Annotated in this window: 48 protein-coding genes and 12 pseudogenes (1 of these 60 cut by a window edge); 32 read left to right on the top strand and 28 right to left on the bottom strand. The window is 59.5% G+C overall.

All coding sequences use genetic code 11. The features are described from left to right. Positions 1–557: the 3' portion of a DnaJ C-terminal domain-containing protein gene (locus FHT77_RS29565; RefSeq protein WP_183759030.1), read on the top strand. 361 nt of this gene lie to the left of the window's left edge; 557 of the gene's 918 nt are visible here — the last part of the coding sequence; its start codon lies off the left edge, out of view; it ends in the stop codon at positions 555–557. A 3-nt stretch (positions 558–560) separates the two neighbouring features. Continuing rightward, on the top strand, positions 561–884 hold the full coding sequence (locus FHT77_RS29560) for a chaperone modulator CbpM (protein ID WP_183759028.1): 324 nt from the start codon (positions 561–563) through the stop codon (positions 882–884). On the opposite strand, the gene FHT77_RS29555 is transcribed toward FHT77_RS29560, so the two are convergent. From FHT77_RS29555 to FHT77_RS29545, 4 genes and pseudogenes are all read right to left on the bottom strand, one after another. Continuing rightward, a complete protein-coding gene (locus FHT77_RS29555) occupies positions 824–1,444 on the bottom strand; it encodes a nucleotide exchange factor GrpE (RefSeq protein WP_312859792.1) in 621 nt (206 codons plus the stop codon). The two genes, FHT77_RS29560 and FHT77_RS29555, sit on opposite strands and share 61 nt — an antisense overlap. 76 nt (positions 1,445–1,520) lie before the next feature. Beyond that, positions 1,521–1,646 (bottom strand): hypothetical protein, encoded by a 126-nt coding sequence (locus FHT77_RS32010; RefSeq protein WP_281412610.1) that lies wholly within the window; start codon positions 1,644–1,646, stop codon positions 1,521–1,523. Between the two features lie 34 nt (positions 1,647–1,680). Next, positions 1,681–1,887 (bottom strand): annotated as a pseudogene (locus FHT77_RS29550) (DUF6481 family protein); the annotation flags it as partial. 369 nt (positions 1,888–2,256) lie between these two features. Further along, positions 2,257–2,466 (bottom strand): cold-shock protein, encoded by a 210-nt coding sequence (locus tag FHT77_RS29545; protein WP_183759025.1) that lies wholly within the window; start codon positions 2,464–2,466, stop codon positions 2,257–2,259. A 233-nt stretch (positions 2,467–2,699) separates the two neighbouring features. On the opposite strand from FHT77_RS29545, the pseudogene FHT77_RS29540 reads away from it, so the two are divergent. After that, positions 2,700–2,870 (top strand): annotated as a pseudogene (locus tag FHT77_RS29540) (co-chaperone GroES); the annotation flags it as partial. 94 nt (positions 2,871–2,964) lie between these two features. Continuing rightward, positions 2,965–3,129, top strand: a pseudogene (groEL, locus tag FHT77_RS29535) (chaperonin GroEL); the annotation flags it as partial. A gap of 60 nt (positions 3,130–3,189) precedes the next feature. Here groEL and FHT77_RS32155 read toward each other — a convergent pair. Beyond that, a complete protein-coding gene (locus FHT77_RS32155) occupies positions 3,190–3,438 on the bottom strand; it encodes a hypothetical protein (protein WP_259131180.1) in 249 nt (82 codons plus the stop codon). Between the two features lie 694 nt (positions 3,439–4,132). Here FHT77_RS32155 and FHT77_RS29530 point away from each other — a divergent pair. The 4 genes from FHT77_RS29530 (at position 4,133) to FHT77_RS29515 (ending at position 9,791) form a co-directional block, all read left to right on the top strand. Further along, the gene (locus FHT77_RS29530; protein ID WP_183759023.1) at positions 4,133–4,699 is read left to right on the top strand and encodes a type 1 glutamine amidotransferase domain-containing protein; all 567 of its coding nucleotides are present in this window, start codon (positions 4,133–4,135) and stop codon (positions 4,697–4,699) included. Beyond that, positions 4,689–5,564 carry an aldo/keto reductase gene (locus FHT77_RS29525; RefSeq protein ID WP_183759021.1) on the top strand — a complete coding sequence of 292 codons (876 nt, stop codon included), beginning with the start codon at positions 4,689–4,691 and terminating at the stop codon, positions 5,562–5,564. Before FHT77_RS29530 ends, FHT77_RS29525 begins: the two co-directional genes overlap by 11 nt. A 235-nt stretch (positions 5,565–5,799) precedes the next feature. Further along, positions 5,800–7,020: a glutathione-independent formaldehyde dehydrogenase gene (locus FHT77_RS29520; protein ID WP_183759019.1), complete on the top strand. Its 1,221-nt coding sequence runs from the start codon at positions 5,800–5,802 to the stop codon at positions 7,018–7,020. Positions 7,021–7,211: 191 nt separating this feature from the next. Then, a complete protein-coding gene (locus tag FHT77_RS29515; RefSeq protein ID WP_183759017.1) occupies positions 7,212–9,791 on the top strand; it encodes an excinuclease ABC subunit UvrA in 2,580 nt (859 codons plus the stop codon). Positions 9,792–9,815: 24 nt separating this feature from the next. Here the strand turns inward: FHT77_RS29515 and FHT77_RS29510 are convergent, their stop codons facing one another. Continuing rightward, positions 9,816–9,992 (bottom strand): hypothetical protein, encoded by a 177-nt coding sequence (locus tag FHT77_RS29510; RefSeq protein WP_183759015.1) that lies wholly within the window; start codon positions 9,990–9,992, stop codon positions 9,816–9,818. 255 nt (positions 9,993–10,247) lie between these two features. Between FHT77_RS29510 and FHT77_RS29505 the strand changes: the two genes are divergently transcribed. Further along, complete coding sequence (locus FHT77_RS29505; protein ID WP_183759013.1) at positions 10,248–11,975, top strand: FAD-dependent oxidoreductase; 1,728 nt, start codon at positions 10,248–10,250, stop codon at positions 11,973–11,975. Between the two features lie 908 nt (positions 11,976–12,883). On the opposite strand, the gene FHT77_RS29500 is transcribed toward FHT77_RS29505, so the two are convergent. The 3 genes and pseudogenes from FHT77_RS29500 to FHT77_RS29490 form a co-directional block, all read right to left on the bottom strand. Continuing rightward, the gene (locus tag FHT77_RS29500; protein WP_183759011.1) at positions 12,884–13,507 is read right to left on the bottom strand and encodes a hypothetical protein; all 624 of its coding nucleotides are present in this window, start codon (positions 13,505–13,507) and stop codon (positions 12,884–12,886) included. Between the two features lie 498 nt (positions 13,508–14,005). Then, positions 14,006–14,353 carry a GAF domain-containing protein gene (locus FHT77_RS29495; RefSeq protein WP_183759009.1) on the bottom strand — a complete coding sequence of 116 codons (348 nt, stop codon included), beginning with the start codon at positions 14,351–14,353 and terminating at the stop codon, positions 14,006–14,008. A gap of 438 nt (positions 14,354–14,791) precedes the next feature. Further along, positions 14,792–14,983 (bottom strand): annotated as a pseudogene (locus FHT77_RS29490) (transposase); the annotation flags it as partial. An 858-nt stretch (positions 14,984–15,841) separates the two neighbouring features. On the opposite strand from FHT77_RS29490, the gene FHT77_RS29485 reads away from it, so the two are divergent. From FHT77_RS29485 to FHT77_RS29460, 6 genes are all read left to right on the top strand, one after another. Next, on the top strand, positions 15,842–16,051 hold the full coding sequence (locus FHT77_RS29485) for a cold-shock protein (protein ID WP_183759007.1): 210 nt from the start codon (positions 15,842–15,844) through the stop codon (positions 16,049–16,051). A 345-nt stretch (positions 16,052–16,396) separates the two neighbouring features. Next, positions 16,397–16,600, top strand: coding sequence for a hypothetical protein (locus FHT77_RS29480; protein ID WP_183759005.1), 204 nt, complete (start codon positions 16,397–16,399; stop codon positions 16,598–16,600). A 315-nt stretch (positions 16,601–16,915) separates the two neighbouring features. After that, the gene (locus FHT77_RS29475) at positions 16,916–17,119 is read left to right on the top strand and encodes a hypothetical protein (RefSeq protein ID WP_183759003.1); all 204 of its coding nucleotides are present in this window, start codon (positions 16,916–16,918) and stop codon (positions 17,117–17,119) included. Beyond that, positions 17,116–17,376, top strand: coding sequence for a hypothetical protein (locus FHT77_RS29470; RefSeq protein ID WP_183759001.1), 261 nt, complete (start codon positions 17,116–17,118; stop codon positions 17,374–17,376). Before FHT77_RS29475 ends, FHT77_RS29470 begins: the two co-directional genes overlap by 4 nt. Before the next feature lie 325 nt (positions 17,377–17,701). Beyond that, on the top strand, positions 17,702–18,085 hold the full coding sequence (locus FHT77_RS29465) for a hypothetical protein (RefSeq protein ID WP_183758999.1): 384 nt from the start codon (positions 17,702–17,704) through the stop codon (positions 18,083–18,085). Positions 18,086–18,172: 87 nt separating this feature from the next. Next, positions 18,173–20,521: a PBP1A family penicillin-binding protein gene (locus tag FHT77_RS29460; RefSeq protein ID WP_183758997.1), complete on the top strand. Its 2,349-nt coding sequence runs from the start codon at positions 18,173–18,175 to the stop codon at positions 20,519–20,521. 594 nt (positions 20,522–21,115) lie between these two features. On the opposite strand, the pseudogene FHT77_RS29455 reads toward FHT77_RS29460, so the two are convergent. From FHT77_RS29455 to FHT77_RS29435, 5 genes and pseudogenes are all read right to left on the bottom strand, one after another. Beyond that, positions 21,116–21,785 (bottom strand): annotated as a pseudogene (locus FHT77_RS29455) (transketolase-like TK C-terminal-containing protein); the annotation flags it as partial. Between the two features lie 70 nt (positions 21,786–21,855). Then, positions 21,856–24,567, bottom strand: coding sequence for an adenylate/guanylate cyclase domain-containing protein (locus FHT77_RS29450; protein ID WP_246712793.1), 2,712 nt, complete (start codon positions 24,565–24,567; stop codon positions 21,856–21,858). Further along, on the bottom strand, positions 24,564–26,312 hold the full coding sequence (locus FHT77_RS29445; protein WP_183758995.1) for a peptide ABC transporter substrate-binding protein: 1,749 nt from the start codon (positions 26,310–26,312) through the stop codon (positions 24,564–24,566). The genes FHT77_RS29450 and FHT77_RS29445 overlap by 4 nt, the downstream gene beginning before the upstream one ends. Beyond that, a complete protein-coding gene (locus tag FHT77_RS29440; protein ID WP_183758993.1) occupies positions 26,309–28,072 on the bottom strand; it encodes a peptide ABC transporter substrate-binding protein in 1,764 nt (587 codons plus the stop codon). Before FHT77_RS29440 ends, FHT77_RS29445 begins: the two co-directional genes overlap by 4 nt. A gap of 519 nt (positions 28,073–28,591) precedes the next feature. Further along, complete coding sequence (locus FHT77_RS29435) at positions 28,592–29,278, bottom strand: GntR family transcriptional regulator (RefSeq protein ID WP_183758992.1); 687 nt, start codon at positions 29,276–29,278, stop codon at positions 28,592–28,594. A gap of 340 nt (positions 29,279–29,618) precedes the next feature. Between FHT77_RS29435 and FHT77_RS29430 the strand changes: the two genes are divergently transcribed. Genes FHT77_RS29430 through atzF form a run of 9 tightly spaced genes read left to right on the top strand, consistent with a single transcriptional unit; the run spans position 29,619 to position 38,170 of the window. Continuing rightward, positions 29,619–30,743, top strand: a complete 1,125-nt coding sequence (locus FHT77_RS29430) for a BMP family ABC transporter substrate-binding protein (protein ID WP_183758990.1) — start codon at positions 29,619–29,621, stop codon at positions 30,741–30,743. Between the two features lie 17 nt (positions 30,744–30,760). Continuing rightward, positions 30,761–31,891 carry an ABC transporter permease gene (locus FHT77_RS29425; protein WP_183758988.1) on the top strand — a complete coding sequence of 377 codons (1,131 nt, stop codon included), beginning with the start codon at positions 30,761–30,763 and terminating at the stop codon, positions 31,889–31,891. Further along, on the top strand, positions 31,891–32,817 hold the full coding sequence (locus tag FHT77_RS29420; protein ID WP_183759042.1) for an ABC transporter permease: 927 nt from the start codon (positions 31,891–31,893) through the stop codon (positions 32,815–32,817). Before FHT77_RS29425 ends, FHT77_RS29420 begins: the two co-directional genes overlap by 1 nt. Positions 32,818–32,826: 9 nt before the next feature. After that, the gene (locus tag FHT77_RS29415) at positions 32,827–33,078 is read left to right on the top strand and encodes a hypothetical protein (RefSeq protein ID WP_183758985.1); all 252 of its coding nucleotides are present in this window, start codon (positions 32,827–32,829) and stop codon (positions 33,076–33,078) included. Between the two features lie 9 nt (positions 33,079–33,087). Further along, positions 33,088–33,789, top strand: coding sequence for a cysteine hydrolase family protein (locus FHT77_RS29410; RefSeq protein WP_183758983.1), 702 nt, complete (start codon positions 33,088–33,090; stop codon positions 33,787–33,789). After that, positions 33,786–35,336 carry an ABC transporter ATP-binding protein gene (locus FHT77_RS29405; protein ID WP_183758981.1) on the top strand — a complete coding sequence of 517 codons (1,551 nt, stop codon included), beginning with the start codon at positions 33,786–33,788 and terminating at the stop codon, positions 35,334–35,336. Before FHT77_RS29410 ends, FHT77_RS29405 begins: the two co-directional genes overlap by 4 nt. Beyond that, a complete protein-coding gene (locus tag FHT77_RS29400) occupies positions 35,336–36,004 on the top strand; it encodes a cysteine hydrolase family protein (RefSeq protein ID WP_183758979.1) in 669 nt (222 codons plus the stop codon). Before FHT77_RS29405 ends, FHT77_RS29400 begins: the two co-directional genes overlap by 1 nt. After that, a complete protein-coding gene (locus tag FHT77_RS29395; protein WP_183758977.1) occupies positions 35,997–36,350 on the top strand; it encodes a cupin domain-containing protein in 354 nt (117 codons plus the stop codon). Before FHT77_RS29400 ends, FHT77_RS29395 begins: the two co-directional genes overlap by 8 nt. Beyond that, complete coding sequence (gene atzF / locus FHT77_RS29390; protein WP_183758975.1) at positions 36,347–38,170, top strand: allophanate hydrolase; 1,824 nt, start codon at positions 36,347–36,349, stop codon at positions 38,168–38,170. Before FHT77_RS29395 ends, atzF begins: the two co-directional genes overlap by 4 nt. A gap of 57 nt (positions 38,171–38,227) precedes the next feature. Here atzF and FHT77_RS32370 read toward each other — a convergent pair whose 3' ends face one another. After that, positions 38,228–39,067: a DUF6030 family protein gene (locus FHT77_RS32370; protein WP_259131229.1), complete on the bottom strand. Its 840-nt coding sequence runs from the start codon at positions 39,065–39,067 to the stop codon at positions 38,228–38,230. A gap of 276 nt (positions 39,068–39,343) precedes the next feature. Here FHT77_RS32370 and FHT77_RS31805 point away from each other — a divergent pair. Next, positions 39,344–39,523: pseudogene (locus tag FHT77_RS31805) on the top strand (VapC toxin family PIN domain ribonuclease); the annotation flags it as partial. A 2-nt stretch (positions 39,524–39,525) separates the two neighbouring features. Here FHT77_RS31805 and FHT77_RS29385 read toward each other — a convergent pair. The 4 genes from FHT77_RS29385 to FHT77_RS29370 all read right to left on the bottom strand — a co-directional run bounded on the left by FHT77_RS29385 (position 39,526) and on the right by FHT77_RS29370 (position 44,125). Then, positions 39,526–40,149 carry a gamma-glutamyltransferase gene (locus tag FHT77_RS29385; protein WP_246712792.1) on the bottom strand — a complete coding sequence of 208 codons (624 nt, stop codon included), beginning with the start codon at positions 40,147–40,149 and terminating at the stop codon, positions 39,526–39,528. Positions 40,150–40,246: 97 nt separating this feature from the next. Continuing rightward, positions 40,247–41,782, bottom strand: coding sequence for a Fic family protein (locus FHT77_RS29380; protein WP_183758973.1), 1,536 nt, complete (start codon positions 41,780–41,782; stop codon positions 40,247–40,249). Positions 41,783–42,564: 782 nt separating this feature from the next. Next, positions 42,565–43,818, bottom strand: a complete 1,254-nt coding sequence (locus FHT77_RS29375) for a HipA domain-containing protein (protein WP_312859793.1) — start codon at positions 43,816–43,818, stop codon at positions 42,565–42,567. Continuing rightward, positions 43,811–44,125 (bottom strand): helix-turn-helix domain-containing protein, encoded by a 315-nt coding sequence (locus tag FHT77_RS29370; protein WP_183759038.1) that lies wholly within the window; start codon positions 44,123–44,125, stop codon positions 43,811–43,813. Before FHT77_RS29370 ends, FHT77_RS29375 begins: the two co-directional genes overlap by 8 nt. 344 nt (positions 44,126–44,469) lie before the next feature. Here FHT77_RS29370 and FHT77_RS29365 point away from each other — a divergent pair. Together FHT77_RS29365 and FHT77_RS29360 are read left to right on the top strand one after the other, a co-directional pair. Then, positions 44,470–44,844, top strand: a pseudogene (locus tag FHT77_RS29365) (transposase); the annotation flags it as partial. Continuing rightward, positions 44,811–45,908: a Fic family protein gene (locus tag FHT77_RS29360; RefSeq protein WP_246712791.1), complete on the top strand. Its 1,098-nt coding sequence runs from the start codon at positions 44,811–44,813 to the stop codon at positions 45,906–45,908. The pseudogene FHT77_RS29365 and the gene FHT77_RS29360, both read left to right, overlap by 34 nt. 113 nt (positions 45,909–46,021) lie before the next feature. Here the strand turns inward: FHT77_RS29360 and FHT77_RS29355 are convergent, their stop codons facing one another. Genes FHT77_RS29355 through FHT77_RS29340 form a run of 4 tightly spaced genes read right to left on the bottom strand, consistent with a single transcriptional unit; the run spans position 46,022 to position 49,469 of the window. Then, entirely contained in the window at positions 46,022–47,254 is a 1,233-nt protein-coding gene (locus FHT77_RS29355; RefSeq protein WP_246712796.1) for an ABC transporter substrate-binding protein, read from the bottom strand. A 23-nt stretch (positions 47,255–47,277) separates the two neighbouring features. Beyond that, on the bottom strand, positions 47,278–48,330 hold the full coding sequence (locus tag FHT77_RS29350; RefSeq protein ID WP_183759036.1) for an aldo/keto reductase: 1,053 nt from the start codon (positions 48,328–48,330) through the stop codon (positions 47,278–47,280). Between the two features lie 10 nt (positions 48,331–48,340). After that, entirely contained in the window at positions 48,341–48,691 is a 351-nt protein-coding gene (locus FHT77_RS29345) for a TIGR04076 family protein (protein ID WP_183758968.1), read from the bottom strand. Beyond that, positions 48,684–49,469 (bottom strand): GntR family transcriptional regulator, encoded by a 786-nt coding sequence (locus tag FHT77_RS29340; RefSeq protein WP_183758965.1) that lies wholly within the window; start codon positions 49,467–49,469, stop codon positions 48,684–48,686. The genes FHT77_RS29345 and FHT77_RS29340 overlap by 8 nt, the downstream gene beginning before the upstream one ends. Before the next feature lie 99 nt (positions 49,470–49,568). On the opposite strand from FHT77_RS29340, the gene FHT77_RS29335 reads away from it, so the two are divergent. From FHT77_RS29335 to FHT77_RS29315, 5 genes are read left to right on the top strand one after another with little or no spacing between them, the layout of a single operon-like run. Continuing rightward, positions 49,569–50,378, top strand: a complete 810-nt coding sequence (locus tag FHT77_RS29335) for an ABC transporter ATP-binding protein (protein ID WP_183758963.1) — start codon at positions 49,569–49,571, stop codon at positions 50,376–50,378. After that, the gene (locus tag FHT77_RS29330; protein ID WP_183758961.1) at positions 50,375–51,115 is read left to right on the top strand and encodes an ABC transporter ATP-binding protein; all 741 of its coding nucleotides are present in this window, start codon (positions 50,375–50,377) and stop codon (positions 51,113–51,115) included. The genes FHT77_RS29335 and FHT77_RS29330 overlap by 4 nt, the downstream gene beginning before the upstream one ends. Continuing rightward, positions 51,112–52,023: a branched-chain amino acid ABC transporter permease gene (locus FHT77_RS29325; protein WP_183758959.1), complete on the top strand. Its 912-nt coding sequence runs from the start codon at positions 51,112–51,114 to the stop codon at positions 52,021–52,023. The genes FHT77_RS29330 and FHT77_RS29325 overlap by 4 nt, the downstream gene beginning before the upstream one ends. Beyond that, a complete protein-coding gene (locus FHT77_RS29320) occupies positions 52,020–52,991 on the top strand; it encodes a branched-chain amino acid ABC transporter permease (protein ID WP_183758957.1) in 972 nt (323 codons plus the stop codon). Before FHT77_RS29325 ends, FHT77_RS29320 begins: the two co-directional genes overlap by 4 nt. Before the next feature lie 4 nt (positions 52,992–52,995). Continuing rightward, positions 52,996–54,456 carry an aldo/keto reductase gene (locus FHT77_RS29315; RefSeq protein ID WP_183758955.1) on the top strand — a complete coding sequence of 487 codons (1,461 nt, stop codon included), beginning with the start codon at positions 52,996–52,998 and terminating at the stop codon, positions 54,454–54,456. A 133-nt stretch (positions 54,457–54,589) separates the two neighbouring features. Here the strand turns inward: FHT77_RS29315 and FHT77_RS29310 are convergent. From FHT77_RS29310 to FHT77_RS31790, 5 pseudogenes are all read right to left on the bottom strand, one after another. Then, positions 54,590–54,965 (bottom strand): annotated as a pseudogene (locus FHT77_RS29310) (ribonuclease activity regulator RraA); the annotation flags it as partial. A 452-nt stretch (positions 54,966–55,417) separates the two neighbouring features. Beyond that, positions 55,418–55,639 (bottom strand): annotated as a pseudogene (locus tag FHT77_RS29305) (SDR family oxidoreductase); the annotation flags it as partial. 35 nt (positions 55,640–55,674) lie between these two features. Next, positions 55,675–56,040, bottom strand: a pseudogene (locus tag FHT77_RS29300) (IS30 family transposase); the annotation flags it as partial. 12 nt (positions 56,041–56,052) lie between these two features. After that, positions 56,053–56,176, bottom strand: a pseudogene (locus FHT77_RS31795) (2-deoxy-D-gluconate 3-dehydrogenase); the annotation flags it as partial. A 408-nt stretch (positions 56,177–56,584) separates the two neighbouring features. Next, positions 56,585–56,722: pseudogene (locus FHT77_RS31790) on the bottom strand (HlyD family type I secretion periplasmic adaptor subunit); the annotation flags it as partial.

Raw genomic sequence — 56,722 nt, 5'->3', positions numbered from 1 at the left:
GCGGGCGTCGGAATTTCAGAATGCCCGGCGCCGACCTGCGTTACTCGATGGAGATCGACTTTATCGAAGCGATCAATGGCGGCACACGCCAGGTGACGCTATCCGACGGACAGACGCTCGAAATCCGCATACCGCCCGGCGCGCGCGACGGGCAGATTCTCAGGCTGCGCGGCAAGGGCGGTGCTGGCGAAGGTGGAGCGGAGACCGGTGACGCCCTGATCGAGCTCCACGTGCGTCCTCATCCATTCTTTCGGCGCGAGGGTGACGACATCCGCCTGGACCTTCCGATCACGCTTGGCGAGGCCGTTCTTGGTGGAAAGGTTACGGTGCCTACGCCCGCCGGCCCGGTGCTAGCGATCGTGCCGGAGAATTCGTCGAGCGGCAAGACGCTGCGAGTGAAAGGAAAAGGCGCGGCCCGGCGAAACGGTACCCGGGGGGACGTCTACGCAACGCTAAAGATCGTGCTTCCAGAAAGGCCGGACACCGAACTGAAGGCATTCGTGGCCGGCTGGTCGGCCAGCAAGGGATACAATCCCAGGCAAGGGATGGGGGAATAGATCATGGACCATCAAGAGTTTGCCCGAGATCTTCATATCGATATGACAAGGCTGCGCGTCTTCATCAACCGGGGCTGGATATCACCGATCATTCAGGACGGCAGGCCAATATTTCGGGAGGTCGACCGTGCACGAGCCGAGCTTATTGCCGATCTCGCCAATGAAATGGGTATCAACGACGACGGCGTCGATGTGGTGCTGAGTCTGGTCGACCAACTTTACAGCCTCCGCTGCGACTTCAGCAACTTGATCGACGCGCTCGAGGCTCAGCCGCAGCGCATTCGCCACCACGTCGTGAAAGACGTAAAAAAAAGCCAAACAGGCTGAGCGTGCGTGGATCGGGTGCTCTGCGCTGAAACAATATATATATATATCGAGATGTTCGACAGTCTGACTTCAATAGGTCGAGGCTCGGCTGCGCCAATCAAGGGGCGCCGAGCCCGCCGTCCCCGGACCGCGACACCGACCATCGCCGGACGAAGCACCTCAACGATGGTGCCTTCCGCGGCTGTCGTGTCGGAATGCTGGCGAATGACGTGATGAACGTGCGGGTCGAAAGCCGAGCCGAGCGGATCGATGCGTTGCAATCCATGGCGTGAGAGCGTCGTCAGCAGGTTGGCTTCGGTGGCCTCCACGCCCTTCAGCACTGGATCGATCGCGTCGCGGTCCGAATCCTCTCGCGGCGCACTTTCGATCGCGCGCCGCAGATTGTCGAGCGTATCAAGCAGGTCTCCCGTCAGTTGCGAGGCGGCAAACTTCACCGCCTCCTCGCGCTGGCGCTGCATTTGCTGACGGATGTTCTGCTGCTCGGCCAGGGCGCGCAGCAGCTTATCCTTTGTCTCGGCGAGTTCCGCCTGGAGCACCGCGGATGAACCCTGGTCAGCCACGGTTTCCGAGGCCGGGGTATCGACAACGGGTCCAGATTCTGCAGGTTTTGGCCTGGGCTTTTGTTTATGGTCCGTGTCAGCCATGGCGCTGCCCGTCCTTGTTGTCGACTTCCTCGAAATCGGCATCGACGACATCATCGCCTGATGTGGTGCCCGACGGGTCCCCGGACCCGGAGGGCGAGGTGCTCGAAGCCTCATGCACTTTGGCTCCGAAATTCACCGATGCGATCTGTAAGGCGCTTTTGCTCCTCAAGCTTCAAGCGTTCGCGTTCGACGCGCCGCTCTTCACGAGGAGTGGCAATGGCGGCGCGTTCGGCGTGCTTTGCCATTCCGGCGGTTCCGCCTGGGTCTTTGCCGCTCGGTAGGAATTCAGGAGAGCAGCTTTGGCGTCAGCTGATGCAGCGCGGCGGTCAAGAAACTCCGCTATTTCTAGCGTTCTTCATTCTTGTCCCCCATGGCAATCGTTGCAGAGGTCAGCGCGCTCTTTCGCGTTTGGCGATTCCGGCCCCGATGTTGTCGACAAGCTCTTGGACAGCTCCTTGGCAGTCGAGCCTCTCGCAACCGATGTGTCTTGGCATCTCGGGCCCGAGCTGTAGATTCCAGCTCTTCCTGCGCGGTCTTTGGATAAGAATTGCGTTTGGACGCTGCTGACGGCGATATCGCCCGCTGTCGGCTGTGTGAGTCTGCAGTTGGAACCGCGATAAGCTCGGCGAGCAGCCGAAACGAAAAAGGCCAGGCAAAAACGCCTTCCATGGTGAAATGGCTTCCGGCAGTGCCAGTACATCCGTGGTCAAAGGGAAGCGGATTTCGATTTATGCGGACTGCAGATTGCAGGCCGACATCTTGCCCGACTTCATGCCGCGCTCGAGCTCGAAGCCAACCTTTTGGCCTTCGACGAGTTCGCGCATTGCTGCACGCTCGACAGCAGAGATGTGAACGAACGCGTCAGCGCCGCCGTTGTCGGGTTGGATGAAGCCGAAGCCTTTGGTGGAATTGAACCATTTAACTGTGCCGGTGGTCATGATGAACCCTTTCAAAGCATAGAATGAAAAACCGCGAAGCCGATGCCGCGCGGGTGTGAACCGACTATATTTGAAACGGAAGTTCGCTTAAAGCGCGGTGCCAATCGCGCGGTGAACAAAGCTCGGCAAGCAAAAGATCGATGATGCATCTGTAGGGTAACGAGAGCGGCGGTTCAGCGGGTTGCAATCGAAGATGGCATGTTTCGTTTGGTGAGTTTGGCTGAGTCTCCCAGCAGGAAGGCGAGGTTTTCACCGTCGGCCCCAGCGAACGTAACGACGCGGGCCAGATCCAGGCGCTGGACGTCAAGGCCGGCGATCGAATCCTGTTCGGCAAATGGTCGGGCACCAAAATCAAGATCCGTGGCGAGGATCTGCTGATCATGAAGCAAAGCGACGTCATGGGATCATCGAGGCCCACGCGGAGCAAAGAAAGTCGCCTGAGGAGTTGAAGACATGGCTGCGAAAGAAGTCTAACTCCACGCCGACGCGCCTGAACGTATGCTGCGTGGGGTCGATGTGCTTTCGAACGCCGTCAAGGTTACGCTCGGTCCGAAGGGCCGCAACGTGATTAAAGACAAGTCGTTCGACGCCCCGCGCATCACCAAGGACGGCATATCGGTCGCCAAGGAAATCGAGCTGGAAGACAAGCTCGAGAACATGGGGCCGCATCAACGTTAGCCACGACCGCCGCCTGGTGACTGGCTGCGGTCAATACCTCAGAACTCAATCGTTGGGATTGTGGTCCACAAGAAGGCCCTGCAAGCGGCCGCTCCCGCTTGCGATGGTTGTGTCTTTGAACAACCGCGATACGAGGCGCGGTCGCGATCCTTGCCTCTCATCGATGAGGAGGAATGACATTCTCTTTATCTCGATCGTGATCACGCCTGCATTGTCATGACGACGATATTTGCCGGAATCCACCGTATAAAATCCATTTTCCGCCGCCCAGGCGGCTATCATATCCGCGTTCATCAGGATCCCGCTTTAGGAGATGCGAACGTGCTTTTCTCTAGCTGTCCCGCTCGTGCAAATCACTTTGCAGTCGTAAGGATACCGTAATAGAAACGCTCCAATCCAGCCAAATCGGTCCACAATTGCAGTTCCCGCTTAGGTGTTGCGAGAAAGACTCGAATGAATGGTCCGAATCGGTACGGCTCAGCCGAGGTCCTGCCCCTTAGTGCTTGAGAGGTTCGAACCGACCTCCCTGCCTTGAAGGACGGGGGACGGCACGCACCGCCCGCGCACGTCAGCGAGACTCGGCTCGCTGTCAACGCTACGGTCACGCACGCCCTCGCAAATGAGCGTTACAAAGGTGGAGCTATTGGCGAACTCTAATCGTGAACCGCATTGACGGGCGTCATTTAAGGCGGATCGCTTCGCTGCTAATGTTTCCGCGGGGTCGGAGGAAGCAGCTACGAATATATGTATCCCCAGTGCAACTCAGGCTCCGAATGTACTGTTCCAACCGTGGGTTGGTCCCTTCAACCTGCGGCATTGCATCGTCATGGCGCCACTGACGCGCTCGCGGGCCCGCCATCCGGGCAGCGCTGGCGGTGAGCGCCGACAGCTTGCTCTCAAAGGCGGGAGCTTGTGCCACTTCGCCGGCAAAACGGCGCCCACTACACCAGGAAGAGGTCGCTTACTCAACACAGAAAGGAACTCGATCATGGCAGAAGACACCCTCAAAGGACTCAATGTGGCCATCCTGGTCACCGACGGCTTCGAGGAGGTCGAACTCACCGGGCCACGCAAAGCTCTGGATGAAGCCGGCGCCACGACCAAGATCGTATCGCCCAAACATCAACACGTACGGGCGTGGAATTTCACGGACTGGAGCATAGAGTTGCCGGTCGATGTGGAACTTGATCAGGCCAAGCCGGAAGATTTCGACGCTCTGCTGCTGCCGGGTGGCGTTATCAACCCGGATTCGCTTCGCATTGACTCGAAGGCGGTTGGCTTCGCGAAGGCCTTCTTCGATGCCGGAAAGCCAGTTGCAGCGATCTGCCATGGTCCCTGGACCGTGATCGAGACCGGCGCGGCGCGCGGCCGACGCATGACTTCATGGCCCTCGCTCAAAACCGACATCAAGAACGCCGGCGCAGACTGGGTGGACCAGGAAGTGGTTGTGGACAAGGGGTTGGTCACGAGCCGCAGTCCCGATGATCTTCCGGCATTCAACCGGGAGACGATCAAGCTGTTCAGTGGAGCTGGTGGGCACCGACATGCCGCATAATGCCAGGTCCACTGGACGGACCAGCAGGCGGCAGCTCGGTCCGCTGCATCGCGAGGTCAGCATTATCGGCCAGGGGACCTGGTACATCGAGGAAGGCGACCCCGCCTCCGCGATCGCCGCGTTGCAACGAGGCATCGATCTCGGAATGAACCACATCGACACCGCGGAGATGTATGGCACCGGCGCCACCGAGGAACTGGTCGGCAACGCCATCGCGGGCCGACGAGATGAGGTATTCCTGGTCTCGAAGGTGCTGCCACAGAACGCCACTCGACTGGGGACGAAGATCGCTTGCGAGAGATCGCTCACCCGCCTCAAGACCGACCGGCTGGATTGCTACCTGCTGCACTGGCGCGGATCGTATCCGCTGGAAGACACGTTTGCGGCTTTCGAGGCGCTCTGTAAGGAGGGCAAGATACTCTCCTATGGCGTGAGCAACTTCGACGTTCCGGATCTTGAAAAGGCATGCGAGATTGCCGGCGAATCGAGCATTGCCTGCAATCAGGTGCTCTACCATTTGCAGGAGCGCGCGATCGAACATGCCGTATTGCCCTGGTGCGAGCAGCACCGTCTCGCCGTCACCGCGTATAGTCCGTTCGGGCACGGCGATTTTCCAGGCAATTACACGCCCGGCGGCCGCCTGCTCGCGGATATCGCGAAGGCGCATGATGCGACCACGCGCCAGGTCGCGCTTGCATTTCTGACGCGGGGGCCCTGGGTCTTCGCGATCCCCAAAGCGTCCAGCGTCGAGCATGTCGAAGAGAATGCCGGCGCGTCCGGTATACATTTGTCGCAGGCCGAGATCGCGCGGATCGATGCCGCCTTCCCGCGTGGTCCGCGTCGCCGCGGGCTGCCAATGATTTGACGGTCAAACCAGAGGGCTCGGCCAGCGAGGGCCTGCCGATGTCGCTCTTAGTTGTTCCGGGCCAAGGCGCAACGATCGAATGGCAACTTAACAGTCAACAAACTTCGGACGTCGCATCCATACTGACGGTTATCAAGGCTGGCCGATGCCTTCTCCGCCTATTCTGCTTCACCGCAAGGCATCAATCAAATGCTTCAGCGGCAAAACCCACGTCATCGCCCCAAGGAGATTAGTTATGCCAGCAAGCAATCGTGCGATCACTTTCTTGGAACCACACAAGATGGAACTCCAGGACAAAGGATACCCGAAGCTCGAGGACCCGCAGGGTAGGAAGATCGAGCACGCAGTCATCCTCAAGATCATTACGACAAACATCTGCGGCAGCGACCTGCATATCTATAACGGCCGCTTCGCGGCCCCGCAGGGGATGCTGATGGGGCATGAGAACACCGGCGAGGTAGTTGAGGTGGGCTCGCATGTCGAGCGCATCAAGGTCGGCGATGTCTGCTCCGTGCCCTTCAACGTGTCTTGTGGCACATGCCGGAACTGCAGGGAACGCCATACGGAAGTATGCCTCAATGCGAACGAAGAACTCGGCTTTTGTGGCGCTTACGGCTTCAATCTCGGCGGCTGGCAGGGCGGCCAAGCCGAATATATGCTGGTACCGTGGGCGGACTTCCAGTTGCTGAAATTCCCCGACAAGGACCAGGCAATCGAAAAGATCAGGGACCTCACCCTGCTCTCCGATATTTTGCCCACAGGGTATCATGGCTGTGTCGTGGCGCGGGTTGGAACGGGCTCCACCGTGTACATTGCCGGCGCCGGGCCGGTCGGTCGCTGCGCGGCTGCGAGCGCGCAGCTTCTTGGAGCGTCTTGCATCATTGTCGGCGACCATAACGAGGCGAGGCGCGATCTGGTGAAAAAAGCCGGCTACGAGGTCGTGGATCCGTCAAGCACCACCCCCGTCGCCGATCAGATTGAGAAACTCCTCGGCACGGGCTCTCGCTGGGTCGACGCGTCTGTCGATTGTGTCGGCCTCGAGTGCCACGGGTATGGGCCGGACGGCAGCTCCGAGAACGTGGAGGAAGCCGTCATCAACACATTGATGGAAGTGACCAAGCCTGCCGGCGCCATGGGCATCCCCGGCGTCTACACTAATTTGGATCCCGGTGCTCGCACAGAACTCAACAAGAAAGGCTACATGGCCCTGGGCTTTCCCGCAGCCTGGGTAAAATCGCCCACATTCACCGCCGGTCAATGTCCCGTCATGCACTACAACCGCGATCTGATGATGGCCATCCTGTGGGACAGGATGCCTTACCTGACACCGCTTATAAACACCGAAGTGATATCGCTAGAACGGGCAGTCGAGGCATATCAAATCTTCAATGACGGATCGCCCAAAAAATTCGTGATCGATCCGCACAACATGACCAAGCTGATGTCGACCGGTTGAACTGGCGAGCGCCGGAAGATTGACGCCGAGCGCCCCGCGATAGCGCGACCCGGCCCGTGGGCTGCCAAAGCCTCGAATCGATGAAGCCCCCGGGCAGCCCACACTATCGCGACGCCGAGCGGATCGATGGCGACCATTGTCGTCGAAACGTTGCCCTGATGCCATGAACTCTCCTTAATCGGTCTGTGCGAATGATGGAAACCAACAAGCCTCGGTCTCAAGAAGCGGCAAACGAGCCTCCGCGGGGCTTCGTGCGCGTGCGTGGAGCACGCGAGCACAATTTGAAGAGCATCGATCTCGTCATTCCGCGCGATGCCCTTGTGGTGTTCACCGGCGTCTCCGGCTCGGGAAAGTCGTCGCTGGCCTTTGGTACGCTCTACGCGGAGGCGCAGCGGCGCTATCTCGAGTCGGTGTCGCCTTATGCGCGGCGTTTGTTTCATCAGATGGCGGTTCCCGAGGTCGACGAAATCGATGGCCTGCCCCCGGCCGTGGCCTTGCAGCAGCAGCGCGGCTCGCCTTCCACGCGCTCTTCCGTCGGCAGCGTGACGACGCTTTCTAACCTCCTTCGGATGCTCTACTCGCGCGCTGGCAATTATCCCCGACACCAAGTACATCTCGATTCCGAGGCTTTCTCGCCCAACACGCCGGCGGGAGCCTGTCCCCGATGCCATGGACTCGGTCGGGTCTACGAGGCGACCGAAGGCTCGATGGTGCCGGATGATTCCAAAAGCATTCGCGAGCGCGCCATTGCCGCCTGGCCGCCCGCCTGGCATGGCGGCAACCTGCGCGACATGCTGACTACGCTGGGCTATGACGTCGATCGTCCATGGCGAGAGCTGCCGAAGGAAGCCCGCGACTGGATCCTCTACACCGACGAGCAGCCGGTGGTCCCGGTCTACATCGGGTATGACGCGGACGAGGCGCGACGGGCGATCAGGCGCAAGGAGGAGCCCAGTTACCGCGGCAATTTCTCCAGCGCCAGGCGATATGTGTTAAACACCTTTGCCACCACTCAAAGCGCGTCGATCAAGAAACGGGTGGCGCGCTACATGGTGAGCACCGAATGCCCGCTCTGTCACGGCAAGCGGCTTCGCCGCGAAGCGCTCTCCGTCAAGTTCGCCGGCTTCAATATTGCCGACATTTCGCGGATCCCACTGGCAAGGCTCGCTGACCTCCTGCGCCCCTATGCGGAGGCCACCGCCGCTACCCTGACCAAGCTGAAGGCGCAGCATCCGGAGAAGGCGTTGGTAGTGCAGCGGATCGCCGAGGACCTCGGCGGCCGGCTCGCGGTTCTGCTCGACCTCGGACTTGGCTATCTTTCACTGGAGAGAAGCACCCCGACGCTGTCACCGGGCGAACTGCAGCGCCTGCGACTTGCAACCCAAGTGCGGTCCAATCTGTTCGGCGTCGTCTACATGCTCGACGAGCCCTCAGCCGGACTGCATCCCGCGGACACGGAGGCGCTGATGACGGCGCTCGATCGATTGAAAGCCTCCGGCAATTCGCTGTTCGTGGTCGAACACGAGATCGATGTGATCCGCCATGCGGATTGGATCGTCGACGTCGGCCCGGGCGCCGGCGACCGCGGTGGCCGCGTGCTCTACAGCGGTCCGCTGCAAGGGTTCGAGCAGGCAGAGCAATCGCAAACTCGCCGCTACCTGTTCGACCACACTATTGTGTCAGACCGAACGCCGCGCCCACCCAGGGGCTGGTTGCGGCTGCGCGGGGTCAACTGCAACAACATCCATGGGCTCAATGTCGATTTTCCGTTGGGAGCATTTACCACCGTGACTGGCGTTTCCGGTTCGGGCAAGTCGAGCTTGGTGAGCCAGGTCCTGGTGGAATTGATTGCAAAGCAGCTCGGCCATCCCATCCCCTCGATCGATGATGAAGACGACGGGCTCGAGCGGACTGCCGTGACGACACCGCGCGGTCGGATCGCGAGCGGGGCGGAGGACGTCAAGCGCCTGGTGGTCGTCGACCAGAAAGCGATCGGACGCACACCACGGTCCAATCTCGCGACGTACACGGGGCTGTTCGACCACATTCGCAAAATTTTCGCGGCGACGAAGTCGGCGCGCGCCCGTCACTATGACGCTGGACGCTTTTCCTTCAATGTTGCCAAGGGCCGTTGCGAGACCTGCGAGGGAGAAGGCTTTGTTTTCGTCGAATTGATGTTCTTGCCCAGCGTCTATGCACCGTGTCCAACCTGTCATGGCGCTCGCTTCAACGCGCAAACCTTGGACATCGAATATCGCGAAAAGAACATCGCCGCAGTTCTGGGAATGACGGTAGATGCCGCCTACGCCTTCTTTGCCGAGGAGGCGCAAGTGCGCCGATTCCTCAATGTGCTGCGGCAGGTTGGCCTCGGCTATTTGCGACTTGGCCAGCCGGCCACGGAGCTTTCCGGCGGCGAGGCACAGCGGATCAAGCTTGCCTCCGAGCTCCAGCGGCCTCAGCGCGGCGCCACGCTCTACGTCCTCGACGAGCCCACCACAGGACTACACCCGGCTGACGTTGAGAGGCTCGTCGCGCAACTTGACGGGCTCGTCGAATCTGGCAATACCGTCATCGTGGTGGAGCACGACATGCGTGTCGCCGCCGGCAGCGACTGGGTCATGGATATCGGCCCTGGGGCAGGCGAGGAAGGCGGCCGTGTAGTGGCGTTCGGCACGCCAGCCGAGGTCGCTGGATCGTCCATAAGCCGCACAGCACCATATCTGTCGCGGTTCACGGCCCGGCCTGCGGCCGAGCTGGAGCCGGTCCAGTAGCAGCGCGCGAATTGAGATCGTCTCCTAGAACGGCCAATCGGGCGCCCCCGAATTGGAGGCGCTGAACGAGGTGATCGAACAGGGCAGATGGTCGCGCCGATCGCGGGCGGAGTTGCGTTGGATCAGGCGGTGCGAGCGCATCAACTCGTCGCTGCCGGCCACGTGCTCTGAAAAATCGACCTGCCGTTCAGCCGGATCCATCGCGCGTTCCAGTGAACGGTCCCGTTCCCCTTTGCGGCGCGTCTCCTAGAATTGACGGTCGTCAATGCGTTGCGGCGTGCATCGCGCTAGTAAAACCTCAGTGGTGCCGTCAGAAGACGATCCGATACGCGCGCCGGCGGGCCCCGGTATCGACTTGGGCACGAGCTGATAGACACGGCAGATAATTTCGCCGACCTGCTTGTCGCACCAAGGCCGCGCGATCGAGGCCGTGAGATGAACCCGTGAGGATATATGATGCCGAAGGTCGATCCAAGCGATGAGAGGATGTTTCCAAAATTCTCGGGGGCGGAAATCGATCGGCTTTGTCGGTTCGGCTACCAGCAGCGTTACAGCAAGGGCCAACCGCTGTTCCTGACAGGAGAGATCGCCCCCGGCATGTTTCTGCTCAAGAGCGGTCGCGCCCAAGTGACGCGGCGCGACCCGCTGGGACATCTCGCTCCGATCGTGGAAGAGACTGCAGGTGATTTCGTCGCCGAAGTGGAACAGCTTTCCGGTCGGCCGGCGCTGGTCGACGTTCACGCGGTCGACGATATCGAGGCCGTTGTCATTCGGGCCGAGAACCTGCGCGGCGTCATGATCGCGGAGCCCGAGCTTGGCGACCGGATCATGCGCGCCTTGATTCTGCGCCGCATCTTCCTTATTGAGGCGGGCGCCGGCGGACCCGCGCTGATCGGGTCCGAGGACGCTCCCGATGTCGTGCGGCTGCAAGGCTTCCTCGCCCGGAACGCCTACCCCTATCAGGTGCTCGATCCTGCGAGGGATCGCGAGGCCGCTGATCTCATCGACAAATATGCGCCGGATCCGAGCGACCTTCCACTGGCGGTGTGTCCCAAGGGCACAATTCTCAAGAACCCTAGTGAGGCAGACCTGGCACGCGCCCTTGGAATGGTACGGAGGGACGGTCGAGACCGGACGTACGACGTCGCCATCGTCGGGGCTGGCCCCGCCGGTCTTGCGACCGCCGTCTACGCGGCGTCCGAGGGGCTTTCGATCGTGGTCTTTGACGCACACGCGTTCGGTGGGCAGGCCGGGGCGAGTGCGCGCATCGAGAACTACCTCGGGTTCCCGACCGGCATATCTGGCCGGGACCTCGCCGGGCGAGCCTATGTACAGGCGCAAAAATTCGGCGCCGAAATGGCGATCCCGTCCGCCATCGCACGCCTCGACTGCGATCAAAATCCGCTGATGCTGGAATTCGCGGACGGGGCCTTAACCAAGGCTTCGGCCGTGGTGATTGCGTCCGGCGCACGCTACCGTCGGCTCGACATCCCCAATCTAAGCGAGTTCGAAGGACGAGGCGTGTGGTATTGGGCCTCGCCCATCGAGGCAAGGCTTTGCCGGCACGAAGAAATCGTCCTTGTCGGAGGCGGCAACTCCGCGGGGCAGGCCGCCGTGTTCTTGCGCGACTACGCCGCCAAGATCTGGCTGGTTGTGCGTGGGGCAAGCCTGTCCGAAAGCATGTCCCAATATCTCATTGACCGGATACATGCGGCCAGCACCATCGAGGTGCTGACGAACACGGAGGTTATCGCGCTCTGCGGTTCACCGCAACGACAGCTTGAGCGCATCCGGTGGCGCAACCGCGTTTCAGGTGAGGAAACGGAAAGGCAGGTTCGGCATATGTTTTTGTTCCTTGGAGCCGAGCCGGAGTCTGGGTGGCTGCACGGCTGCGTTTCTCTCGACGCCAAAGGCTTCGTGCAGACGGGTGCGAGCGTGCCACAGGCGATCCCCTCCGCAATCGACGGCGCAGAACCGCTCTCACTGCAATCCAGCATCCCCGGCGTCTTCGCGGTCGGCGACGTGCGTTCCGGCTCGGTCAAACGCGTCGGCGCCGCGATCGGCGAAGGAGCCGAAGTCGTGGCCCAGTTGCATACCTATCTCACCGGTCAGGCGAAGAGCGCCACCGTTTGCGCCCCGTCCGCCGCCGAGCTCCCGACCGTCTTTCCGCCTTCAACGCGGTAATGTTCCGCCCTTGTCGCGGCCCGACATATCAACGCCAGACAACGCCGGCTCGTTTCTTTGGCGTGCAACACGATCTGGTGGAGTTTCAACGAGACGGAAGCGAGTTAACCGTGTTGGCATCGAAGGCCGGCCCGGCATGAACGCAGATGCCAGCGCCAGAGCGGCGGCGGCTATCGAACGCGTTACCGTCCATCCGGATACAGCCGAGAGCCATGTTGTAGCGGCTGAGTTTGCGACCGTCGCGGCGACCAACGATCATTGGCGTTCACACACTCTCGGCACCGCCCAGGTTCGGGTCTCTTTATCATTGCCCGGCAAGCCTCCGAAGAAGCGGCTCACGGGAGACGGCGATCTCGTAGAACATGGAGGCGCTCACGCGTTCCTCCTGGATCATATTTCTCGAATGCTGAAAGCTGATGCCTATGGATCGGGCAAGGCCGGGCTTGCGAAAACCGCCCAACTGGACGCGCGACCGCGATCTGCATGCCAACATGCGCATCGGCTGGATCACAGCGGGTAGGTCTTGGCTTAGCAATACCGTAAGAGCAGGAGGCTATTTCGATTCCGACAATGCTTTTGCGTCTTGTCATTCCGGAATGTGAGTGTGTCGAGATACGCCGTCAGGAACTCAGCAAAATTTCCGAATGCTTGGGGAGTTTACAGGACTGCGCAAAATGGCATGGGCGCTTTCACCGCGGCGCTACATCCGACTTCAAATCGAGGGCGGAACGTGCGGCATCTGCAAAGAATGGACAGCAGGTGTGTCGCGCAACTGGATAATCGAACATAGGCCAGATATGTTTTGCCGACGGCGCGACGAACCCTTCAAAAGCCTATGTCGAGCGCGATTGAGTGGAAAGATCAAGGCCGCGCCACAATAACACTGACGAAGTCATGCGCACAGAAAATCAGAAGATACTATCGCGGCGCGCCTTATGGCGTTCCTCGATTAGGGGGCGGCAGGTCTGCTCGACCGCCTTTACTGCAAGATCAAGCCTCTTCTTCAGAGCGTCTCCCTCCATTTCTCCCCAACCGATCGCCGCCTCCCATTGATCGCGTTCTTGTTCTCGTCCGGCTGGCTTCTGGCCATGGGTGCGGACCAAATTGCGGGCCGCATCGACAATTTCGTTGTGAATTGCCCTTATCTCGTCGAACGGGCGCGCAGCCTCTTCTCCGAAGTAAGCCATGAAGCGGTATCGGCTGGCCCGGAGCTCGGAGAAGACTTGGCTTTCCTTCGTCAAGCGGTCCACGGGGGCGATGATCTCGCTCTTTTCGGGCTCATCATCGTCCTGTCCAATGTCTGGTCGATCAGTCTCATCTTGATCGGCATCTGACGCCGGAAATCGCGCCCATGTCAGAATGTCCCTGGTCCGATAGAACCCCGCCAAAACCTCTTCCGCCAATTCAGCCTTCCGCCTGCCGACCGTTTCGGCCCTCCATGCATTGAGCCCGCGCATCCCGGCCCAGCCAGCCAGAAGGGCCGCCATGCCGGTCATTAGATTGGCCCATGCGGAAATCCATTCAGGTGACACGACCGATCTTCCGTGCGTACGTTTCGATAAGGCCCATACGTTTCTATCTGCGTTCCGTTTGCCGCCTGTTGGCGTTTGCAGAAGAGACGAAACGCTCAATTATCCAGTTGCGCATGCGTCCGCGTGACGACGTCTTCGCCTCGGTGGCAATTCCATCAACAGTTCAGCCTAGGCTTGGCAATACCGTATAGATGCGCGTTATAAATGCAAGGAATTCTGCCACATAGCTGCGGAGGGATGACGCCAGTTTCACTGGGCAAGTGCGCTCTCGGCGTGCTGGTTGGATCAGGGCGCCGACCCGGTGACCGCCTTCCTGTGTATCTTTATCGAAGCGCCCGGTCCAGAGATATGTATCCTCTGGCACCGCTACTTCAAGTTGCCGGCTTTTCATCACCTTCTCGACGTCGATGCCGGCGTTGCGCAACCGCTGACAGTGATCGTACTTGTGGTGATCGGATGGTCCCACCAAAGGGAATGGGCTGGGGCGTCGACTTCATATCAGTCTCCCGGATCCGAGGGTTTATCCTTATGGCGGATTTCCGCCATGGCTTTTTGTTGCACTGGCCAAGCCAGGGGGGCCGCCATTTGGAGTGCAAGCCGATCAAGCGGAGCATGATCGAACTCGCTCTCTACCTGCGCTTTGCGAAAGTGCGTCGAGAGCACGCCCCAGAGACGGCCATTGCTGCTGATCAGCGGGGTCGATTGCACGGCAGCAATGCCGTCGGCGCTCATCATGTCGAGCTCAACAGTACCCACAAACAGGTAACTCGTCGAGACGTCTTCGACAAACACACGCATGCGCCTCGTGAGCGCCGCAGCGCAAGTGGTGTTGGTGTCGCGACGCACGATGCTGAAAAAGCTCTCGGCTTTGCTGGAGAAACCGCGGCTGGCAACAAGTTTAAGTCAGTCGGTACTTTCGTCAAAGCGTTGCAGAGTGCCATGTCGGCGCCCGTTATGGCGATCGCGATATCTAGAGCCGGGAATAGGTCCAGACCAAGACTCCTGGAGTTTTTTAGCCGCTGTAGGGCCACGTCAATGTTTTGCCCAACCGCGCCGTCGAGGGGCTCCTTGAGTTTTGCCACCGTCGTGCCTCCGAGAGCTCCGCTGTGTGCGGCCGAGCAAGGCCGAAAAAGTAAAGGGGGGATTGCCGCCTAATGGTCGTCGTGAACGCCAGGAGAATCTGACAACCGTCCATGCGCATGTGCCGTCTGCGAAGAACATTCCCCCGTTGCGCGCCATGCGGCCAAGGTGCGTGAATTGCGGTCTCAGCCGTCAGCACCAGAAGCCGTCGCGCACTTGACGTCGCCAATCGGAAAGCTGGTTTGCTACAACGCCGTTACGGCGCGCGACATCCACTGCTCGCACACCACGCTCAAGGCTTTCCGCTACAATGCGAGCCTTTACATCATCCGGCCAACGCCGGTTACCGCGACGGGGCTCAACGACGTCATCGCGACCAACAAATCCATCATCCAATTCAGCTTCCAGATACGCTTGGAACCCTTCGCAGCTATGCTCAAAAAGCGGCGGACAATTACGTCCTCAGTGATCTCGGTTAAACATCAATCGCTGTTCCGGTGAGATGAGGTCGATTGAGGCGTGACAGCTAGAGCATGGGTATCGTTACTGCGAGGATAACGACCAATCCGGCCGTCACGAGACATGTTTCAATTAGAAACAACGCCACTTGCCGTCCGGTCATGCCTGGGAAAGCGGATTTCACTGAAGCGTCTCCTTGAAAAAAATTTCCAATGCCAGAACGATAACACAGTACGATGCAGAATATTGTTATTTCTTTCACGGTAAATACCTTGCTTAATTGCAGGCAGTGCTCACATCAGTATTTGCGGTGGCTACTCTCACCTCACCTCGTCGGACCCGGATGGGTGGCGATCCCTTGAAGCTGGCCTGCTGTTGGGCGCACGGCCGCAGAAGGCTGATCAAGGCCACGCCAAAGAGTGGATGGCCGATCGTCGACGTTTCTGACGCTTATCGCCATGACGCTGCGTCTGCGCCTCCATTGCTCGAAAGGCCGCCTCGATTCCAAGAGGTTGCACCGTTCGAGAACCTTCTGCGCGATGCCCGATCGACCCGAATGCCACCGAAGCAGAGCCGGTGGTGCTATTGAGTTTACGGCAGGCTCAGCAGGGATCTAGCACAAATTCGAGATAGGCATTGCAAAACCAAAAATTGAGCTTATATGTTTGTTTATCGACCAATGCTTGTGACGTCGTTCCAGAGCTTTATGCTCCCGTTGGATTTCCTCTCAAATAATCGATCTTATACCGCAAGGCATCGCGGGAACCCCAACGATTGCTTCGAAAGGAAATCGTTATGAACACTGGTACTGTAAAGTGGTTTAATTCCGCTAAAGGCTTCGGCTTCATTCAGCCTGACAACGGCAGCACGGATGTCTTCGTGCATGTGTCTGCCGTTGAGCGTGCTGGCATGCGTGCGCTATCGGATGGTCAGAAGATCACCTACGACGTCGTCCAGGACCGCAAGTCCGGCAAGAGCTCGGCGGACAACCTTCAGGCGGCATAATAACGTCATTTGCACCGCTGACCACGGATGTACTGGCAGCAAAGCTGAATGACTGTGAGAGGTCGGGTTCATGCCCGGCCTTTTGTTTTTTTTGCCATAGAGATCGTCACGCCCGAATTTGCTAGTCCTCGTGACAGGATCGTATTGTAACGTCGTAATCTTTGAAGCATCAGCCAAGACGGGCCCGGGTTTCGACCGCTCCCATATCTGGCCTAAGCGGCATCGCACGCAGGAAATGACAATAGCCTGCCCAAACGGCGAGGCAGGCATGTGGTGGACGTAGAAGCCGTGTCATAGGCATCGCTGTCTTAGTGGACGGCCTTACCCAAACGAGAGGAGGACGCGATGTCTTCCAACGAGTATTCCGCATACGTATCACAGAACCTGGTTCGGACGAGTACGTTCGGCTATCATGAACAAGCGACCCTTCGTGTGCTTCTCGACGCCGCGGTCACCCGTGACGCTCGGCTAAAGCTGCCTTTGGCAGGAATGAGAGCATTTCCCGATTTCGGCGTCGATGGAAAATCCCGCATGCGGACGGCACTTTAGGGCACGACGCTCCTTCCGCTTTAGCAAATCCGCTGCGAGACTAACGCCGACCCGAACCTAACGGCTCAAAACAGCCGATATTGATCCTGGCGCTAAAGGAGAAACCAATGGCCAAAGGCCAAATGCGTAGCAACCGAGAAATCCGTAAACCGAAGAAGGACAAAACCGCAGCGGTAGCACCACCGCCATCTAGCCCGCAAGCCAAGCTTACGGGCGGCCACGCGGCGAGTATTGGCAAGAAATAGCATGTAGACCGCTCATCACGCCAATATCACTGCCAAAGGGCGCGACACCGCGCTATTATTCGAGGACTCAATGATCAATGACACCACCCGGAAATTCGCAGAAACTCTGTTTCGCGCGCCGGCCCCAGAAGCCGGCTCCAATGCCGAAAAGCTCCTGAACCTCCGAAAGGGCATGCAGCTGCGCACACGCAAGCTGCGAGATAGCGAGCGAACCGTCAGAGAAGCCGCCCGCCCCTTCCGTCACTCTTCCGCAGCCACGAGGGCGATCACATGACTCAGTTCGATTACACCGGCGGGGCCGGACTTTACGCTGGCAAATCGAAAGCCGGCATAAACGGTCCTCGTTATCGGCGGTTCGATACAGCAGCCGAAGCCCTTCGGTTCGCCGTAGAAGACCTGCCACACAGTCAACAACGAGGCTCTTTGCTGGAGATTGACGAGGCGCGTTTCAACCACAACCAGATCCGTGCGCTCTACGATGCACCCGGCTACCCGCTTTCACGCCGGTTCAGCTTTCCCCCCATCGTCTGATTTACGTCCTCGCGAAGGGCCGGATCTCCTGCTCTACACTCACGACCTCATATTTTACCTGAAGGCCGCATAGCCCAAAAAGCGGATGTCTTCCAAAACGCAATCGCCACGGCGACGTTTTTCGCGCCGACGCATCAGGTCGAGATCGTCAGCAGCGCCGAGGTCGATCTGAGATCCGAAGCCTGGCCGGTGTTCGACATCGCCGCATCCCGGCGCGCTACCCGTTCTTTTACGAGGAAGAGGACTGGCAAAACCTCGGGGTACTTCGGATGCACAGTACTTTGATCCGACCAGCCAGTTCCAGACTTGCGTCAAGAGCTTTGGTATGGCTGAAACAACCGATATCCTCTCCCTCTTGAAGGACCTGAGCGCCGGGATTTCAAACGTCATTGGTTATCGGGCATGCGATGACGAAGGAACGCGTGCTCCGCTTCAAAACGCTGGCCTTTGGGTCTGGAAGTTGCCGGGATCCAGCAACCATTTGTGCGAAGCTGTTCGGGTTCTCGGGCTGGGAACGAGAGCCATATCCAGATACAGAATTCATATCAACCGCACCAGCGAGTTGACAGACGCGCTCCCGCGCCAAGGCCGCCCATGTGCACATGACAGGCGAACCGGCGAACGTGATGCTGAAGTGCTGAAACTCGGCGTGCCGCACATTCGCGTTTTGGCGTTCGAGCCAGCGACACGTTCAAAGCACGAAGTATAAATTGAGCCGCTTTCGCGGTGGCTCATTCGGCATTGCCGCGCTATAAGCCCGCGCTACTTTCGATAGGAGTTTTTTTAGCGATAACCGATGCAAAGCCCTCCCAAGTCCTCAAACCAAAATACGGGCGAGCCCGGTACGGGCGCCAGCCCCACGGCGGATCCAGGAATCTCAGCCGACCATGTCGTGACGCAAGCATCACCCAGCTTGGACACATTGGATGAGGCCGGTTCAGCCTCGCCTGCTCGCGACCCACGACGGGCCCACACATCCTTTAGCCAAAGCCGACTGGCAGCGCACAATCTGCTGCGTGCGCTGGGACATGATTTAAAAGCAAGTTCAACCTTCGCAAAGACCAAGGCTGAGACAGCCGCTTCCTACCTGAAGGCGAAGCTCAAGGCCGCAATCCGGCCGGAAACTACAGCAACTCCCCGCAGCCCTAGGCGACTGGGGGCTGCTCTGGCTAAAGCAGGGACCGCAATTCATGGTCTGCGGGCAATGCTTTGCGAGAGTCGCCGGCACAGTCGACCTAACGCGGGCTGGTGGAAAACCGCTCTGGCATCGGTCTTCCTTGTCGGCCTCCTCGTGGCAGGCGGCACACTTTGGTGGGCTTTAAGGGACGTACCGTGGGGCGAGATCCGCGATGGAACCTTGAAGCCTGTCATAGTGCTAGAAACCGCTGACGGTGCACCGCTGGTACGACAGGGGCCGTATCAAGGGGCGTATGCTCAATACGACCAGTTTCCACCGCAGCTTATCGACGCTGTCCTCTCCATTGAAGACAGGCGTTTCATGGATCATTTCGGCATCGACCTCAGAGGTATCGCAAGGGCGCTCCTGCGGAACTTTGAAGCCGGCTCGGTGGTAGAAGGTGGGAGCACGATCACCCAGCAGCTCATCAAGCTGCAGTATCTCGAGAGTGATCGGACAATAAAGCGGAAGATACAGGAGGTCGTGATAGCCCTGTGGCTGGAGTGGAAACTTGGGAAGAAGGAAATCCTGACGCGCTATCTGAACAGCGCCTATCTTGGTGCCGGCGCGACCGGCATGCCTGCCGCAGCACGCATCTATTTCAACAAGGATATCGGCGCCCTCAACCTGCCGGAGTCTGCCATGCTGGCGGGATTGCTGCGGGCACCGAGCCAGTGGAACCCGATCGATAATTCCGAGGGCGCCCGACAACGCAGTGCCGTCGTCCTCGACGCGATGGCAGCTAATGGCAAGATCACCGGATCGAAGGCCGACGAGGTCAAGGCGAGCTTCGCGAAACTCCATCCGACGACGCCAACACCCCGTTCCGGAAGTTGGTTTGCCGACTGGATTTCGCCGCAAGCAAGCGAAATTGCTGGCTCCTCGCCAGGCTCGACGACCGTGCGCACGACCCTGGTGCCGCATCTGCAACAGATCGCCGAAAGGGTTGTGAGCAAAGCTCTGGACAAGGAAGGAAAGGCCGTCGGAGCATCACAGGCAGCCTTGGTTGCGATGACGCCGGACGGCGCCGTCGTTGCCATGGTCGGCGGGCGCGACTACAAGGCAAGTCAGTTTAATCGCGCTGTCACGGCAATGCGGCAGCCGGGCTCCACCTTCAAGCTGTTCGTCTACTATGCCGCCCTGAAGGCCGGGCTCACCTTGTCTGACCGGATTCTCGACGCACCGATCAGCGTTGACGGATGGTCGCCGGAAAACTACCGGGGCGGCTATCACGGCTGGGTTACACTGGCAGAAGCCTTTGCCCGGTCGCTGAATGCCGCGTCGGTCTCACTTGCCGACGAGGTGGGGCTCGACAACGTGATTGTGGCCGCTCGAGAGCTGGGCATCGATGCGCCGCTTGCCAACACCCCGTCCCTGGCGCTCGGAACATCCGAAGTAAACCTACTTAATCTGACCAGCGCCTATGCGGCTGTCCAACTTGGCAAGGCGCCTGTCAAGCCAAGGGGCATCATCGACTTTCAAGCAGCAGGGCAACCACAGGCGTTTCGAGTTGGCTCACAAGCGGTGCCGAATGTCGATCTTTCGCCTTACCAATCAGATCTTCTCGGCCTGCTGCAGCTCGTGGTCGAACGCGGCACTGGACGTGAAGCCGATCCCGGTGGATTTGCGGCCGGCAAGACCGGGACCAGCCAGAACAATCGCGATGCATGGTTCGTCGGCTTCACGAAACCTCTCGTTGCCGGGGTATGGGTGGGCAATGACGACGACACGCCGATGAATGGCGTCACCGGCGGCGCCTTGCCGGCGCGGATCTGGCGGGACTTCATGCGGGAGGCAATGAAGGAGCCTGCGCCGGATAAGTCGAAGCCGACGGGAGGAATGAACGACGGTCAAGGCGCACCCCAATCCTGCGACATCACCGCCTGCTCCCGCAGCTACCGTTCGTTCCGGCCGTCGGACTGCACATACCAGCCTTACTATGGTGGGAGGCGGCTCTGCGAAAAGTAATCCTTGCCTCGGGTTTCTGCCTTGCCGCCAATTGGGGGGCCACCATCGCTTTTTACGCCGGCGTGCTGCCCGGCTCCTTGGCCTGAGATCCTTGGATCGGCACTGTTACTGAAAGTCGTTGAAGTCGAGAAGGGGCCCGTTCGTTCAGACGCCCTTTTTGGAGGTCAAAGGCAAGTTTGGCTGGAATAGCCAAGTGCTTCAAGAGTGCGACTTTTTCCGGGGTGGACGTTCAGGGGATTTGCGAGATTACCAAGATCGGAACTGGGCCGTGCTCTAGTGCATCAAGCTGCCACTGCCCCTCGCATGAAAAGTGGTTACTAGCGTCCACGGCGATCCACACTCTGGAAGGGATACGCGCCATCGATACAAAAACTTGGAGCTTAGATTCTATTGCCTGAGGATTTGCATCTCCTTAGCCTTGAGAAAAGCGTCGATTGGTGAAGCCGCGTGAGGAATATCCCGCCCGATCTGCTGGATCTCCACCAATACTTGGATGCCTATATCGACTAGCATTGCGGTGGGTTGCTCGCCGGCGCGAAGGATCCCGGCATCTTTTGCGTGAAGACGCGATGGCGAGCTGAAACACGTCCACGGTCATGACGCGATCCCAATGAGCTTGAGGGCTCGGGATACTATTGCCTGCTTTGTGATACCGAACTTTTCGTAGGGCACTCCAGCCGGTGCTGACGCACCAAATTCGATCATCCCGATGACGTCATCTTCACTTGCAACGAGCGCTTCAACCGCGATCCTTGCGGCATGGCCTACAACCTGCGCCCGGTACTCTTTCGACGGGGCGTCGAACTGATCCCAGGTCGGCATCGAGACAACAGCCGTCGGGGTGGCCAGACGCTTCCAGTTCGTTCGCGGCCTCGACTGCCACTTCGGTGCCAGTGGCGATTAGGGTCGCCGCCCGATTGCCCCGACGCTTCCTTCGGGACGTAGGCGCCCTTTGCGGAGAGGTTTTCATTGCCGGAGTCAGTGCACAGCTGAGGAACGTTTTGGCGCGACAGAGTGAGCAGGGACGGCGTCTTCTGATCGCGAAGGGCGATATCCCAGCACTCCGGCGTTTCGATCGTATCAACCGGGCGGAAGACGTGGAGGTTCGGGATAGCCCGGAGGCTTGCCAGGTGCTCGACCGGCTGATGCGTTGGGCCGTCTTCGCCGAGACCGATCGAACGTGGGTGAGAACGTAGATTGATCGGCCACCCATGAAGGCGGAGACACAGATGGCGTTGCGGCAATAGTCAGAAAACACCAGGAACTACCCAGAAGAAGGCGCACTTGGGGCCCGCCATGCGGCGCGCGTCCAGCCTATGAAGTCGAGCGTATCGCTATTTTCGCAGCGTCGCCAGATAGTGCTCGAGCGCCTTGATCGCCTTTTCGCGATCAGTCCCTTTCAGAGCGGAGTCTATATCCAACTGCAGGCCATCCTCACTGTTCGAAAGCATGTTCTTCATTGCTTCCTGGACGATGCGAGAGCCGATCACCCTGTACGTCTTGATCGGATAGGCAAAGCCCTTGACGGTCAGAGGAGGCAGCTCCTCAGCTTCGATTTCCTCCTTGACCAGGGCATAAGTCTCGTCAGCCAGAAGTATGCCGCCGAGGTCGGCATGGCTCTGCAATCTTGACGCGAGATTCACCTCGCCGCCTATGATCGTATAGTCCATCCGATCCGCGCTGCCGAAGTTACCCACGGTGCAATAGCCCGTGTTGATGCCGATGCGGAGATGGAATGGCAGGGCAAAGCCGGCTTCGGCCCATTCAGCACGCAGCTCCTGCATCCTGGACTGCATGGAGATCGCCATTCTGACGCATGCGAGTGCGTCTTCCCTGATGCCCCTGGTCTCAGGATCACCAAAAAACACCAGGATCGCATCGCCAATGAATTTGTCGATCGTCGCGCCGTATTCCAGCGCAAGCTTCGCCATCTCAGTCAGATAGTGATTGAGCAGGTCCGTTAGCTCTTCGGACTCGAGCTTGTCGGTCGTCGCCGTGAAGTCGGCGATATCGGAGAAGAAGACAGTCAGCTTCTTTCGGGTGGATGAAATCTCGACGTTTTGCTTACCGGAGAAAATCGAGGCGAAGACCTGTGGCGAGAGATATTTCGACAGCTTGCTCGCCACCGCTTCCAGCGCCCGGTTCTGCTCGCCGATCCGTATGCTCGCCTCCTCCGCCTCGCTCTTGGCGGCTTCCGTGGCCGTATGCAGCCGCGCGTTCTCCAGCGCAATAGACGCAAGCTGCCCGAAACGCTTGAGAAGCTCGACCTCTTCGGTGCCAAACTCGAGCGCCGAGGCATCGTCGTAGGCAATGCCGAGGACACCGATCACCTGTTCGTCAGACTTTAGCGGCACGGCCATAACCGCCCTGATCGTCACGTCGAGCTGGGCAGCGGCAGCCGCCCGCCCCGACCACGTCGCGTATTCGTTGATGACAAGCGCCGCGCCTGTGTGCCAGACCACACCGGCCACGCCCTCCCTGCTCTTGAGCTGCTGGCCGGCGGCCTGTCCCGTATAGACGCCGACGCCGACCATGCGCTGGAGGACCTCCCCGGCTTCGTCTACGAGGTAGACGTAGCCATGCTCCGTGCCGAGCAACCCGGCGGCGCGTGTCGTCAGATCCGACAGCAGCTCGGTCAGATCCAATCTCGCAATCAGTCCAAGCGAGGTATCGTGCAGGGCGGCCAGATATTCGCTCTGGCGGCGAAATCGCAGCGCGAGCTGCTCCTGTTGCCTTCGGCGGTTTTCGAGATCGTCGAGATTGGAGCCCAGTTGCTCTGTCATGTTGTTGAACGTTGTCGCCAGCTTGCCGATCTCATCGCCCGATTCGACCTGGGCGCGCGCGGCGAGATCGCCTTGGCGAACCCGGTCGGCGACGCCCGTCAAGCGCTGGATCGGTCCCGCAATGCTTTCCCGGAAAATCAGCCCCAAGATCAGGCCGAGAAAAGCCGCGGCCACGCCGCCGAGCAGGACAATGCGCTGGGCCGTCTCGAGTTGGTCGCGGCCGCTACCGAGATCTGCCTGCAGCCGTTGCTGTTCCTCATTGGCGATCTCGTCGAGAATTCCAAGCATGCCTTCGGCAAGTGGTACCGCCTGCGTGCGGAAGAGATACAGATCCTCTCGCGCATGGTCGCCTTCAACCGCAGTAAACATCTGCGCGGGGAATTGCAGAAATGCTGCTCGCGTCTTCGACAGCTTGTCAATCAGCTTTTCCTGGTACGGCGTCAGTGCGGCATTCCCTTCCGTTATGTTCTTCCAGGCCGCATCGTTGATCGTAAAGTTCGCCTCGTATTCGTATTTGAAGCTGTCGCGTTTGGTCGTCACATAGCCCCGCAGCCCTGCGACCATGGCATAAAAGGAACTCTGAAAGGACGCGAGATCGGCCAGATACACCATGTTCTCGGGGGTCGCGTCCCGCTTCTGCTGCGCGAGGATCAGCGCTTTCGCGGTTCCGACAATTGTGGCGATCAATGGATTGGCATCCGCCACGAGCAGTTTGAGGGCCGGTTCGCGCCGGAGCTGATCGTTGCGCAATTCGAAAAGGCGGTCCGTTAGCGGCTGCCAGGGGCTAAGCTTTTCGTGGAGCTCGCGCATCCGCTGTGCGACGTCTGCCGCGGGGCCTGGCTGCGGACCGGTTCTAAGGAGATTTTCCAGCGACTGCATATCTTCCAGAAATGCGGCTTTTGCTGAAGTGTAATTGTCACGGTAGCTCTCCTCACCGAGCGCAAGATAGCCGCGGACGGCACTCAGCATCCGTAGTAAGTCGGCCTGCGCCCGCGCCGAGGCGACCGCACTCGGGGCGCTCAGATCGGTTGTTCTGTTGATGCTTCTGACTGCATCGAGGCTACCCAGATAGTTCAAGCCGACAACGAGCAGCGTCAGCGCCGCCAGAATGCCAAATCCGACCGTTAGCTTGCCGCCGATGTTCAGGTTTCTGAGAGCCGGCGAAGCTGCGCGGACGAGCGCATGCAGTGGGGCGACATAGAATGGACGATTTCTTGCGACCAAACGCTCCTCGTGCTCCCCGCCGTCAGCTTCGACCTTCATGGCTTGCGCCGCCAGTCCGCGATGTTCCACGTCTCGGAGTCCCATGGCGTGGGATCGAAGCCGACGATATCGTTGCGAAGGCCCGGGACGTTTGCCCACTCGACAATGGGAATGACCGCGGAATCGGCAATCAGGAGGTCGTTCATCGCCACGAACAGGCCAATGCGCTTTTCCGGATTGATCTCCCTTTCCGATGCGTCGAACAGCGCTTCGTATTTGTCGCTGCAATAGCGGGACTCGTTCAATCCGGACCAGTTGTTGCTTTTCTGGGCGGCCTCCGCGCAGGTCCACTTGACCATATAGCTTCCCGGATCGGGGCTTTTGTTGCCGGTCGCGAATTCCTCGAGATCCGCGTAAAAATGCTGGCTGGTATTGAGGATATCCGGTGCAGGCGAGAAGAAGATGCTCGAGTCGATCTGCTTGTCCTCGACCTTTATGCCGATCGCGGCCAGATCGGCGCCGATGATCTCCTGGGTTTTCTGGCGGACCGTGTTGACGGAGGTCTGGAAAAGAAGGGTGAAGGGGACGCCGTTCTTGTCCCGGATGCCGTCGCCGTTCGTGTCGCGCCAGCCTGCCTCCTCCAAAAGCACGCGGGCCTTGTCCAGATCGAATTCCCAAGTCGTGTTGGGAGAATTGTAGAGAACGGGGGCGACGAGGAGATTTGCGGTTGGCCGACCAGTCCTCCCGTAAAGCGCGGCGATCTTGTTGCGGTCGACAGCCTTCGCCAAGGCGAGCCTCACCTTGGCATCGGCAAGGATTGGGTTGGGAAACTGCAGGCTCGCGCGCTCGCCATCCATTGTCTCACGGTTTGGGTCGGTGAAATTCAGCATGAGGCGCTCGACGTAGGAGCCAAAGTAGAGCGCCACCTTGCCGATCTGCTTCGCTTCAAGCTCCTGCAACTCGGCATCGCCGATCTGCAGGTTCCACGCGTAGTCGACGACGCCGGTGCCGAGCACCGCCTTTGCGGCCGTCTTCGCATCGCCACCACCCTGCAAGGTCACTTCGTCAAATCCCAGACGCGCCCGGTCGCGGTATTCAGGATTGGGCTCATAGATGATCTTGACGGTGTTGACGACATCCTCGCCGATCAGCAGGACGTCCTCGGGGCGGAACTCCTTGAGGCGATAAGGACCGGTTCCGACGGGGGCCAGGTTGGGCGGCGCGTCGACCGCGACCTTGTTGTTATAGGGGGCAAACACATGCTCCGGCAGGATTGTCCCCTGTATGCCGACGAAGGGGAGCGCCCAGGCGGGATCGACGTCCTTGAAGGTTATCTTGACGGTCAGGTCGTCGAGTGCTTCGACCTTGTCGACCGACTTATAGGTTCCAATACTTGATGAGCCTACATCCGGGTTGGTGATGTAGGAATAAGTAAAGACAACGTCCTTCGCGGTGAAGGGGACGCCGTCTGACCATTTCACATTTGGCTTTAGTTTCCAGGTGACCGACCTCCCGTCGCTTGCCACCTGGCCGTTGGTCAAGGAGGGAATTTCTGCTGCGAGGAACGGCACCAGATGTCCTTCGGCATCGAAGCTCGCCAGTGGCTCATATACAACGCGGCTGGCCGTCTGATCCTTCACACCGGGGGCGAGATGAGGGTTGAGAATACTGGGCGCCTGCCAGAACAGGAGCTTCAGGGTCCTATCACCCGAATGCGCCTGCTGTGGAACGACCGTAAGCAGCATGAACGCGGTCAGAATAACGGAGCATTGCGCTGTACTGATACTCGTGCGTGACGTCGTCATTTGCGATGCCAATCCGCGATGTTCCATGTTTCGGAATCCCAGGGTGTCGGGTCGAAGCCTTCAAGGGCATTGCTAATTCCGCTGACGTCAGCCCAGTGCACCAGCGGAATTGCAGCGCTATCCAGAACCAGCAGATCGTTCATTTTCACGAAGATCTGGCGGCGCTTGGCCGGATCGACTTCGATGGTCGAGGCTAAATAGAGAGCGTCGTAGTCCTTGTTGCAGTAGCGTGCCCAGTTCGACCCGGACCAGTTGTTGGATTTTTGTGCCGCTTCGGAGCACGTCCAGCCAATCATATAGCTGCCCGGATCGGGGCTCTTGTTCCCGTAGGCGTATTCTTCCATATCCGCGTAGAAGTGCCGCCGGGAGTTGGTGCTGTCGGAGCCGGAACCGAGAAAGATGCTCGAGTCGATCATCTTGTTTTCGAGCTTGACCCCGATCGCCTGCAAGTTCGCCTTGACGATCTCCTGGGTCTGCTGGCGAACAGAATTGACGGTCGTCTGGAACAGGAAACTGAGAGGCACGCCGTTCTTGTCGCGCACACCGTCACGGTTGGTATCCTTCCACCCTGCCTCGTCGAGGATGGCCTTGGCCCTGTCGGGATCGAACGCCCATTCGCTGTTCGGCGAATTGAAGATTGCCGGCGCAACCAGAATGTTGCTGGTCGCGCGGCCCGTGCGGCCATAGAGCGCCGCGATCTTCTGGCGGTCGATGGCAAGTGCGAGTGCGGTGCGCACATTTCTGTCCAACAATGCGGGATGTGGATTCTGTACGCTCGACCGTTCCCCCTCGGCGGTTTCGCGACTGGGGTCGGTAAAGTTGAGCATGATGCGCTCCACATAGGAGCCCCAGGATACCGTCGCCTTTCCGACTCCGTCTGTTTCGAGTGTTTTAAGCACCGAGTCGTCGACCTGAAGGTTCCAGGCATAGTCAACAACGCCTTCCTTCAGCACGGCGTTGGCCGCGACTGAAGCGTCGCCGCCGCCCTGCAGCGTCACCTCGTCGAAGCTCAGCTGGCCGGCGTCGCGAAAATACGGATTGCGCTCGAAGATAACCTTCACGGTGTTGACGACATCCTCGCCGATGACAAGCACGTCCTCTGTCTGAAACTCCTTCAAGCGATATGGGCCTGTGCCGACGGGGGCCAGGTTTACGGGCGCCGTGGCCGCATCGCTGTTGTTGTAGGGAGCAAATACATGCTCGGGCAAGATCATACCTTGGACGCCGACGAAGGGCAGCGCCCAGGCAGGATTAACGTCCTTGAACGTGATCTGCACGGTGTAGTCGTCAACAACAACGACCTTGTTGATGGTCTTGTAAGGCCCGATGCTCGCCGAGCCCACATCTGGATTGGTGATATAATTGTAGGTGAAGAGCACGTCCTTCGCGGTGAAGGGGTGCCCGTCGGACCATTTGACGCCGTGCCTGAGCTTCCACACGACCGAACGGCCATCAGCGCTTACTGCACCGTTCTCCAGCGTCGGAATTTCTGCGGCGAGGAAGGGAACAAGGCGACCCTCGCGGTCGAAGCTGGCCAGAGGTTCGTAGACGATCCGACTGGCGGTCTGGTCTTTAATACCGGGAGCCAAGTGAGGATTGAGCGTGCTTGGAGCCTGCCATAGCAGCAATTTCAGCGCCTTGTCAGCCGAATTGGCGTATAGCGGAACAAGTGCGGTCGACAGGAAAAGAACAATCGGCAGGACGCAACGCGCCCCCAGAAACTGTCCGAGCCGCAAGCAACACCGAGCTACCCCCCTCATCGCACTCCCCCACGATGGCGCTGCCCGACCGCGCTTCCCAGACCCCACAGCGCGTCAGTATGCGAACATTGAATTGAATTCCTTCCATGTATTCTTGTCACCGCACATGTTGATCCCATCGAGGTCGGTTGGCAATATGAGGGCAGAGCGGCACAGCCTGACGGTCGAAAAATTCGACGACCTTCAGGGGTTGCCCAACGGGCAATGCTGCCACGCTGAGGCGACCTCGCCTCGCGGTTGCTGCGGCAATCCACTGGAAATTCCGCTTACCTCGACAGAGGCCGCATTCAAGGCGCTCGTCCGGAAGGCCTTGCAAAGTGTCTTCGGACGACGCGGCCCTGGACGCTGATAACCGCGGCTTTGGGCCGCCGAGAGCGGAAACCATTGCCGCTCTGGCCTCATGTTGAGCGAGGCCCAAAGCCAGGACACAAAGGTGGCATCCACGGTCGCTCGCCGCGGACAATATCGGGAATTTCAGAGTCGATTAGCTAGGTTATTGACATCACGTGAGAATTTTAACTACGCGCCTCTCCGCGCGACGGCTGTTGCGAACACCGCGCTGGCATCACTGACAAGCTCTACGTGCTGATATGCAGCCTGCCCCGCGGCCGCACCATCCGCTCTCAGGATCGCGGTGACAATCCGGTCGTGCTCCTGATAGGATTTTGCCAGTCGCCCGGGGAGACGGAACTGCGCTCGCCGAAAGGGGGCAAGCCGCGCCCGTGTCTGGGTCACCATCTCCAAGACATGATCATTGTGCGCACCTCGATAAAGCCGGGTGTGGAACTCGGTGTTGTAAACCGAATATTCCTCTTCTGCGCCAGCATGCACGAGCCTCATCGACGCCTTGTGCCCGAGTTCCAGCGCCCGCCGCTCATCGACTGTCATTCGCGCTGCCGACAGCCTGGCGCAGATCCCCTCGAGTTCCGCCATCGCCTCGAACATCGAATGCAGGTAGGTCTCCGTGACGGTGGCGACCACGGCGCTTCGGTTCGGCTCGCGATCGATCAATCCCATGGCACCAAGTTCGCGCAGGGCTTCTCTTACCGGCGTTCGCGAAACGTCGAAACGAGTTGCGAGCGAACCTTCGTCCAGTTTCGCGCCGGGGAGGATCAGTCCCGTGACGATCATGTCGGAAATCGCCCGCACCATCTGTTCGACAGTGGTTCCGGTACGGATGACATGTCTGCGGCCGGCGTGCTTCACGGTGCGAATCTGCTCACTTTGACACTATGCATACAGATGGCGCCCATGGCTCAAGAAGTCAAATGAAGTCATGAAGTGACTGTAAAATCGGTTGTTTCCGCACCATTAAGTCCATCTCACAACCGCGGAGAGCCTGACCTTTCGCCTACCGATGAACATCCAGTAATCTTTGATTACTATTTATGCATTTTATCGATCAATCTGTATGCACTTTCTGCATCAGCGATTCTCCGTTTACCAACAAGCGTTCTTAAACAATGCCTTACCTCTTGGCACGCTCATTGCATGCACTTTTCTGTAACATTTTTTCGAACCGGCCCTTGCCGCAAGGAGCATTCCGATGACCAAACTCCTTCCCATGACCCGCCGCCATTTTCTTCAGGCTTCAGCAGCCGGCGCACTCGCCTTGACCCCGGGCCTGTTGCCTGACCGCGCCCTCGCCCAGAGCGCGCTAACCGTCGGCTTCATCTATGTCGGCCCCAAGGACGACTACGGCTACAATCAGGCGCATGCCGAAGGTGCGGCTGCACTGAAGGCGGTTTCGGGTGTCACGATCGTCGAAGAGGAAAATGTACCGGAAACCGTCGATGTCCAGAAGACGATGGAATCGATGATCAATCTCGACGGCGCGACGCTGATCTTCCCGACGTCGTTCGGCTATTTCGACCCTCATATGCTGGCGATGGCGGCAAAGTACCCGGATATCCAGTTCCGCCATTGTGGCGGTCTCTGGCAGGAAGGCAAGAACCCGATGAATACGGGTTCATATTTCGGCTACATCTTCCAGGGCCAATACCTGAACGGGGTTGCCGCCGGCTACACCTCGAAGAGCAAGAAGATCGGTTTCGTCGCCGCCAAGCCGATCCCGCAGGTGCTGCAGAACATCAACGCCTTCCTGCTCGGCGCGCGCTCGGTCGATCCATCGATTACCTGCCAGGTTATCTTCACCGGCGAGTGGTCGCTTGCCGTCAAGGAAGCGGAAGCGACCAATGCGCTGATCGACCAGGGCGCCGATGTGATCACCTGCCATGTCGACAGCCCGAAGGTTGTTGTCGAGACTGCTGCCGGCCGCGGAGCTTTCGTCTGCGGCTATCACGCAAACCAGAGTCCGTTGGCGCCGGAAAAATATCTGACCGGCGCCGAATGGGCGTGGGGCAACGTCTACACCGATTTTGTCAAGAAGGCACAGGCCGGCGAAAAGCTCGGCAACTTCGTGCGCGGCGGCCTCAAGGATGGCTTCGTCAAGATGAGTCCGCTCGGACCTGCAGTGCCGGCCGAGGGACGCACGAAGTTTGACGCGACGCTTGCCGAGATGACGGCGGGCAAGTTCTCCGTCTTTAAGGGTCCGATCAAGGACAACAAGGGCAACGTCGTCGTCACGGCCGACAAGAGCTATGCCGAGGATGCCATCGAGCTCGAGAGCATGGCCTACCTGGTGGAAGGCGTCGTCGGATCCACGGCCTGAGCCAGGGGAGAAACGCCATGACAGTCGAGGCAAACACGTCTGCAATAGCGATCGCTTCCGATCGACCGTCCGTAATCAGACACATCTTCGAATGGCTCGCACGGCGCGCGGAACCTGTTGTTATCAGCTTCGGTGCAATTCTGATCGGACTGGCGTTCTTCTCCCTCTTCATTCTGGTGATCGGCAAATCGCCGGCCACCTTGTTCCAACTGATGTACACGGGCGGCTTCGGCAGTTGGTTCTCGATCCAGAACAGCCTCAGTCGGGCCGCCCCGCTGCTTCTGACAGCGCTCTGCGTCGCCTTGCCGGCCCGCTTGGGGCTCGTCATCATCGGCGGCGAGGGCGCAGTGGTATTGGGGGGCGTTGCGGCTGCGGCCGCGGCCGTGCCGTTTGTCGGAACATTACCTGCCCTCCTCCTCCTGGTTCTGATGGCGGCGGTAGCGATGATCGTCGGCGGCATCTGGATTGGTTTTGCAGGGTTCCTGCGACACTACCGCGGTGTCAACGAGACGATTTCCTCGCTACTCCTCGCCTATATCGCCATCGCGCTGATGAACCAGCTCGTGGAAGGGCCACTGCGCGATCCGGCGAGCCTTAACAAACCCTCCACAGCTCCCCTTCCCGCGCAAGATATGCTCGGCAAGATCCCCGGAATGGACGTGCATTGGGGGCTCGCCATCGGTGTCGTCGCCTGCATCGTCTCATGGGTGCTGATCGAGATCACGAGCTATGGCTTTGCGGCGCGTATCGCCGGCGGCAACGTTCGCGCGGCCCAGATCCAGGGGTTGCCTGTCGGCCGCCTGATCGTCGGTTTCACGGCAATCGCCGGCAGCTTTGCCGGTCTGGCTGGCATGATCGAGGTTGCAGCTGTCCAGGGCAGCGCCAATGCCTCGCTTGCCGCGGGCTATGGCTATACCGGCATCCTCGTCGCCTTCCTGGCGCGCCACAATCCGCTGGCAATCATTCCGGTCGCCATCCTGCTTGGCGGCATAGACGCATCCGGTGGGCTGATCCAGCGCCGGATGGGCTTGCCCGACGCGACCGTGCTGGTGCTGCAGGGAACGCTCTTCGTCGTAATCCTGTTTTGCGAGACCTTTTACGGTCGCTTCAAGATCTTCAATCCCGACCTCTGGAAAAGGCGCTCATGATGGAAGCAAGCGGCATTGGAATCTGGGGCGTCCCCCTCGCGATCCTTGCAGGCGCGATCCGCGTCTCGACACCCTTCATCTTCGTCAGCCTTGGCGAAACCATCACCGAACGCTCCGGCCGCATCAATCTCGGGCTTGAGGGCACGCTCGTCTTCGGCGCCATGACGGCCTACGCACTCGCCGTGCTCAGCGGTTCGCCATGGCTCGGCGTTTTGGCGGCGATGGGGACCGGCGCGATCTTCGGTCTGCTGCACGGATGGATCTGCAAGTGGCCCAAGGTCAACGACATCGCGATCGGCATCGCCATGATGCAATTCGGCCTCGGACTGGCGTTCTTTCTTGGTAAGCCGTTCATCCAGCCGGCAGCCCCTCATCTGCCGTCGATCCCGCTTGGCGCCTGGTCAAATCTTCCACAGGTTCAGGCGGCCCTGAACATCAACGTGCTGTTCATCCTTGGCGGCCTGCTTGCGCTCTTCTTGTGGTGGGCGTTCAAAAACACCCGGATCGGTCTCGTCCTGCGTGTGGTTGGCGACAGCACTGATGCGGCGAAAGCGATGGGGATCAATCCGGAGCGTGTCCGGTTGCTGGCGACCGGTGTAGGCGGATCCCTCGCCGCCGTCGGCGGTGCCTATCTCTCGCTCTATTACCCAGGCTCCTGGAACGAAGGGATCTCTTCCGGGCAGGGCCTGATGGCGGTGGCGCTGGTAATCTTCGCGCGCTGGAACCCGATCGGCTGCTTTCTGGCCGCACTTCTCTTCGGCGGAGCGGGTGCGCTTGGCCCTGCCCTGCAGTCGGTCGGCGTCACAAAGGGCTACTACCTGTTCTACGCAGCGCCCTACGTTCTGACGCTCGCCATCCTGATTGCCACGTCCTCGCCGACCCGCTCGCTTGCCGGAGCCCCCGGCGCGTTGTCGCTCACGAAATAGAGGATTGCCGTGAATGGTTTCTGCAGTCTCAACACGTCAGGTCAGGGCGCCTCCCATTTTCCCCGCCGCGATTACGTCGTCCTTGATGGCGGCGCCGGTTACGCCCCGTATGCCGGCATGCGCAGCTTCGTTTTCGTCAGCGATCAGTTGACGGGGGAGACGATCAGAAGGTCGTCGACGGCGCATCCCGCGGCTTCGGCACCCAGGCGCGGCACCCGGGTGCGCCGCCTTGGCGAAACCCTCAAACTTGCAGGTGAATAGGAGAAGACAATGGATGCGATGGTCGAAATGAAGGGACACTACATCAATGCCGATCCTTATGCCTGGCCCTACAACGGCGCGCTGAGACCCGACAACACGGCACTCATCATCATCGACATGCAGACCGATTTCTGCGGTCCGGGCGGCTATGTCGATCACATGGGCTATGACCTCTCGCTGGTGCGCGCGCCGATCGAGCCGATCAAACGAGTTCTTTCGGCCATGCGCGCCAAGGGCTACCACGTCATCCACACCCGCGAGGGCCATCGGCCTGATCTCGCGGATCTGCCCGCCAACAAGCGCTGGCGCTCGCAGCGCATCAACGCCGGGATCGGTGACGCCGGCCCCTGCGGCCGCATCCTCGTTCGTGGAGAACCGGGGTGGGACATTATCGATGAGTTGAAGCCGATCGAGGGAGAGACGATCATCGACAAACCTGGCAAGGGTTCCTTTTGCGCTACGGATCTGGAGCTTATCCTCAACCAGAAGCGGATCGAGAACATCATCCTGACCGGCATCACCACCGATGTCTGCGTTCATACGACGATGCGCGAGGCAAACGATCGCGGCTTCGAGTGCCTGTTGATCGAGGACTGCTGCGGCGCCACTGATTACGGCAATCATCTCGCCGCAATCAAGATGGTGAAGATGCAGGGCGGCGTGTTCGGCTCCGTCGCCAACTCCGAAACGCTCGTGAGCCAGCTGCCATGAAGACAGTCCGAGACACTCCGCTCCCGCAACCCGGCACGGCTATAGGCATTGACACAATCGATATGACGATGCGCTTTGGCGCCTTCACCGCGCTCGATCATGTATCGATCAAGGTCCCTGCCGGCAGCTTCCACGCCCTGCTCGGCGAAAACGGCGCCGGCAAGTCGACGCTCGTCAAATGCATTATGGGTTTTTACCACGCGACCTCTGGCTCGCTTTCGGTTGACGGCCACGAGGTGACGATCGCCTCACCGAAGGACGCCAGCAACTACGGCCTCGGCATGGTCTATCAGCATTTCACGCTTGTTCCCTCGCTGACAGGCGCCGAAAATCTTGTCATCAGCCGCGCCGAAGTGCCCACTGTCATCAACTGGGCAAAGGAACGGAAGGACCTTGCCGCGTTCATGGAGCGCATGCCCTTCAAGATCCCGCTCGACCGTCCCGTCAGCGAACTGGCCGCGGGTCAAAAGCAGAAGCTGGAGATCATCAAGCAGCTCTATCTCGGCCGCTCCTTCCTGGTGCTCGATGAGCCGACATCCGTGCTGACACCAGCCGAGGCCGACGAAATGCTCAGCCTCGTGCGTGACATGACCGGGCGCGGTGAGCTGACGGTGCTGATGATCTCTCACAAGTTCCACGAGGTGACAAAGTTTGCAGATGCCGTCTCGGTCCTGCGGCGTGGCAAGCTGGTCGGCAGTGGCAAGGTTGGCGAGATCTCCACATCAGACATGGCGGCAATGATGATTGGCGATGTGAAACTCGCCGAGCTCGATACCCGCGTTCTGGTTTCCGAAATAGCCAAGCCCGTCCTCAAGATGGAAAAGGTCAAGGCGGCCGACCGCTCTGGCCTCAAGACCATCGAGATCGATAATCTGATGGTCCGCTCGGGCGAGATCGTCGGCATTGCCGGCATTTCCGGCAATGGCCAGAAGGAGCTGACGGAAATCCTGGCCGGGCAGCGGCCCGCCGAAAGCGGCCGCGTTACCATCAACGGCGACGCCTATGGCGCGACGCGTCCCGAGACTCGCATGAACAAAGTCCGGTTCATTCCCGAAGAACCGCTTCAGAACGCCTGCGCGCCGCGCATGACGGTCAGCGAAAACCTCGCCTTTCGCACCTTCGACCTGAAGGCAGACGGCAGTGATGCGATCTGGCTTAACAAGGGGTGGATGAGGAAACGCGCCACCGCGTTGATCTCCGACTTCAAGGTGAAGACGGCCTCTTCTTCCTCGCCGATCGCGGCACTTTCGGGCGGCAATGTGCAGCGCGCGGTTCTCGCGCGCGAACTGACCGGTGAGGTTGCCCTGCTAATCGTCTCGAACCCTTGTTTCGGCCTCGATTTCTCGGCCGTCGCCGAAATTCGTGCCCGCATCATGAAGGCGCGCAATTGCGGTACGGCGGTCCTCCTGCTTTCTGAAGACCTCGACGAGCTTCTTGAGATGTCCGATCGCATCATGGTGATTTCTGAAGGCAGGCTGGTCTACGAGACAGAGGCGCGATCGGCTGACATCGGCGCGATCGGCGCTCACATGGCGGGGCATCACTGATGGCAAAGATCAAGGCAGAACCCTTCGCCTTCCCGGTCAGGCACGACCAGCTTGCCCTTATCGTCATCGACATGCAGCGCGATTTCGCCGAACCCGGCGGCTTTGGCGCCAGCCTCGGCAATGATGTCAGTCGCATCACCAGGATCGTGCCTGATGTCAAACGGCTCATCCAGGGCTTCCGCAATGCCGGCTTGCCGGTCATTCACACGATGGAGTGCCACAAGCCCGATCTTTCGGACCTACCGCCGGCAAAACGCGACCGTGGCAGCCCGATACTCCGCATCGGCGACGAAGGCCCGATGGGTCGCATTCTGATCTCGGGCGAGCCCGGCACCGCAATCCTGCCCGAACTCGCTCCCGCCGAGGGGGAAGTCATCATCGAAAAGCCCGGCAAGGGTGCCTTCTATAACACCGAGCTTAGCGAAGTGCTGCAGCAGAGGGGTATCAAACAACTTGTTTTCGCGGGTGTGACGACCGAGGTCTGCGTACAGACCACGATGCGCGAAGCGAACGATCGTGGCTATCAATGCCTGCTCGCCGAGGAGGCGACGGAGAGTTATTTTCCTGAGTTCAAGGCGGCCACCATCGCCATGATCCGTGCCCAGGGCGCGATTGTTGGCTGGACGGCCCATGTCGATGACATTCTGGAAAGCATCACCAATGCCTGAAACGACCCTAGACCTGCTGACCACAGACGGCTGGAAGGAGCTGGAGTTCGGCCCCTTCCGGAAAAACGTGACAATCCACTGGATCCGTCCCTTCGAAGACGACCAGCCAGGCGTTGCCCTGCTGAAATATGAGGCCGGCGCTTCCGTTCCACATCATCGACATGAAGGGCTGGAGACCATTCTGGTCCTCGAGGGAGTACAATCAGACGAGGCAGGCAACTACGGCCGTGGTCGTTACGTCGTCAATGCGCCCGGTACCGAGCATTCGGTCTGGAGCGATACGGGTTGTGTCGTGCTCATTCAGTGGGACCGGCCCGTAACAATACTGGAAGAGGAAAAAGCATGAATTCGACGATACCAGCCTTCGATATTGGCTCGTTGCACGCGTTTTATCGCAGTGGTGGCAGTGTCGCCGCGATGGTCGAAACGGTCTTCGCCCGGATTGCCGCGGTGAACGATCCCGGCATCTTCATTCATCTTGCAGAAAAGAGGTTTCTCCTGGCTGAGGCGGAAAGGCTCGGCAGCTTCGATCCCTCACGACCGCTGTTCGGCATTCCCTTCGCGGTGAAGGACAATATCGATGTCGCCGGCATGCCAACGACCGCAGCCTGCCCCAACTATGCCTATCTGCCGGAACAGGACGCCACCATCGTCCGCCTGCTGCGGGACGCCGGCGCGCTGGTGATCGGCAAGACCAATCTCGACCAGTTCGCGACGGGTCTGGTTGGTGTGCGCTCGCCCTATCCGATCCCCAAAAACGCCATCGATCCGAAACTGGTCCCAGGCGGTTCTTCCTCCGGTTCGGCCGTGGCAACAGCGCACGGCATCGTCAGTTTTGCACTCGGCACAGACACGGCCGGTTCGGGCCGTATTCCAGCAGGTCTCAACAATATTGTCGGCCTCAAGCCAAGTGTCGGCGCGCTCTCGACAACAGGTATCATTCCCGCGTGTCGCACACTCGACTGTGTCTCGGTCTTCGCACTCACGGTCGATGACGCATGGACCGTGTTCAGCGTCACCGCCCAACATGATGAGACGGACCCTTATTCCAAGACCATTGCAGCGACCGGCTACGGGAAGGTTCCGCCGGTCCTCGCCATCGGCGTACCTGTGAAAGCCGAGCTGCAATTCTTCGGCGACGCCGTGATGGAAGAGGCCTATTTCAACGCGCTGTCCACGTTGGAAAAACTTGGCCACAGGCTGGTTGAAATACCCTTCGGCGCCTTCTACAGGGTCGCCAACCTGCTCTATGAGGGCGCCTGGGTGGCTGAACGCTATGCCGCCATCAAGCCGTTTTTCGACGCCGAGGAGCAGAGCCTTCATCCGGTGACCCGCAAGATCTATGGTGCCGCCAGGACACTTTCGGCAGCCGATGCGTTCAGCGGATTTTATGCGCTGCAGGAACTGAAGAAAGAGGTCGCTCCGCTGATCGCATCGGTCGATCTTCTCTGCGTACCAACCGCCCCCACCCATTTTACGCTCGCCAATATCGAGGCCGAGCCGATCCGCGAGAATTCGCGCCTCGGAACGTATACGAACTTCGTCAACCTGCTCGACCTATGCGGTATCGCCGTGCCGACCGGCACGCGCTCCGACGGACTTCCCGCGAGCGTGACGCTGCTTGCTCCCTCCGGTCGAGACGGGCTTGCAGCAACTGTTGCCCGGGATCTTCATCGGGCAAGCGGCATGAGGCTCGGGGCGACGGAGTGGTCGCAGCCTCCCTACGCTCCTCCCGCGTCGGACACTGAAAGTGAGGACCTGATCGATATCGTTGTCGTCGGCGCACACCTGTCAGGCATGCCACTGAACCATCAGCTTACCGATCTCGGTGGAAAATTCTCTCGCGACGCATGGACGTCCGGCGCGTACCGGCTTTATGCGCTCACCGGGACCGTGCCGCTAAAACCCGGCATGACACGTGTTGGCGAAGGCGAAGGAAGGAAGATCGAAGTGGAAGTCTGGAAGCTAACAACCGCTGCTTTCGGTGCCTTCGTGGCAGCCATCCCTGCTCCCATGAGCATCGGAACCATCATGCTGTCGGATGGCACGTCCGCAAAGGGGTTCCTGGTTGAACCACTGGCGCTTGTCGGAGCAGTTGACATAACGAACTACGGCGGCTGGCGGACCTATCAGCGAGAGCTTTCGTTGGCACACAAGGTCGGCTGATGGCCCATCCATGAAATAGCAGGCAATTACAGATCTGTTTCAGTTATCTGTTCGAGACTACCGAAGAACTGGGCGTGTCCTCTGGTCATCTGGATAAATCAGCCAGCGGTTCTCGGAGAAATAAGCTCTCGTGCGAGTCTGCTGGTCAGAAGCCTGGGAAAGGACCAGCGAAAAATTGTAACTGTTCTCCTGGCTGGGCTCTCTTCTGAAGTCAAAATATGCACCAAAGCGCTCATATCTGGTGTCAGCGAGTTTCTGGACCGGGATCAGGGCTTCCTGAAAGTCCCCCCACCCCGCCTGGCCGACGATGACCTCGAAGATGCGCATAAGGGAGGGATCAAGCACCCCCTGATCATCTGTGTTCGGCCCGACAATTCTACCGGTGATCTCAGTGATATCGCCCGATGGATTCCCTCGAACACGCAGAAACGTCGACCGAAGAGGACGGACCTCGTCTCGCTCGTAAATGCGCTGAAAGTAGCACTCGTAGTTCACACTTCGCATGGAAGCGGCACGCCATTGCGTCGTGTCGATGCCCGCGTCACGAAACGCAGTGCAAATCTCAGGCCCCGAAATCCGCCATGTGCGCGAGAACTGGCTTGTCAGTTCAGAAACCGGAGCATCGAAAAGGCGCGTTCCCTTCAACACGTATGGGCGTGCATCGGCACCCACGGCAATCAAGTCGCCGGTCGACCGCGTTAATCGTGCCTGCTTTTGAACGACAGGATATTCGCTTGGTGGAGCGAGATAGCTCCAAAAGTGTGCATTGCTTGATAGCGCGAGGCTCCCCGCAACAGCGAAACAGAGAAGACCGATGAGGGGCGTTTTACGGCTTTTTATCCAGAGCGGCGGCCTAGTTATCCGACTTCCTGAACTCTGGCTTCCCAAATCAAGCACCGTCGTGAGGTAAATGCGAGATCTCTAAGATAGCAGTGGTTGAACTGATATGGAAGATATCGGCCAGCTTGCTATGCTTTTCATGACGTTGATGGTGTCGCCGCCGAGGCGAACACTGCCGCGATCATGGGCTGAGGTTGACGCCCCGGCGTGCAACCATCCTAGCATTTCTGGAGTAGAGTTCCAGAATTGCAAGGAAGCGACGTCCTGAAGCCGCCCTCTAGCGGCAGCCATGCTATTTTTCTTTCAGCCTTTCTAAAGCCGTTCACCCTTTGCCGAGCCGCCGACATACTCCTGGGGGAGGCATCGCTGATCGCTGTTTCCTTGCCCTGCCTGTGCGAACTCCTGTGGATACTGCGAAGGGGTGCGAAGCGGGCAAAACAACAGATTGCGGTAACTGTTTGTGATCTGTTGGACGGCGGGAATGTCGTGATGAAGGGATCGTGCGTTAGCGCTAGTCAGAGGCCCAAGGCCGCGCCATCCTTGCGATGATCAGAGCCGGCAATGTAACCGTCACGGTACCGGCAAACAAGTTGCGCGCCGCCGAAAGCAAAACTGTTGTCGGGACTATTCCGGCTGATGGTGTGACCACGGCTCACAAGGCCGTCAATCGTCGCCTGCGGCATGGTGTGCTCGACTGCCACGTCCCGACCTGAAACGAAGCGCCACCGTGGAGCGTCGCTTGCCGTCTGAGGGTTCTGCCCGAATGCGATCATACGCACGACCATCTGTACATGCCCCTGAGCCTGCATTGGGCCACCCATGACTCCGAAACTCATCAACGGCTGATTATCTTTCATCAGGAAGCCTGGGATTATCGTATGGAACGGCCGTTTCCCGGGTCCAACCTGATTTGGATGACCTTTTTCTGTGGTGAAGCCCAACCCGCGGTTTTGCAGATGGATGCCGGTCCCGGGAATGACAACTCCCGAGCCGAAGCCCGAATAGTTCGACTGGATGTAAGAAACCATCATGCCCTTTTCGTCACAAGCGGACAGGTAGACAGTGCCACCCAGTCTCGCCTCAGACCGTGGCGGAATAAGTGTGATTGTTTTTCCTTTATAATCCAGCTTGCGCTTCAAACGCAGACGGAACGAACCTCACAACAGGGCGGAATCGAGTCTTAAAACCTCAGATCGTCCCGGAAGTCGGTCAGGTGGCGCGAAGTCTCCGATGGCTTTAACCAGGTCCTCCGGACATTGCTCCACCAGTGCCATCACCACCGTCGTTGTCGTGGTAGTCATCGGCGCGCGGCAGACGCAACCGTATGCCTTCGCGGTCCCCTACTTCTGGAAGGACAAAAGCATTGGTCTTGCTCAAAAGTGCCATTGCACCCGGCAGCGTCGTCCAATCGATTGCGTGTGAGTAGCGCTGTCCGAATTCGAGGGTTTTGAGAAGAGTGTCCGGGTTTCCGTAGTTGCTCATCAGCCTAAGTCCCTCCAGATAGTTCGAGCGGTAGACGGTAGGAATGATGATCCGCGCTTCGTTCCCTGCTGACAGTTCGGCATTCATCATAATGCGTGCTGACCTGCCGTTACCGTCGGCAAACGGGTGAACCTCCGCGACCATGAACATCATGAATATTGCCCGGTCCAGTGGCGCTTCGAGTCGTTGGTAGATATCGAATCCTTGTCGTAGGGTTCCGACAACATCTTCTGGCCTGACGAAGATGGTTGCACCTGCTTTGTTGCCGGACGACTTGAATTCTCCAGGCTTCTTTTCGGGACGCCCTTCCATAATCCTCTGGTGACGTTGCTTCAGCAGTTCGAGAAATTCTTCGAAATTCTTGGGTGTTCGACCGTTGTCGTCTGGGTTGGACACCACGGCAAAGGTACCCTGTATATCGTGAGCGTCTGCAGGCCGTTCTGGCGGGATCGCCCCGTTGAAGATGATATCCTCGGCCTCCTCGACCTCGAACTCTGTACCTTCAATAAAGTTCGAGAAATACGCTTCGAAAAAGGCCATGTGCACGGCCGAGGAACCGTTGAGATGAGCGATCCGTGGACTTTGAGGGGCCCTTGCCCTGAGTACGTCGTACATTGAGTTGAGCAGGTCGACCCTCTTGTGATCGAACGGCATCCCGGTTGCATGGGCGATGGCCGAAGGTGCCGAAAGCTTGACGTCCCTCGTCCCGAGGAGCGTACCGATAATGGTATCCAGGTCGTTGGACTCCTTGACCAAACCGAGGACGCGGCCTGCGTCTTTAATCTGGTCACGCAGAAGATTCAGGCCAGCCTCTCCGTTGGTACGAAGATACTTGGTGAGGTGTTCTTCAATCTCAACTCGGGAAGCGGTCCGTGAAACCCCGGTTCGGGCGCGAGAGGACACCATGTTTTCGACAAATGCACGCGCTCGCGACGAACAGTAAAGACTATCGCGCATAGGGAAATCGCCTACCACCCTCCCGACACCTATACGTGCGCGGAGCGTGATACCAGGAAGTTCGACATCCCGTTTTGACCCGGCATCGAGGAAGACTGTTCCGTCACCTGCCGGCTTCATTTCGAGCGCGGTGCGATCAACGATGACAGCGTCAGGAAAATAGAGGGGGACGATCTTCCATACATTCCGCCTGACCAGTTCGGCAGGATCACCCGAGAGATGACTTGTGAACAATCGACTACCGAGGGGCCGAAGCTTGCCAGCTTGCACTGCCCGCGAAATCTGAAGCGAAGTCGCTGTTGTGGACACTATGAAATCTGGAATATCGACCATTTTCTCTCCTTAGCCGCACCCGCGGCGCTGAAAATGCAAAGATTTATGACTTAGCAGATCATCAATGAAAATTTTCAGCACTTAATCATGATGCAACGTATGGATTGATTCTGCATTTAACAAGTCGCGCGTGAGCATTTATGAAAACTTTGGCACTTTAACCAAGTGCCGTTGATGATTTATCCGACTTAGCGTCAATGTATGTCGAGTTTGTATCACACGTGGAAGCAAGGAGCCGATCAATCGGGAATTTGATCGCTCCTCATTTGCTGACCGTTTCAGCATTCGGGTTCTGGATTGCTCGGTCGATGGCGCAACCGGCCTTTTCAAGCAGAGCTTGCGCGGCGTGCAGACGGAGCGTCAGGGACGGCGCCTGCGATGCTCTGTTGAAACGGCTAATCGATATCGCACTCACGGCCTGGCCACGGAAGAGTAGCACCTAGAGGGACCTGATGTGAGGGATCCGAACCAGCGACTCTGCAGTTCCGCTGCTTTGATGTCATATCGAAAGGACATCCAAGTGTAGAGGAGACTTTCCCTCATCAAAATCAGATCGGTCTTGCCAACGAGATCCCGTTCGACATAGCCGGGTCATGCACAGGCCACGACGATCGTCGGAGGCGCCTTCAGGCAGGTTCCCAAGCCAGGAATGGCCGACGCTGACAGCGGGACAGAAGATCAACGTTCTTGATAATAGTTGATAAAACGCCGATCTTGTCTCCTATCGTGCGATGGCTGACAAGGCCGACAAATCAGCATGATCCTTGAGGTCCACCGGGTACTCAGGTTGCACATGTGCAGAGGATCGGTGTCATCAGCCTGACATGTGCATCCATGCGCTCCAGAACCTTTGCCGGAACGACCTCGCGTTCCGGTAGCGACCACCAGCGATCATTTACGCGCTCGACCGTTTCGACCACCACCCTCAAAACCGCGGCTTCCGGCAATCGCGCGCGATTGGCGAAGGCTTTCCATCGCTGTGCATCCAATGCCTTGAAAGGACGCTCGCCGGCGAGCGACAGAGCCATGGCGTCCGCCGGGATGTACGGGATCGTCGAGAGCACGTCATAGACAGGCGCGAGATCCGGTTTGTCGCCGACACCTCGATAGATCAATGACCAGTTTTTCAGGTGCATGTCGCCATTGCCCGTCAAGGCAGCTAGAGCCAATCGGCGGGCGAACTCGAGAGCGGCTGCGGACGACACGGCAATGTTCAAGGCCGCAGCGATATCATGATAGGCGGCTCCTTCATACTTCCGGGAAGGATTGACGCCGAAGACCTGGGCGAAGTCCTCGATATGGATCCGCTCACCATTGATGCTACGATCGAAGCGTTTGACGAGCAGGACTTTTCCATCTGACAGCGTTTCGAACTCTTTTGGAATTCCTTCGAGCTCCGATTGCTCGACAAGTTCGCGTTCCGGCACCTCCATGCCGATCGCTTCTGCCAAAGCAAGATTGGCATACTCGTTCTCCGAGACGCCGGGAAATGAGGTGGACGGAAACTTGGCGATATACGACCCCTGCTCGTCACCAAGCGGCAGGGTCAGGCCGCCGCCCTTCCCCGTGTTCTTGATGACTGAGAGCTTCATTTGCACACCTGCAAGCGAAAACCGGGCTTTCGGTTTCGGGACTTGTATATCGTTGAGATGCACCACAGTTCCGTCGCTCGGCACGACGCGGACGGCACCCGGCAGGTCCGAGCCGAGTGCGACAAGCAGGTCGAAATCGTTCCCGGCGCGTATGCTATCGGCGTGATGCTTTTCCATCGCCTCGCGCAGCTTGTCCTCTGGGAGAAGATTGGCGAAGAACGCCGGCAAGGCTCTGGCAATAGGCTTCGGGTCTTTGCGCAAGCCCCCGTTGGCGGCGCGAAAAGACAGGCTAAGAACGGGAAATCCGCCGGTCGCGCGATAGCTATCATCGAAACTGAACGCGTTGAAATCACCGGGCGTCCTTACGAGCGTGCCTACCTTCACGTCGTTCAGCAGCACGTCGAGCGACGAGATGGATCTCGGATTGGGAAAGGCCTCAGTCACCACGTTCACCGCCTGGATTTGCAACGAATGCCGGAAGATCATCGAGATCGTCGTGTGGCCGCAGTAAAGCATCGACGGCCGGCACCATCGCCTGCGGGATGAGCATTAGCTCAAGCCCGAGAGCACGGGCGATGTTGATTAAAGTCGTCGTACGCGCGGCGCTACTTCCAGCCTCGATTTCACGGTATCGAGGCCGCGATATGCCTGCCATGTCGGCGACCTGCTCTTGGGTTAATCGCTGGACCTTACGAGCGGCCTTCAGCAGTTGCCCGATATCCAGCAGTGCGTTTGACTCGGAGCGTGCCATCATCCTTACCCGTCCCGTCTTCTTAGAGCTGGTGGGTGAGCTAGCAAGATCATCCCTTCCAGTCAAACAAAAAGATAAACATACGGATCATTTTATAACAGATGATCTGTTTACATATCATTAATGACGTTTTCAGACGACACCGCGAGGCGTCCCCACCTTACATGCTTCGTTAAACGCCGACGCTTATTTCCGCTCGCCCTCGGCACCGGTGCTGACAAGAAATGGAATGAGCATGCCCAAACACGATCTCTCATCACGTCATTTTCAGAAAAAAATGTCCGAATTCCGCGAGGTACGTATTGCACCGATGTCCTCGAAGCGGGTGCTGGAAAATGTCCGCCCTCGACTTTTTGAAGCGGATTGACGCCGAAATGCCCAATGGGCCGGACGTGCATCTGGTGATGGACAACTATGCCACCCACAAGAGACCAAGGGTCAAGGCATGGCTCGCGCGCCGCCCACACTGGCATGTTCACTTCACGCCAACGTCGGCATCCTGGATCAATCAGGTCGAGCGATGGTTCGCAGAGCTGACGCGAAAACAGTTGCAGCGCGGCGTACACCGTTCCACTGCAGAACTTGAAGCCGACATCGACGCTTTCATCGAAACCCACAACGACAATCCCACCCCATACAAGTGGGTCAAATCCGCCGACCAGATCCTCGCGTCGGTCAAACGCTTTTGCCAGAAGACAATGAACCGAACTTCAGATTAAACACGGCGACCGTCCCGATCACGCCCGAAATCCTTTCGCTGATCGCCGAAATCGACGAATTCAAAGGTGCTTGGCGTGCGATCGGCCGGATCGCGCCTGAGCGGCTGTCCATCCTCCGGCGTGTCGCCACGATCGAAAGCGTCGGTTCCTCCACACGTATTGAAGGGGCACGCCTGACCGACCGGGAGGTCGAAAAGCTGCTGGCAAATATCCGCCTCGGGTCATTTACAACACGCGACGAGCAAGAGGTTGTCGGCTATGCGGAGGTGATGGAGACCATCTTCAATGCTTACGAAGCTATTTCGTTCACCGAGAATCATATCCGTCAGCTCCACCGCGACATTCTTGCGCATTCGACAAAGGACGAGCGGCATCGCGGCGCCTACAAAACCCTCTCCAACAACGTGGAAGCGTTTAACGAACAGGGCGAGAGCCTCGGCACCGTTTTCGAAACGGCCTCGCCGTTCGATACGCCGCGTCGAATGCAGGAACTGATCGCCTGGCTGAATGAGCAAGGGCGAGAAAAGCGGCTCCATCCACTTTTGGTCGTCGCGATCTTCGTTGTCGTTTTCCTAGAAATCCATCCATTTCAGGATGGCAATGGCCGCCTATCGCGTATTCTGACCACCTTGCTGCTCCTGCGGGCCGGCTACGCTTACGTCCCGTACAGCTCGCTCGAAAGCATCATCGAGCAAAGCAAGGAGAGCTATTACATCTCGCTTCGGCGCACGCAGGGAACGATCCGCAGCGCGCAGCCCGACTGGAATCCCTGGATCGAGTTTTTTTTGAGAGCCCTGCATCGGCAGAAGACCCGGCTTGAGAAGAAAATGGAGCGCGAGCGTATTATCCTCGCCGACATGCCGGAATTATCCGTTACATTGCTCGAGTTGGCGCGCGAGCAAGGGCGGATTACGGTCGCGCAGGCTGCCCGGATCACCGATGCAAGCCGTCACACCATCAAGGACCATCTCAAGGCACTTGTGGATCAAGGGCACCTCATCCTGGTGCCGGCCGCGGCGCCTGGTACAGTCTTTCCTGATGAATCGGATGTCAGGCCCATCTGAATGGTTTGAGTTGAAGGGAACAGAACCAGCGCGGCACTATTCAAATGAGCTAAGCTTCTGAAAAGCCTAGAAAAGGATAGTAGTGGCCCGGGTGATCCCCGAGCCTTTTTCGCTTATTTCGCGGTCTTTATCTTGTTGACCTCTTCGGCGCTCAATTCGCCAACAGTCGTCACCTCGCCATTGGTGATCTTCCAGAGACGGAACGGGCCGGTGATATCGCCGTATTGATCGAAGCTGACAGGGCCGATGACGCCTTCGTACTTCACAGGCTTGCCGTCCTTGATGAGCTGCAGAGCCTTGGCAAACTCTTCCTTGCCGGCATGGATCGGCGTGCCGCCTTCGGCCACCACTCCCGGCACCGCAGCCTTGATGGCGGCAGCATCCGCTTTGCCCGCCTTGGCGATGGCAAGTGCGACGATCGCACCGGCATCATAGGAGCGGTCGGCGGCCGGGGCAGAAGGCGAGATGCCGCCGGAGAAGGCTTCATAATTGCCGTTGAAATACTCGGTCGACGCCGTCGGGCTGGTGCCGGAGGAGGTGCCATAGGCGTTCTCCAAATACTGCGCGCCGACACTCTCGATGAAGTCCTTGGAGTTCATGCCGTCGTTCAACAGGAATGTCTGCTTGCCACCGCCGGAAACCCAGGCGCGGGCAATGGTGGCGCCATCGACGGGAGTGCTGACGAGATAGAGCGCATCGGGATCACCGGCCATGGCGGCGCTGGCTTCCGAGGCGTAGCTCGACTGCTTCTCGTTATAGGGCGTAGTCGAGGTGATCGTGCCACCGAGCTTCTGATAGGCGGTCGCGAACTCCTTGACCATGTTCACGCCGAAATCGTTGTTGACGTTGATGATCGCGATCTTCTTCAGGCCTTGATCAATCGCGAACTTCGCAGCCGCCGTGCCCTGTAGCGCATCGGAGGTAATGGTGCGGAAAAAGACGCCGTTGGTCTTGCCGCTGCGGCCAAGCTCGGTCAGCGTCGGCGAAGACGATGCAGGCGATACCTGCACGACGCCGGCCGGCGCCGTCACCGATGTCAGGATCGGGATCGAGACTGACGAGATGATGCCGCCGATGATGACGGGCACCTTCTTGATGTTAACGAGCTGCGTCGCCTGATCGACGGCAACGTTACCCTGGCTCTGGCTGTCGCGGGTATCGGCCACGACCTTGCAGCCATTGACGCCACCGGCGTCGTTGATATCGCGGAAAGCCATCTCGACGGACTTGGCACCCGCCTTGCCATATTCACCGGCCGGACCGGTCAGTTCCATGACGAGGCCGACGGTGATGTCGCAGTCGGCCGCCAATGTCGGCGCCGTGGACGCAGCAAGGGCAGCGACCATGGCGGAAAGCAGGAATGTCGTTCTCATTTTTGTTCCCCTTTGTTGAGATTGTACTTCATAATGCTGCCGTGGCGGCCTTCCCTGTTCCGCTCCAGCGCATAAACGTCGCCGTCGAGCGGCTTTGAATGCGCAAGGACCGCATCAATCTCGGCCCTGTCCGTTTCGCTGAGCACGATATCGGCGATGGCGAGATTGGACTGCAGGTGATCCCTATTGCGGGCGCCGACGATCACGGCCGCGACGCCAGGCTTGGTCAGCATGGCGGCGCTGGCGATGGTCGCGATATCGGTGCCGTGGCGGTCGGCGATCCCGCGCAGCGTCGATAGCAGGACCTGGAACAGGTCCCAGCCGCCGAAATCATCGATGATTAGCTTGTATTTCGTGAGCGACCGGTTTTCGAGCGGATGCTCCGGCTCCTTTTGGCCGAGCCAGCGATCGCCCAGGAAGCCGCCGGCCACCGTGCCATAGCAAAGCAAGGCGAAGTTCTTCTCCTGAGCAAGCGCCACCATGCGCTTTTCCGGGCGCCGGTCGAGCAGCGAATATTGCAGCTGCAGCGAGGTGAAGGGCACGCCGGAGCCGATGATCGCCTCGATACGATCGGTGTCGAAATTGGTCCCGCTGATCTTGCCGATCTTGCCGGCCTCATGCAGCTCCTTCAGCCAGCTCGCCGTCGCCAGCCAGCCCTCGATATCATAGGCCCACCAGTGGAACTGAACGAGATCGAGGCAATCGAGGTTGAGCCGCTTGCGCGAGGTATCGATGACGCCTTCGACGTAAGCCTTGCTGATGTTTGGCAGGACCGTGAGATCGGGAACGAACTTGGTGTGGACGCGGATGCGCGAGAGGGCCTCAGCGCCGCGCAGGTTTTTGTAGGCAACGCGGAAACGGCCGATCAGCTCCTCGACACCGGTATAGATATCGGCGCAGTCGAAGGTGGTGATGCCGGCATCGGCAAAGGCAATCATGTCCTCGAGAGCGCTCTCGCCATCGATCGCGCCATGGCCGCCCGCCAGCTGCCAGCCGCCGCGAATGACGCGGGAGATTGCGTAACCGGGGGCGATGGTGATGCGCTGCATATTGGTCGGCCTATTCGTCATTCAAGGGAACCGCCGTGGTGGCGGCATGGCTGAAACGGCGCAGGCCCGTGCGGGTGATCCTGAGCCGTGTCGAGCAATTGGGATCCGGGCAAGCGATGTCGGCGTCCGTCGTCATCCAGTCGTTGCGATCTGTCGGACGCTGCTTGGCCGCGAGCAGCGGCAGCACGGAGGAGAGCGAGTAGATCGAAATCCCCTGCCCCTGTGGCAGGTGCAGCATCTCGCCTTTGAGCTCGAAATGGTCGCCCGGCTTGGCGCCGCAATAGACCGCGCCTCCTTCGGGAATGATCACGTCGACCCTCAGATCAAAAAGGTCGAAGCCGTCGTCGATGGGTTCAGCCATGATGGTCTCCCGGCGCGCCATCTTCAGGTTCCGCGTCCAGCCGCCCGCGGATCAGATCGAAGGAGCGGCTGATGTCGTTGGAAAGCGATCGCATCGCGGCCTCGACATCGCGCTTTTCGAGCGCATCGATCAGCGCCCAGTGATGATTGGTGGCGGCAAGTCCGCCCTGTTCGTCATGAATATGCGCGGCCTTGCGGATTATTGCGCCCGATTGCAGCCACAGGCTCTCGACGATCGGGATCAGCACCTGCGAGCGCGCTGCATGATAGATGTGGAAATGAAACTGCTGGTTCAGCGCTGATGTGACATGGCCAATATCCTTGCCATGCTGCTCGAAAGCGAGATCGCAATCGACATTGATCTGCTTCAGCACGGCAAAGTCGTCATCCATCAGACTGGGCAACGCCAGCGCAACCATCTGGCCCTCGATCAAGATGCGGGCGCGGGCGAGATCGTCGAGACGTTCACGGGTGATGAGCGGCACGCGCACCGAGCGATTGGGCAGCGATTCCAGCGCCTGTTCGGACACGAGGCGCCCAAGCGCCTCGCGCACCGGCATAGTGCTGGTCTGCAGCCGCTCGGCGAGATCGACGATGCGCAAAACATCGCCTGCATCGAACATGCCGTTGATCAGCGAGTTCCGGAGCTGCGAGTAGACGCGGTCCTGCAGCGTCTCGCGCCCGACCGGAGCGAGCGCGTCGTCACGGTAGTGACCGCCATCGGCGGGCTTCCTCGCCTGGGCTCCTGCAGACGGTACTACCCCCGTCTGGACTACCATTGAGCCTGGTCCGTGGAAGGCCCGTTTTTTCGGTTGCTTTTAAACATGGGGTAAAGTTTGATCAAACATCACCGATCAAATCAAGAGACTTCTTTCTCCATGCCCTTGCCAATGCCAGACGCCCCAAAGAAAGCGGCAGAATCCGCGAGAGCCGTGATCGACGCGCGCGAACTAATGAAGTCGTTTCAGGGCAACGTGGCCGTCGGCGGCATGTCGCTCAGGCTCGGCGAAGGCGAAATGGTCGGCCTCATCGGCCCGAATGGGGCCGGCAAGACAACGCTGTTCAATCTGATCGCCGGTAGTCTCAAGCCGACGTCGGGCGAAATCTGGATCGGTGGTCGCGAGGTGTCGCAGGAAAGCCCGGAACGACGAATTGGTCGCGGTGTCGGCCGTACCTTCCAGATCCCGAAGCCCTTTCTTGAGATGACCGTGCTCGAAAACGTGCTCGTCGGCGCACAGGCGCAGGACGGCGAGCGGTTGGTCGCCAACTTCCTGCGCTTCGGCCTTGTCAGGCAGCAGGAGCGGCTGGCGATTGAGAAGGCGCGCGCGCTGCTGGAGTTCGTCACCTTGTCCGGCCTTGAGGGACAGCCCGCAAAGGTGCTGTCGGGCGGCCAGCGCAAGCTGCTCGAGCTCGCACGCATCCTGATGGCCGATCCGCAAGCGATCCTGCTCGACGAGCCGGCGGCGGGCGTCAACCCGGCGCTCTTGGAGACGATCATGGAACGCGTGCTGGATCTCAATGCGCAGGGCAAGTCGATCTTGCTGATCGAGCACAATATGGACATGGTGTCGCGGCTCTGCTCCCGCGTCGTCGCCATGGCGCTCGGCAAGCCGCTGGCCGAGGGCACGCCGGCGGACGTCGCCTCCAATCCCGATGTGATCGAAGCCTATCTCGGAGCGGCGGCATGACAGCGACAGCGCTTCAAACCCATGCGCTGATCGCCGGATACGAACCCGACCTGCCGATCGTGCGCGGCGTCGATCTCTCGGTGGCGCCGGGCGAGCTGCTGGTGCTGCTCGGACCGAACGGCGCCGGGAAGTCGACCTTCGTCAAGGCGATCGCCGGCGTGGTGCCGATCCACTCAGGAAGCGTGATGCTCGGGGAGCGGGAGATCACCCGCGTCGCATCTCACCGCAAGATCGGCGAAGGCCTTGCCTTCGTGCCGCAGACCGAAAACATCTTCGCGACGCTGACCATTCACGAAAACCTGCAGCTTGCTGCCGCTGTCCTGCCGAAGCCGCAGCGCTCCGAACAGATTGCCGCGCTCTACCGTTGCTTTCCTGACCTCGCCAGCAAGCCTTCGCGCCTTGCCGGGGCGCTGTCGGGCGGGCAGCGGCAGATGCTGGCAGTCGCCCGCGCACTGATCGTCGATCCCTCCGTGCTCATCCTCGACGAGCCCTCGGCCGGCCTGTCACCGAGGATCGTCGGCGAGGTGTTTTCGATGCTGAAGGAGATTAACGCCGGCGGCGTTACCGTCATTCTCGTTGAGCAGAACATCAAGGCGGCGCTGGCGATCGCCAGCCGCGCCGTCATCCTTGTCGAAGGCAGGATCAGGCACGAGGGCGAGGCCGCCTCGCTGCTCGGCGACCCGCTGATCGCCAAGCTCTATCTCGGCACCGCCACGCAAGCGTCGGAGGCACCATGAACCCGCAATTTCTCATGGATGGCCTGATTGCCGGCGCCATGATCGGCCTTGGCGCTATAGGCGTGACGCTCACCTATTCGATCCTGCGCTTTGCCAATTTCGCCCATGGCGAGATGCTGTCCTGGGGCGCCTATCTGGCGCTCGCCGTCAGCGGCGGCATGGGGCTCTTGTCGACCACGCTGACGAAGCCGATCGGCCCCTTCTCCTTTGGCTGGTCGCTGCCGCTTGCAGCCGTGATCGCGATCCTGCTCACAGGCTTGCTGGCGCTGGCCGTCGATGCGGTGCTGTTCGCCCGCCTGCGAGCGCGCGGCGGCGCGATCATCATCCTCGTCATGGCGAGCTTCGGCGCCTCGCTTGCGCTGCGCAGCCTGCTCGAATTCATCTTCACCTCCAAGCCCGTCTATTACACCAAGGCATTGCAGATCGCCGTGAAGATCGGCGGCGGCCTGCGCGCCACGCCCGATCAGCTCCTGTCGCTCGGCCTGTCACTGGTGGCGGTCGTCGCCATCCACCTGCTGATGACCCGGACCGATATCGGCCGCTCGATGCGCGCTGTTAGCGAAAACCCGGCTCTGGCGGGCATTGCTGGCGTGGATGTGCGCCGCTTGATCCGCGTCGTCTGGTTCGTCGGCGCTGCCCTTGCCTGCATCGCCGGCATCATGACCGGGCTGCTTGTGCAGATCCGCCCCTATCTTGGCCATGACCTGCTGCTGCCGCTGTTTGCAGCCGCGATCCTTGGTGGGATCGGCAGCGTGCCGGGCGCGATGATCGCCGGATTGATCGTCGGCCTGTCGGAGGCTGCCGCCGTGCAGATCGTCGGCGCGGAGTGGCGTGCGGCTGTTTCCTTCGTCATCATCGTGGCGGTCTTGCTTCTTCGCCCGCGCGGCCTGTTCGGGAGAGCGGCATGAGCCTTGATCTGATCGCCTACGCCGCCTTCTTTCTCACGATGGCGCTGACCTATGCCATCATGTGCCTCGGGCTTAATGTCCAATGGGGCCAGACCGGCCTCTTCAACGTCGGCATCGCCGCCTTCGTCGCGATCGGCGCTTACGTGTCGGCGCTATTGACGACGCCGGATGCGCCCGGCCGCTTCGGCGGCTTCGACATGCCGATCGCCATTGGCTGGCTCGGCGGCGCGCTGTTCGCCGGCCTTGCCGCCTGGCTGGTCGGCGCGCTGACCATTCGGCTGCGATCCGATTACCTCGCCATTGCTACCTTCGGCGTTGCGGTCACGGTGCAGCTTTGCGTTCTCAACCTGCAGCCGCTGACCGGCGGCGCCTTCGGCATCGGCTTCATTCCGCGCCCGTTCGGAAACCTTGCCGCTGATCCGCTGGTATTTTCCCTTTCCAATCTCGCGCTGATGGCGGCCGTCGTGCTGGCGCTCTATCTGGCGCTCCAGCATCTCGCCAAGAGTCCCTGGGGCCGCGTGCTGCGCGCCATCCGCGAAGATGAGAACGCGGCACAGGCGCTCGGCAAACGGCCGATCCGCTTTCGCCTGCAGGCCTTCACCATCGGCGGCGCCATCATGGGGCTGGCAGGCGCGGCGCAAGGACATTTCATCGGCTTTATCGCGCCAGACAATTATCTGCCGATCCTGACCTTCCAGGTATGGGCGATGCTGATCGTTGGCGGCTCCGGCAACAATCGCGGCGCCATTCTCGGCGCGGTGCTGGTCTGGGGTCTTTGGGCGCTGTCGGCCGCCGCCGTCTCCGCGCTCGTACCGCCCGAACAGCAGGCCCGCGCGGCATCGATGCAGATCGTCATGATCGGCGTCGGGCTCTGCCTCATCCTGCTCCTGCGCCCACGCGGCATCCTCGGCGCTTCCAATACGCTGGCCTCGCTGACCAGCAAGCGAAAACAGACATTCAGGGAATAGAAGCATGTCCCCCACGCCCCCACGCATAGCGCTCACCAAGGATCTCTCCATCAGCCGCATCGTTTGCGGACTCTGGCAAGTGGCCGACATCGAGAAGAACGGCACGGTGATCGATCCCGACAAGGGCGCCAATGTGCTGCAGGCCTATGCGCGCGACGGCTTCGACACGTTCGACATGGCCGATCACTACGGTTCGGCGGAGTTGATCACAGGGCGACTGCTGTCGCGCTATCACAATGGCCAGCGGCCCATTGCCTTCACGAAGTGGTGCCCGGAACCGGGACCGATGACGGCTGATGTCGTGCGTCGCGGCGTTGAGGAACGGCTGACGCGGCTTGGCGTCGACAAGGTGGATCTCCTGCAATTCCACTGGTGGAGCTTCGAGCATCCCGCATGGCTCGACGCCCTGCACGAGATGCAGCGCCTGCGCGATGAAGGCCTGATCGGCTCGCTCGGCCTCACCAACTTCGACGCCGGGCATCTGGCGCTGGCGCTCGCCGATGGCATCGAGATCGCCAGCAATCAGGTTTCGTTCTCCCTGGTCGACCGCCGCGCCGCCGGTGCGCTTTCAAAGCTTTGCGCGGAGAGCGGCGTCAAGCTTCTTGCCTATGGGACGCTCTGCGGCGGACTTCTCTCGGAGAAGTGGCTCAACAAGCCGGAACCGACGTCGATCGCCGATTGGAGCCGCTCGAAGTACAAGCGCTTCATCGATACCGCCGGCGGCTGGGAGGCCTTCCAAGGCATTCTCAATGCCGCCGCAACCATCGCGGCTACGCATGGCGTCTCGATTTCCAACGTCGCGAGCCGCTGGGTTCTGGAACACGATGCGGTCGCCGCAACCATCGTCGGCGCGCGGATCGGTGAGAACGAGCATCGCGGCGACAACCTGAACGTCTTCTCCTTCGCGCTCGAGGAAGAGGATCACCTGGCGTTGAACGCCGCCTTCGCCAAGACGCAACCCATTCCCGGCGATTGCGGCGACGAATACCGCAAGCCGCCGTTCCTCACCGCATCCGGCGACCTCAGCCACCATCTCGATGCCATTCCATCTATCTACACCGCTCAGGCCGTGCCCGGTCGTCCAGGCCGCTCGCGCGTCTCGTCCGGCAGCATCTGGGAGCCGATCGCCGGCTATAGCCGCGCCGTTCGGATCGGCAACCGTATCCTCGTCTCCGGCACCACCGCGACCCATGGCGCGGACCGCTGCGTCGCACCCGGCGATGCCGGTGCGCAGGCCACTTACGTTCTCGACAAGATCGCAGCCTCCATTTCGGCCCTTGGCGGCAGTATAGAAGACGTCATCCGCACCCGTATCTATCTGCGCGACGCAAACCAGTGGGAACCCGTTTCCCGGGCCCATGGCCGTGCCTTTTCATCCATCCTGCCCGCCAATACGCTCATCGAGGCCGGAAACCTGATCGGGGACTACGAGGTTGAAATCGAGGCGGAAGCAGTCTGCGACTGAGTGCAGGCAACATAAATCGGGCTGATGCCGGTGACCGCCAAGGAGGAGCGGCTGCTCACGATGGTCCGCGGAAAAGGTATCGGTCTCAAGGGATGCGTCGGCGCGAAATCGCGCGACGCCCGAATTCCGACAATCAGCTCTCGACGGTCCGGGCTTTGCTCCATTCCGCATAGCGGGCAAGCGTTTCTTCATTAGGAGGATGGACGCCGTCGCACGTCCGGATTCAATTTCCGTTTTCAGGAACTCTTCCTGCTCTTCCATCGCGATCGCCTCGTCGGCGATTTCGTCGACGTACTCCTCGGAATAACGATCACGGCCTCACTGTCGCCGAAGATGATGTCGCCCGGATAGACGGCAACGCCACCGCATGCAATCGGCTGGTTCATGTCCGATGCATGATGCACCACCAGATTGGCGGGCGCGGCCGGCCCCAGGCAATAGGTGGGGAAGCCGAGGGAGACGATGTCGGCGGTATCGCGTACCCCGCCATCCAGAACCATTCCCGCCGCGCTACTACGGTCACAGTTGCGGTCGGCTGGAAGTGGACGACCGAGATGTGGGGGAGACCCTGATATCGGAAGGTCTCGCCGTTCTTTTCATCTGTGGCGTGACCGGATGTCCCCCGACGCCAAGGCCGTAGTGCGGTTAGGCGTGGTGCGGCGCTTTTTGGCGCGCTTTCCAAAAAAACTGCACCCGAAGCCTGCGCTTCCATATCGACCGTCGTTTCCTTCCTGCTCTCATTGAATAATTGGGTTCGAGCGAAGTCTGAAGGAGCTTCCTACCCGGACACAAAAAAGGCCCACGGGAGGTGTGGGCCGAGTTCCAGGAAAAATGATGTCTAACGACGGTAATTAAGCATGCCCTAATTGAAAGGCAAAGCCGATGCGAGGGCGGCCGTCGCCGAATGTTCGCTAGCGTGTCTTTTTTAACACTTGTGCGCGTCGTCGCCGTACAAATGGAACTACCGCGCCAGCCATCCGCCATCGACTGGTAGGACTATGCCGTGGACATAGTCGCAAGCCTTGGACGCCAGGAAGACTGCTGCGCCCCCGAGTTGCGCGGGATCTCCCCAGTGACCGGCAGGGATGCGGGCAAGGATGCCAGCGCTGCGGTCAGGATCCTCGCGCAGAGCTGTCGTGTTGTTCGTGACAAAATAGCCTGGCGCAATGGCATTGACTGTGAGTTCGTGCTGAACCGCGACTTTTGTGGCTCATCAAGCTAGCCGGCATGTCTGATCTGCGCGAGCAGTTTCTTGCGGAAGACTTCGGCCGGGGTTCTATAGCCAAGGCATTTGCGGGGTGTTGCGTTGAGCCGGTTGCAGATCTCGATAAGATCGGCATCTGTGACCGATAATGGATCGACCTCTCTCGAAAGCCATTTCCGGTCGCGGCCATTGGTATTCTCGACGGTGCCTTTCTGCCACGGCGATTGCGGGCCGCAGAACCAGGTTTGGGTGCCGATGCTCGCCTGAAGATACGGCCAATCCGTAAACTCCGTGCCACGGTCGAAGGTGATCGAGCGACGGGCTAGATGGGGTAGGGCCTTGAGGGCCTGTATGAGGCCGTCCATGACCGGACGTGACTGTGACGGTCGTTGCGTGGAAGAATGCGCCGGCTTGGCGCACTGCAGCCTCGGTTTCGTCCATCGCCGAGCGGCCGACTGCGACGATCGAGTCACCGGCCGCAGCCAAGGCGATAGCGATCGCCTGGCCAAGGCCGGAGGCGCTTCGTTACCTGATTGACTACGAGGGTCTCGACAAGACTGTTCTGCCGTATTTCGGCAAGCTTCCTGACCGGGCGTGCTGGCGGGCAGGATGAGATGATTCAACGCATCGCCGAAAACCTCCCAGTCACGAGCGATCGCTGCATCGATCAGCATGAAGCCGGTGACCTCAGGCACAAGGCGGCCGATATAATATACTGAAAGGCCCCCGCTGCCGCCGACAAGCCCGAGCACCGGCCGAGATCTCCATCGCTCATTTGCGCGATAGCGACTGATCCATCCCCTGCAAGGCAGTCGTGATCTACTCCAGTTAGCTTTTTAAAAAAAATCATGCAGTGCGGTTGCGGCATCAGTAACCGTTGCCGGTCCGATGTACCTGCAGGGCTCGGTCTGGTTGTTGGTCCGGCTATTCCTCTCTGAATGCCTTCATCATTTGGTCGGTGAATGGTTTGAGGAGGTATGAGAGGGCGGTTCGCTCGGCGGTTTGGACGAAGACCTCGACGGGCATTCCGGGGATGAGCTTGTTGTCCTTGAGGAGGTTCTG

Source organism: Rhizobium sp. BK181 (genome assembly GCF_014193305.1).
In the GTDB taxonomy this organism is placed as follows: Bacteria; Pseudomonadota; Alphaproteobacteria; order Rhizobiales; family Rhizobiaceae; genus Rhizobium.
This window is presented reverse-complemented; position numbering and strand designations above follow the sequence as displayed.

What these genes read in the sequence shown, in the direction of transcription:
- FHT77_RS29460 (WP_183758997.1), top strand. Translation starts at nt 18,173, where the DNA reads ATGCAAAGCCCTCCCAAGTCCTCAAACCAAAATACGGGCGAGCCCGGT.
- FHT77_RS29545 (WP_183759025.1), bottom strand. Translation starts at nt 2,466, where the DNA reads ATGACCACCGGCACAGTTAAATGGTTCAATTCCACCAAAGGCTTCGGC.
- FHT77_RS29445 (WP_183758995.1), bottom strand. Translation starts at nt 26,312, where the DNA reads ATGACGACGTCACGCACGAGTATCAGTACAGCGCAATGCTCCGTTATT.
- FHT77_RS29450 (WP_246712793.1), bottom strand. Translation starts at nt 24,567, where the DNA reads ATGAAGGTCGAAGCTGACGGCGGGGAGCACGAGGAGCGTTTGGTCGCA.
- FHT77_RS29480 (WP_183759005.1), top strand. Translation starts at nt 16,397, where the DNA reads ATGTCTTCCAACGAGTATTCCGCATACGTATCACAGAACCTGGTTCGG.
- FHT77_RS29420 (WP_183759042.1), top strand. Translation starts at nt 31,891, where the DNA reads ATGGAAGCAAGCGGCATTGGAATCTGGGGCGTCCCCCTCGCGATCCTT.
- FHT77_RS29430 (WP_183758990.1), top strand. Translation starts at nt 29,619, where the DNA reads ATGACCAAACTCCTTCCCATGACCCGCCGCCATTTTCTTCAGGCTTCA.
- FHT77_RS29485 (WP_183759007.1), top strand. Translation starts at nt 15,842, where the DNA reads ATGAACACTGGTACTGTAAAGTGGTTTAATTCCGCTAAAGGCTTCGGC.
- FHT77_RS29350 (WP_183759036.1), bottom strand. Translation starts at nt 48,330, where the DNA reads ATGCAGCGCATCACCATCGCCCCCGGTTACGCAATCTCCCGCGTCATT.
- FHT77_RS29380 (WP_183758973.1), bottom strand. Translation starts at nt 41,782, where the DNA reads ATGGTCGATATTCCAGATTTCATAGTGTCCACAACAGCGACTTCGCTT.
- FHT77_RS32155 (WP_259131180.1), bottom strand. Translation starts at nt 3,438, where the DNA reads ATGAACGCGGATATGATAGCCGCCTGGGCGGCGGAAAATGGATTTTAT.
- FHT77_RS29355 (WP_246712796.1), bottom strand. Translation starts at nt 47,254, where the DNA reads ATGGTCGCTGCCCTTGCTGCGTCCACGGCGCCGACATTGGCGGCCGAC.
- FHT77_RS29400 (WP_183758979.1), top strand. Translation starts at nt 35,336, where the DNA reads ATGGCAAAGATCAAGGCAGAACCCTTCGCCTTCCCGGTCAGGCACGAC.
- FHT77_RS29335 (WP_183758963.1), top strand. Translation starts at nt 49,569, where the DNA reads ATGCCCTTGCCAATGCCAGACGCCCCAAAGAAAGCGGCAGAATCCGCG.
- FHT77_RS29505 (WP_183759013.1), top strand. Translation starts at nt 10,248, where the DNA reads ATGCCGAAGGTCGATCCAAGCGATGAGAGGATGTTTCCAAAATTCTCG.
- FHT77_RS29515 (WP_183759017.1), top strand. Translation starts at nt 7,212, where the DNA reads ATGATGGAAACCAACAAGCCTCGGTCTCAAGAAGCGGCAAACGAGCCT.
- FHT77_RS29470 (WP_183759001.1), top strand. Translation starts at nt 17,116, where the DNA reads ATGACTCAGTTCGATTACACCGGCGGGGCCGGACTTTACGCTGGCAAA.
- FHT77_RS29345 (WP_183758968.1), bottom strand. Translation starts at nt 48,691, where the DNA reads ATGGCTGAACCCATCGACGACGGCTTCGACCTTTTTGATCTGAGGGTC.
- FHT77_RS29520 (WP_183759019.1), top strand. Translation starts at nt 5,800, where the DNA reads ATGCCAGCAAGCAATCGTGCGATCACTTTCTTGGAACCACACAAGATG.
- FHT77_RS29320 (WP_183758957.1), top strand. Translation starts at nt 52,020, where the DNA reads ATGAGCCTTGATCTGATCGCCTACGCCGCCTTCTTTCTCACGATGGCG.
- FHT77_RS29525 (WP_183759021.1), top strand. Translation starts at nt 4,689, where the DNA reads ATGCCGCATAATGCCAGGTCCACTGGACGGACCAGCAGGCGGCAGCTC.
- FHT77_RS29510 (WP_183759015.1), bottom strand. Translation starts at nt 9,992, where the DNA reads ATGGATCCGGCTGAACGGCAGGTCGATTTTTCAGAGCACGTGGCCGGC.
- FHT77_RS29405 (WP_183758981.1), top strand. Translation starts at nt 33,786, where the DNA reads ATGAAGACAGTCCGAGACACTCCGCTCCCGCAACCCGGCACGGCTATA.
- FHT77_RS29370 (WP_183759038.1), bottom strand. Translation starts at nt 44,125, where the DNA reads ATGGCACGCTCCGAGTCAAACGCACTGCTGGATATCGGGCAACTGCTG.
- FHT77_RS29530 (WP_183759023.1), top strand. Translation starts at nt 4,133, where the DNA reads ATGGCAGAAGACACCCTCAAAGGACTCAATGTGGCCATCCTGGTCACC.
- FHT77_RS29410 (WP_183758983.1), top strand. Translation starts at nt 33,088, where the DNA reads ATGGATGCGATGGTCGAAATGAAGGGACACTACATCAATGCCGATCCT.
- FHT77_RS29330 (WP_183758961.1), top strand. Translation starts at nt 50,375, where the DNA reads ATGACAGCGACAGCGCTTCAAACCCATGCGCTGATCGCCGGATACGAA.
- FHT77_RS29475 (WP_183759003.1), top strand. Translation starts at nt 16,916, where the DNA reads ATGATCAATGACACCACCCGGAAATTCGCAGAAACTCTGTTTCGCGCG.
- FHT77_RS29340 (WP_183758965.1), bottom strand. Translation starts at nt 49,469, where the DNA reads ATGGTAGTCCAGACGGGGGTAGTACCGTCTGCAGGAGCCCAGGCGAGG.
- FHT77_RS29315 (WP_183758955.1), top strand. Translation starts at nt 52,996, where the DNA reads ATGTCCCCCACGCCCCCACGCATAGCGCTCACCAAGGATCTCTCCATC.
- FHT77_RS29395 (WP_183758977.1), top strand. Translation starts at nt 35,997, where the DNA reads ATGCCTGAAACGACCCTAGACCTGCTGACCACAGACGGCTGGAAGGAG.
- FHT77_RS29440 (WP_183758993.1), bottom strand. Translation starts at nt 28,072, where the DNA reads ATGAGGGGGGTAGCTCGGTGTTGCTTGCGGCTCGGACAGTTTCTGGGG.
- atzF (WP_183758975.1), top strand. Translation starts at nt 36,347, where the DNA reads ATGAATTCGACGATACCAGCCTTCGATATTGGCTCGTTGCACGCGTTT.
- FHT77_RS29325 (WP_183758959.1), top strand. Translation starts at nt 51,112, where the DNA reads ATGAACCCGCAATTTCTCATGGATGGCCTGATTGCCGGCGCCATGATC.
- FHT77_RS29465 (WP_183758999.1), top strand. Translation starts at nt 17,702, where the DNA reads ATGGCTGAAACAACCGATATCCTCTCCCTCTTGAAGGACCTGAGCGCC.
- FHT77_RS29425 (WP_183758988.1), top strand. Translation starts at nt 30,761, where the DNA reads ATGACAGTCGAGGCAAACACGTCTGCAATAGCGATCGCTTCCGATCGA.
- FHT77_RS29560 (WP_183759028.1), top strand. Translation starts at nt 561, where the DNA reads ATGGACCATCAAGAGTTTGCCCGAGATCTTCATATCGATATGACAAGG.